The following is a 57671-nucleotide window of genomic DNA, read 5'->3' as shown; positions in this document are numbered from 1 at the left end:
ACCGGCGGCACCTCCGCGACGCTCGCCCGGTACGTCCACTACATGCAGTACGACACCCGGATCTGTGTGGCCGACCCGGAGAACTCCTGCTTCTTCGAGGGCTGGACCACCGGCGATCCGGACGTCACCTGCGACTGCGGCTCCCGGATCGAGGGCATCGGCCGGCCGCGCATGGAACCGAGCTTCGTGCCCGGCGCGATCGACCGGATGATGAAGGTCCCGGACGCCGCGAGCGTCGCCGCCGTACGCGCACTGGAGCGGGCCATCGGCCGCAAGGCCGGCGGGTCGACGGGGACCGGGCTGTGGAGCGCGCTGAAGATCGTCTCGGAGATGGTGGCCGAGGGTCGCCGGGGCAGCGTGGTCACGCTGCTGTGCGACCCGGGGGACCGGTACCTCGACAAGTACTACTCGGACGCGTGGCTCGAGGACCAGGGCCTCGACATCACGCCGTACGCGACGGCGATCGAGACCCTGCTGGCGACGGGTGTGTGGCCGGACCCGTCCTGACAGGCGCGCCTGGCCGGCTGCCCGGCGGGCCGCGAGGCGGGCCAGGGCCTCGTCGCCGATCATGCCGCGGTCGCTGGGCCCGGCGGGCGTGCGAAACTCCCCCCACTGATCATCAGCGATCCCTGGGGGGACCCGCCATGAACTCCACGCCCTCGACGTCCAGACGCCACCTGCTCACGAGCGCCGCCGGTCTCACCGGCGCCGCCCTCGCGACCACCGTCGCCACCGCGGGCGAGGCGGCCGCCGCGGACACCGGCGAGGGCTGGCTCAACGTCAAGGACCCGGCGTACGGAGCGCTCGGCGACGACCAGGCCGACGACGCCCCCGCCATCCAGAAGGCGATCGACGCGGCGGGGCAGGGCGGCACCGTCTACCTGCCGCCGGCGAAGTACCGCCTCGCCTCGCCGCTGCGGCTCGAGCAGGGCGTCACCCTGCGGGGCGACTGGAACCCGCACTTCCCGGTCCGCACCAACATGGTCGGCTCCTTTCTGCGTCCGGGCATCGGCAACTTCACCGGCGCGGCCCTGATCATCATCGACCCGGCCCCCGTTCAGGGCACCTACGAGAACTCCGCCTACGGCGGCGGCCCCCGCCTGTACGGCCTCGCCCTCGACGGACGCGACCAGAAGGACGCCACCGGCGCGGCCGTCGACGGCGTCCTGATCAACCCGGGCGTCAAGGACGTCGGCATGGACAAGGTGACCATCTGGCGGTTCACCGGCCACGGCGTCGACGCCCAGAACGCGGCCGCCTTCCAGTTCAACCAGGTCCACGCCGTCGACAACGACGGCCACGGCTTCACCTGGGGCGACTCGGCCGGCACCGGCGGCGGTCTCGTCGACGCCGACCTCTTCCAGTGCTACTCCCAGGGCAACAAGGGGCACGGATACGACATCCTCAACCCCAACGCCGTCACCATGGTCGACTGCCGCTCCGAGTGGAACGCCCAGCACGGCTACCACATCACCGGCATCAACTATGCGATGGTGATGGTCGGTTGCAACACCGACCGCAGCGGCCAGGACGGCTTCCACATCTCCACCTCCGCCGGCGGTCGCTTCCTCCAGTTGATCGGCTGCCTGGCCAAGCGGGACGGTAAGGCCGGCTCCGGCTGCTCCGGCTTCACCGTGACCGGGAACGCGGCGGAGGGAGTCGTCCTCACCGGCTGTTCCACCTCCACCGGCCGCAACGACGACAACACCGGCACCCTCTCACCGTCGTACGGCATCACCACCTCGGCGTTGAACAGCGCGAGCTGCGTCTCCGTCGTCGGCGGCGAGTACGTCGGCACGACGGCCCCCTTCAACGACGCGGGCGCCGCCGTCGTCCGCCACAGCGGTGTCACCGCGGGCACCCATGGCGACACCGGCATCACCTGGGACAAGGCCGACACCCACATGATCTCCGGCGCCGCCGGAACCAGTCGTGACCTGCAGTTCTGGTCACGCGGCAAGAACCGCCGCTGGACCCTGCGCACCACCGACACCGCCGAGTCCGGCACCGGCGACGGCTCCGACCTCGCCCTGATCCGCCACGGTGACGACGGCACCGCCCTCGACACCCCGCTCTCGATCCGCCGCGCCACGGGCCGCATCACCCTCGGCCAGGCCGGCACGACCCCCGGCGTGGTGGTCAACGCGACCGCCGGCCCCGGGGTGAACCTGATCCACACCCAGTCCGCCGGCCAGGGGTACGCCGTCACCGCCGCCGACACCGCCTCGCGGGCCATCCAGTCCCAGATCGCCGGCGACTCGGTCAATCGCTTCGTCATCGACGTCAACGGCACCCAGTCCTTCGGCCCCGGCGGCGCCGCCGGCCGTGACACCAGCTGGGCGCGCCTGGGCGCCGCCCAGATAGGCAGCACGGACTCGGACATCGTCGCGGGTCTGGCGGGCAAGGGCATCAAGGTCAAGGAGGGCACCAACGCGAAGATGGGCACCCTCACCCTGAACGGCGCCACGGCGGTCAAGGTGACCACCACGGCCGTCACGGCGTCGAGCCGCATCTTCCTGACGATCCAGTCCCCCGGCGGCACCCCGTCCGGCGTGGCCTACGTCGCGTCCCGCACCCCCGGCACGTCGTTCACGGTGAAGGGCATGGCCGGAGACACCTCGGTGGTGGCGTGGCTGATCGTGGAGCCGGCCTAGCCGGCGTCCGATCGCGGGTCGTCGTGTGTGACCGACCTGCGGCGAGGCCCCTGGGCCAGCCGCCGGTCCAGTTTCCCGACCGCGTCACGGAAGGAGCGGCCCACGCCCGGGCGGGCGAGCGTCCACACCAGGCGGAACGGGGCCGTGCCGTCGAGGGCGAAGGTCATCTGGACCCGGCTTCCGGTGCCGGCCGGGGACAGCCGCCACTCCTCGACCCAGGCACGGGCTCCCGGCATGTTCGTCACATCGACGCGGTAGGCGTAGACCTCCGGCGCCTCGGCGGCGATCACCGACTCCTCGAAGCGGACGCCGCCGCGCAGCCGGACCGCGCGGCCGTCACCGGCCGGCCGGACGGAGGACACCCCGGGGAACCACTCCGGCCAGCCGGTCAGGTCCTCGGCGAGCGACCGGAAGATCATGTCGGGGGCCGCCGCTGCCTCCCGGACGAAGACCAGCCGCACCGGCGCGGTTCGGACGAAGTCGAGGCCGGCCGGTCGCAGACGACGAGCCATGGTGCGAACCCCCTCGTGAGTCCCTTGCAGGGAACGGGCGTTGCACCGTCAGTTTAACTGGCACCCCGTCAGATGTCGTCGGCGTCCCCGTCGTCCCCGTCGTCCTCGTCCGGCTCGCCCGCCACGATCAGTCGCGGCAGATGCTCGGAGATCTCCGCGCGGGCCTCGGCCGGCAGCCCCGCGTCGGTGACCAGGGTGTCCACCTGCTCCAGCGTGGCGAACGAACTCAGACCCACCGTGCCCCACTTGGTGTGGTCGGCGACCACCACCACCCGGCGCGCGGAGTGCACCAGCCGCCGGTTCGTCTCGGCTTCCGCCAGATTCGGCGTGGACAGTCCCGCCTCCACCGATATGCCGTGCACCCCGAGGAACAGCAGATCGAAGTGGAGCGCCGCGATCGCCTGGTCCGCCACCGGTCCCACCAGTGAGTCCGACGGGGTGCGCACCCCACCGGTCAGCACCACCGTGGCCGCGCCCTGCCGCTGCCCGGAGGTGCGCTGTGCCGCGTGGAAGACGTCCGCGACCCGCACCGAGTTCGTCACCACGGTCAGATCGGGCACCTCCAGCAGGTGCTGCGCGAGCGCGTACGTCGTCGTACCGCCGGAGAGGGCGATCGCCGAGCCCGGGGTGACCAGCCGGGCGGCGGTGCGCGCGATGTCCTCCTTGGCCGTCAGCTCCAGACCCGACTTCGCCTCGAAGCCGGGCTCGTGGGTGCTGGCCTCGACCACCGGGACCGCGCCGCCGTGCACCTTCTCCAGGACCCCCTGGCGGGCGAGGGCATCCAGATCGCGGCGGACGGTCATGTCCGACACGCCGAGCTTGCGGGTCAGCTCGTTGACCCGCACACCGCCCCGGCGCCGGACCTCGTCCAGGATCAGGGCGCGGCGCTGCTCCGCGAGGAGGTTCTGATTCTCACTCACGTACGCTCCGGTCCTTTCGCCGCCAAACGTCCGACTCGTCCGGCGCACCGGTTCCGACCAGGATCTTCCGTCCGTCCGGCGGTGCGCGGGCGTCCCATCTTGTCACGGGTCGGCACCGCTTGCGCCACCACCTGACCCGACGCGCACATGTCACTCGGGTCACGGCCGTGGGGCGCCGCACCGGCCCGGTGGCGGCTCAGGGCAGCTCCGGCAGGTCCTCCGCGTAGAGCAGCGTCAGGTCGTCGGTGCTGGGGTCCTCGAGCTGGGCGACGCGGCTCGCGTGCCGTTCCACCATCGCCTCGAAGGTCTGCCGGGCCGTGCGGCCGTTGCCGAACGCCGGGCCCTTCGGGATCGCCGTGAAGTACTTCAGCAGCGCCTCGCCCGCGCCCGCCGCCAGCCGGTACTCGTGCTCGTCGGCCTGCTGCTCCACGATCCTCAGCAGCTCGTCCGGGCCGTAGTCGCCGAAGGTGATGGTGCGGGAGAAGCGGGAGGCGACGCCCGGGTTGACGGAGAGGAACCGCTCCATCTCCGCCGTGTAGCCGGCGACGATCACCACCACCGCGTCCCGGTGGTCCTCCATCAGCTTCACCAGCGTGTCGATGGCCTCCTTGCCGAAGTCCCGCCCGGCGTCCTCCGGGGACAGCGCGTACGCCTCGTCGATGAACAGCACTCCGCCGCGCGCCCTCTCGAACGCCTCCTGGGTGCGGATCGCCGTGGAGCCGATGTGCTCGCCGACCAGGTCGACCCGGGACACCTCCACCAGGTGGCCCTTCTCCAGCACGCCGAGCGAGGCGAGGATCTCGCCGTAGAGCCGGGCGACCGTGGTCTTGCCGGTGCCGGGGGAGCCGGTGAAGACCAGATGCCGCTTGACCGAGGCCGCCTTCAGGCCCGCCTGCTGCCGGCGCCGGCCCACCTCGATCATGTCGGTCAGCGCCCGCACCTCACGCTTGACGCTGTCCAGGCCGACCAGCGCGTCGAGTTCCCCGAGCACGTCCTTGGAGGTCCGCACCGGATGCTCCGGCTCCGCGGCGGCGACCAGCGGCTCCTGCTCCGTGGTGCGCTGCCCGGGGATCGACCCGAGCAGACCGGGGGAGTGCGCCGTGGTCTGCACGGCGGTCTCGGGGGGTGTCGGCGGCCGCAGGCTGCCGCTCTCGTCGCTGGTGCAGTCCTCCACGACCGGCCCGGACCCGGAACCGGCGTCCGGGCCCGCGTCGGCGAACTCGTAGCCCCCGCGCGCGCACCGCTCCGTGCGGCACTTGCGCAGCGTCGTACGACAGCCGTCGATCACATGGAAGCCGTAGCCGCCGCTGCCGCTGACCCGGCAGTTCAGGAAGCTGCCACGACCGCCCGCGGAGACGTAGAAGCCGGCCTCGGCGGGGGAGTCGACCGTGCAGCGCTCGATGGTCGGGTCCGCGCCCTTGGTGACGATCACCCCGGTCTGGGTGCCGTCCAGGGTGCAGTTGTTGAGTGTGCCGCCGCTGCCGTGGTCGCGGAACCAGGCTCCGGTCGCCGCCTCCCGGATCCGGCAGTCGTCCAGCTGCGCCGTCGCCCCGTCGCTCACCGAGACCGCGGTGTTGCGCACCTGCGTCAGGTCGCTGTCGACGACGTCGGCACGGGAACCCCGGTCGAGCACGAACAGCGCGTCCGGCACGTCGTGCACCCTGCAGGAGTCGAGCACCGCGGTGGCGCCGTCGCTCACCCACACCGCGGGGTAGTCACCGGTGCTGTCGAAGATCTCGCACTGGTTGGCGTCCACCCGGGTCCCCGGGTCCCACACCGACAGGCCGTTGCGTCCGAACCGGCGCACCGTCGTGCGGGTCAGTGTGAGCACCGAGCGGGAGCGCAGGTCCACCGCGTTCTCGGGGATGTCGTGGAGGTGGCAGTCGGCGAGCGTGAGCACCGCGTCGGTGTCCAGCGTGACGCCGTCGGCGGTCGTGCGGTGCACGTCGCAGTCGGTCAGGTGCGCGGTGGCCCGCTGGGTGACCTGCACTCCGGAGCCGCGGACCTCGTAGATCTCGCAACCCACGGCCTCCAGGGAGGAGTTCTCCCCGGTCGCGGTCAGCCCGGTCCCGGAGGCGTGGTGCACGCGGCAGCGCTCCAGGCGCGGGTGGGCGCCGCCGCGGACGGACACGCCCGCCTGCCCCGCCGCCACGACCTCGCACTCCTCGAACACCCCGCCCGCGCCGTCCAGTACGGCGATGCCGATGCCGGCCGGGTTGTCGACCGTGCAGCGGCGCACGGTCGGCCGCGCGCCGCCGCGCACCTCGATGCCGACGGCGGACCGGGTGACGATCCGCACGTCCAGCAGTTCTGGCGTACCCTCCTCGACCAGCAGTGCGGGCGCCGCCGCGTCCTGGCCCTCCACGTGCACGTCCTGCACCACGGCCGAGGCGCGTACGGTCAGCGGCACCCCGTCGACGGGCGCGATCCGCACCGAGCCCGGCGAGCCCTCGGGACCACGGAGGGTCACCGCCCGCTGGACGACGAGGTTCTCCCGGTAGGTGCCGGGGGCGACCGTGAGGACGTCGCCGTCGGCGGCGGCCTCCAGGGCGGCGGCGAGCGACGCGTACTCACCCGTGCGGCGCCGCCACCGCGATGTACCGGTGTGCGTCACCTGGACCGTGCCCTGTGCCATGGCGTTGCTGTGCCCCCACCTCGTCGTACGTCGGCTCGCTCCCGTCGGGACGGCGCCGGTGCCGGGACCGCGACCGGGCCGGCCCTCGGGCCGAGCTCGCTCGCACTCTCGAAAACTGCCTTCCGCCCCAGGGGTTCGCGCACCCGCGGGTCGTCGCCGAAAGCGCTTCGGCCGGTCCACCGTAGCGTGTACGTGCACGGTCGTCCGACCAGAGCCGGAAGGCCGTCAGCTGCCGGTGCCCGCCTTGCCCCAGTCCGGGCCCGCCCGGTCCCAGGCCTGGTCCCAACGCGCGTACCGACGGCGGACCATGCGCCACACGGTCAGCCGCCGCACTCCCTCGACCAGGCCCGCGGCCAGCAGGGCCGCGCCGATCCCGGCGAGCACCGCGTGGGTCGTCGCCGTGGCCGTGTCCAGCGGGCGGGGCGCTATTCGGCCGTCCGGATCCGTCCAGAGTGCGAAGTGGTCACCTGTGTTCGGGGACTTGAGGTCGGTCAGGGTCCGGCCGCGCCGCCGGGTGCCGTCCGGCGCGGTCCAGTCCGCGAGGACCCGCCTGCGGGCCTCCCGCGCGGCGGTGGTGTCGGGGTCGGTCTCCAGCGGGGCGTCCCCCAGGTCGCGTACCACGGTGGCCGTCACGAGGTGACGCGTGTGCTGCTGCTCCCGCACGGCGCGCTGCAGCGAGTCCTGGGCGACGGCACCGACCACGCAGCCGGTCACGGGCGCGGCCACGGCGATCAGCACCAGCGCCACCAGGGCCACCCACGCCTCGGCGAGATCCGTGGCGCGGCGCAACGGATTGCGGCGCCAGCGCCACAGACCCCTGAGTGCCCGCATGTCCCCCACCCCCTTCCGCTCCGCCATGTCCCCGGCACGGGCAGTCACCCACGGCCCGGGTCGGGAGAGAGCGCCGACACTTCCGCCACGGACGCGTTCGCACATGGCCTCTCACGAATTTCTCATGACCCCTCAACGACCGGGACCCGGCCCAGGGTTCCCGCCCCGTCCGGGCCGTCCGCCGGCCGGATGCGCCGGGCCGGACCGGTGGCGCTACGCCAGCACCCGCACGGGGTCGCCCACCCTGATCGTGCCGGGGGAGAGGGGCGCGACGTTCTGGCCGAAGATCAGCCTTCCGCCGATCCGGCGGTGGCGTGCCAGCGTGTACAGGGGCTCCCGGCCGCGCTCGGCGGTGTCCTGGTCGGTGGTCGTCACGACGCACCGCCCGCTCGACTTCACGACGCGGAACACCACCTCGCCGACGGAGATCCGCGACCAGTCGTCCTCGGCCCAGGGCCGCGTGCCCGCTACGACGACGTTGGGCCGGAAGCGGCTCATGGGCAGCGGGCCCTCATGGGGGTGCCGGCCTTCGGCTATCAGGGAGTTGAGCGCGTCCAGGGAGGCGGTCGTGGTGACCAGCAGGGGATAGCCGTCGGCGAAGCTCACCGTCTCGCCGGGCAGCGCGTACTCGGGATCGACCGGGCGGCGGGTGGCCGGGTCGTCCATGTGGACCAGACGGACGTCGGCTTCCGCATAGGCGCTGCACCAGGCGTGCGCGGCCGCCGCGGCCGGGACCGCCTCGACCTTCGTGCCGAACACGCTCACGGACACCGTCGGACCCGGATCCGGCACGCGGACCGTCAACGGTGCGTGACCGGGCGCGGACAGACGGATGCCGCCGCCGGCCAGAGGCTCGGCGGCGGCAAGCGCGAGGCGCGGCTGCTCCCGCTGGGTGACGACCTTTCCCCCGTCGTCGATCAGCGTCCAGCGTCGGTCGCCGGCCAGCCCCCAGGGCTCCACCACGGCCTCCCCGAGCGAAAGACTCCGGAACGCCTTGACCGGATGGACGTGGATCGACTGCACTTCGGCGTTTCCCATGACGCCATCGTGCCAGGTGCCACCGACAGCCGGGGTGTGCCGATCAGTAGCCGCGGTACTGCTGGTTGTTGTACGGATCCTGGTAGCCGGTCTGCGCGGGGCGCGGCGCGGCCGGACGCATGGCCTCGTACCCCGTGCCCATCGTCATCGGGCGCTGCTGCTGCGGGGCCTGCGGACCGGGATAACCCCGCGGGGCGCTCGCCTGCTGCGGGATGTACGCGGTGGGCGCCTGCTGCAGCGGGGCGGGCTGCGGAAACTGCGGATAGCCGTAGGCGGGCGCCTGAGGGGACGGGGCCGCCGGGAGGGCGGGCAGTGCCGACGGCAGGGCGGGCAGACTGCTGCCCGTGTCGTAGGCGGCGGGGACCCGGATCGGGGCGATCTGCGGGGTGCCCCGCTCGGCCACGAGGGAGTCGTAGATCGGGGTGTCCGGGAAGGAGGCGGAGTAGTAGCCGCCACCATAAGTGGAGCGGGGGGAGGTCATGGCACATAAGTTAAGCCCACGATGTGCTCGTTGGGGAGACCGATAAGAGGGTTGTTTTCCGTGTCGGTAGTGACCCGGGATCCCCAATCCGAGCGAACGCGGCAAAAAGGGGCGCCGATCAGCGTTTAGATCGTGTAAAGGCCAGTTCCCGCGGGGTTACCGCCGGTTGACCGGCGGTCTTCCGCACCGCTCCGGGAGTTCATCGTGCCGTTCCCCGCGTTGTGCGGGTAGGGATGATCCGGACGACCGGAGGACATCCGGAAGCCGACACGGGATGGGGGCGGACATGTCAATGTCGAAAGGATCGAACACGCCGGTGCCGACCACGGCACTGCGCGTTCAATTGGGCTGGCGCTCCGGACCCGGCGTGCCCGACGCGGACGCCTCCGCGCTGCTGCTCGCCACCGGAAAGGTCCGCTCCGACGGGGACTTCGTCTTCTACAACCAGCCCGCCCACCCGTCCGGCGCGGTGCGCCACGAGGGCAAGCGGACGGCCGGCGGACACGTCACGGACACCCTTGTCGTCGACCTCGCGCGCGTGGAGGGCGACATCGAGCGGATCGTGCTCGCCGCCTCCGCCGACGGCGGGACGTTCGGACAGGTTCCGGACCTCTACATCGAGGTGACCGACGCCGCGACCGGCCGCTCGGCCGCCCGCTTCGACAGCCCCGGCGCCACCGTCGAGACGGCCTTCCTGCTCGGCGAGTTCTACCGCCGCCAGGGCGGCTGGAAGTTCCGGGCCGTCGGCCAGGGCTACAGCAGCGGACTCGAAGGCCTGGCAACCGACTTCGGCATCACCGTCGACGAACCGCAGCGCCCCGCAGCGCCCGCCGCGGCGGCCCCGGCACCACCCCGGACGACGCCCGCCCCGCCCCGCCCGGCCATGGCGCGGCCTCTCGCGACGCCCCACGCGGCACCGCCCGTGACCGCGCCGCCCCCGCCCGCGGCCCCTCCGGCCCCCGCGCCCCAGCCGGTCCGGCTGTCCAAGGTGACCTTGACCAAGGCGGCCCCCTCCGTCTCGCTGGCCAAGCAGGGCGGCACCTCCGGTGCCCTGCGGGTGAACCTCAACTGGCAGATGCGCAGACACCTCGGCGGCCGGGGCAGCAGGTGGGGCGGCGGACAGGATCTCGACCTGGACCTGTGCGCCCTCTACGAACTCGCCGACGGCCGCAAGGGGGTCGTCCAGGCCCTGGGCAACGCCTTCGGATCGCTGGACCGGCCGCCGTACGTCCACCTCGACGGCGACGACCGCACCGGTGCCGTGGCCACCGGCGAGAACCTCACCGTCAACCTCGACCACACGCAGGACTTCCGGCGCATCCTCGTCTTCGTCACCATCTACGAGGGCGCCAGTTCCTTCGCCGATCTGCACGCCACCGTCACCCTCCACCCGCAGCACGGCGCGCCCATCGAGTTCTTCCTGGACGAGTGCACCGTGCCCTCCACGGTGTGCGCGCTCGCTCTCATCACCAACACCGGCGGCGACCTCCTCGTGCAGCGCGAGGCGCGGTACCTGGTGCCGCAGCGGGGCGTGAGCCCGCAGCGGACCATAGACCGCGCCTACGGCTGGGGCATGAACTGGACACCCGGCCGCAAGTGACCGTGCTCAGCCCTCGTCGGTGACCGTGCCGGGACGCGCGTAGGTACGGCCCTTCCACGCGGCCCCGCGTCCCCGGTAGTGCTGCACGGCCGAGTCGACCGTCATCAGGAGGTACAGGAACGCCGTGAACGGCAGCAGCGGAGCGAGCCACAGCGGCTGCCGGTAGTAGCGCAGCATCGGCAGGTAGGTGCCCGACATCACCGCCCACGCCGCCGCGCCGAGGAGGGCGGTCGCCGTACTGCCGGCTGCCGCTGCGGCGACCAGCGCGACGGGCGGCACCAGATACACCAGGGCGAGACCGGCGACCGTGCCGAGGAGCAGCAGCGGGTTGTGCCGCAGCTGGGCGTAGGCGCTGCGCGAGACCATCCGCCACAGGTCGTGCAGCCGCGGATACGGCCGCACGCTGTCCACCCGGTCGGCGAGCCCCAGCCAGACGTGCCCGCCGGCGCCCTTCACCGCGCGCGCGAGTGCCACGTCGTCGATGACCGCGTGCCGGATGGCGTCCGGGATCCGTGCCTGCTCCGCCATGCTCGTGCGCAGCAGGACGCAGCCGCCGGCGGCCGCCGCCGTGCGCGCGCCCTTCCGGCCGATCCGGCGGAAGGGATACAGCTGTGCGAAGAAGTAGACGAACGCCGGGACCACCAGCCGTTCCCACAGGCTCTCCACCCGCAGCCGCGCCATCTGTGACACGACGTCGAAGTCCCCGGTGCGGGCCGCAGCCACCAGTTCGCGCAGGCTGTCCGGCGCGTGCGCGATGTCCGCGTCCGTCAGCAGCAGGTACTCGGGGTCACGCGCGCGTGCCAGCCCGATGCCGTACCGCACCGCCCACAGCTTGCCCGTCCAGCCCGTCGGCGGCTCACCCGGCGAGTCCACCGTGAGCGGCAGCCCGCCGTGGCGCCGGGACAGCTCCCGGGCCAGCCGGCCGGTGCCGTCCGTGCTCCCGTCGTCCACCAGGAACACCTCCGCCCGCCCCGGATACTCCTGCGCCAGCAGGGACGGCAGGCTCGCGGGCAGCACCGCGGCCTCGTCCCGGGCCGGTACGACCACGCACACGGCCGGCCACTCCCTTGGTTCCCGGCGTGCCGGCAGCCGCACGTCCGTGCGCCAGAAGAAGCCCTGGCACAGCAGCAGCCAGCACCAGGCGGCCAGTGACACGACGGTGATCCACATCAGGGCGCTCACGGCCGCAGTCTGCACCACCGGAGCGGCCGGCAGTACCGCATCGTCTATCGTGGCCGGGTGAAGATCGCGCTCATGGACTCCGGAATCGGCCTGCTTCCCGCCGCTGCCGCGGTACGACGGCTGCGGCCCGACGCGGACCTGATCCTCTCCTGGGACCCGGACGGGATGCCCTGGGGACCGCGCACGCCGGAGGACATCACCGAGCGGGCCCTCGCCGTCGCGGGGGCCGCCGCCGCCCATGAGCCGGACGTCCTGATCGTCGCCTGCAACACCGCGTCCGTGCACTCCCTGCCGCAGATGCGGGCCCGGTTCGAACCGAACCTGCCGATCATCGGCACCGTCCCCGCGATCAAGCCGGCCGCCGCGGGCGGTGGGCACGTGGCGATCTGGGCGACCCCGGCCACCACGGGCAGCGCCTACCAGCGGGGGCTGATCGAGCAGTTCGCCGGCGGTGTCACCGTCACCGAGGTGGCGTGCCCGGGCCTCGCGGACGCGGTGCACCACGCGGACGAGGCGGCGATCGACACCGCGGTCGCCTCGGCCGCCGCCCGCACGCCGAAGGACGTGACCACGGTCGTCCTGGGCTGCACCAACTACGAGCTGGTCGCCGAGCGCATCCGTGCCGCCGTCCAGCAGCCGGGCCGTGCGCCGCTGATCCTGCACGGCTCCGCCGGAGCGGTGGCCGCGCAGGCCCTGCGCCGGATCGGGGCCGAGCCGCAGCCGGCGGCCGTCGCCGACACCACGCTCACCGTGCTGCTCAGCGGACGCGAGGCGACCCTCCCGGACACGGCGCTGGCCTACGCCGAGGGCCGCTTCCTCCAGACGGTCAGCCCCGTCCGCTGACGGGGCCGAACGCGACTCCGCCCGCGGGCGCACCGGCCCGACCGCCCGCCGTGCACCGCCCCGACCATCGGCTGACCGTCCGGGCGCCGACCGGTCAGCCCGGCCGCCGACCGCCGTGCCCCCCACCTGACCGCCCGCCCGTCCGGCGGTCGCCTGCACCGGCCGGTCCCGATGCGCGCCCCGGTCTGCTCCGCCTGGGCCAGTCACGCTGTGCCACGCCCTACCCGCCCAGCGAAACCTGAGTAACCTCATAAACATGAGGGACCATTCCCGCGCCGACGACGCCCCGCACCCCGACGTCTGGACGGGACGCGCCACCAACCGGGTCCAGTGGCTGCTCGCGCTGGTCGGGGCCGCCTGTATGGCGCTGGGCATCGAGCTGGCGGTGGACTCGGCCTGGACCTCCGGCGTCGCCGCGCTGGTGATGTCCGTCGTGGGCTGCATCGCCGCCGGACTGCTGGTCCTCTTCGGCACGCTCGCCTTCGTGCACGTCGACCTCAGATGCGACAAGGACTCCGTCGAGGTGCGCTGCGGCCACATCGGGCTGCCGCGCCGCCGCATCCCGCTCTCCCACGTGGCCGGTGCCGACTTCACCGCCCTCGTCACTCCCCGTCAATGGGGTGGCTGGGGCTACCGCTGGCGCCCCGAGAAAGGCACCGCGGTCGTCGTACGCCGTGGCGAGGGCATCGTGCTGCGCCTGTGGGACGGCCATACCTTCACCATCACCGTGGACAACGCGGAGTCGGCGGTCCGGGCGATCAGGGCGCGGCTGCGGGCGAACATCCCGGGCTCGACCCACTGAGCACTCCGCCGGTGCCGCGGTGAGCCGGTGCCGGGGCTTCGGGTGGCCGGACCGGTGCACCGGTCCGGTGGCGCAGCCGTCTCGTCCGTGCCCGGTGCGTGCTCCCCGTGGCGCTGCCACGTTCGGGCGGGGCCACGCGCGAGGCGCCTTGCGGCACCCGTCCCGGTCACAGCTCCGGGCTGCCGCCGACACCCGTCCACGGGCGGGCCGTCGCCCAGCCGGCGAGCAGTCCCGCGCCCGCCGTCACCGTCGTGAAGCTCAGCGCGTCGCCCACCGAGGCCAGCGCGGCCAACGCGGTCAGGGCCGCGCCCGCGGTGAGGGCGACCGGAGCCGGGCGGGGAGTGCGCCACAGCGCGTGCAGCACCCAGCAGAACGCGGCGACGAGCAGGACCACCCCGACCAGGCCCTGCTCCGCCGCCTGTTGCAGCAGGGCGGAGTGCGGTTTGCCGTCGGACACCGGCACCTGCGGTGCCGTACGGCTCAGCTCGCCGAACCGGCCCGGGCCGACCCCCAGACCGCTGTTCCGGCCGGCCAGCCGCAGCGCGTCCTGCCACAGCTGTACACGGTGCGGCCCGGACCGGCCGCCGAACACCCCGGCGAGCCCGTCGGGCAGGACGCCGGCGGCGACCGCCCAGGTCACGCCCGCCACCACGGCCGTCGCCCCGGCCAGGCCCGCGAGCCACACGCCCCGGCGGTGCACCGAGCCGGCGGCGAGCGAGCAGAGCAGGACGGCCGCGCCGGCCACGCAGCCCGCCGTCGACCCCAGCACGGCCCCGGTCAGCACGGTCCCGGCGGCCCCGGCCCGCAGGCCCAGCCGCAGCGCCGGTACGGGCGTCGCCCAGGCGGCACAGCACGCGGCGCCGGTGGCCAGGGCCAGCAGGGCGGCCGTCGCACCGGCGTGCCCGAGCGGGGCGGCGGCGTAACGGGGTCCTGGGGAGAGCTCGGGCAGTGTCACGGCGAGGACCAGCCCGACGACCGCACCGGCCGAGGGCGCGGCGACCGGCAGCAGTGCCCCGGAGACCCGGCCCGTGGCATGGCCGGCGGTCACCGCGAGCACGGCCAGCAGCACTCCCTCGGGCCGCCCGTCGTGGGCCGCCGCGGTGATCAGCGACCACCCGGCGCAGGCCCCGAGCAGGATCATGCCCGCCCCGTCGGAAACGTTTCTTCTGACAGCGTGCGCATCCACACGTGCACGACCGCCGATACCGCCGATACCGTCCGTGCCGTCCGCACCGGCCGCGGACCTCGTCCCCGTCGACCCCACCTGCTCGCCCCTCGTACCCGGTCCCCCGACCTGTGGCAGGCCAAGGCCGTGCGCCGGGTCCGGCCGCACTGCCGAGGCTGGGCACACCGTAACGGCCCACGACCCGTTCGGGGACGAGGTACGGCAAAAACAGCGTGCCGGGCATCGCCCGGCCCGACCGCATTGACCTGGGTTTCGCTGCGAGGTACGGACACCGACCGAGCTGTCGGCCGCGAGCTCGGCCGCCGTACACTCACCCGGGTGACCGTCACCGCAACCTCCGTCGACCAGCCGGATCAGCTCCAGCCGTCCCCCGCCTCCGGCGCGCGCGGCGGCCGGCTGCTGCGCCTGGTCCCGGCCGTCGCCTCCGCTCTCTGCGGAGTGCTGCTGTACGTCAGTTTTCCGCCCCGCACGCTGTGGTGGCTGGCGCTGCCCGCCTTCGCCGGCCTCGGCTGGGTGCTGCGCGGCCGCGGCTGGAAGGCGGCCCTCGGCCTCGGCTACCTCTTCGGGCTCGGCTTCCTGCTGCCGCTGCTGGTGTGGACCGGTGTGGAGGTGGGGCCGGGCCCCTGGCTGGCCCTGGTCGCCATCGAGGCGGTCTTCGTCGCCCTGGTCGGCGTCGGCGTCGCAGCGGTCTCCCGGTTGCCGGCCTGGCCGGTGTGGGCCGCCGCCCTCTGGATCGCGGGCGAGGCGGTACGCGCGCGCGTGCCCTTCCGCGGCTTCCCCTGGGGCAAGATCGCGTTCGGCCAGGCGGACGGCGTCTTCCTGCCGCTCGCCGCGGTGGGCGGCACACCTGTGCTCGGCTTCGGAGTGGTCCTGTGCGGCTTCGGGCTGTACGAAGCCGGCCGGCTGCTCGCCGAACGGCGCCGTACCCGGGTCCTGCGGCGGGGTGCGGCGGCCGCCGCGCTGCTGAGCGTGGCCGTCCCGGTGGCGGGCGCGGTCGCGGCCCGCTCGCTGGTCAGCGACAAGGCCGAGGACGGCACCGCGACCGTGGCGCTCATCCAGGGCAATGTTCCCCGCTCCGGTCTGGAGTTCAGCGCCCAGCGGCGGGCCGTGCTCGACCACCACGTGCGCGAGACGCTCCGACTCGCCGCCGACATCAAGGCGGGGAAGGCGCCCAAGCCCGACTACGTGCTGTGGCCGGAGAACTCCTCCGACATCGACCCCTTCACCGAGCCGGACGCGGCCGCCGTCATCGAGGGCGCCGCCAAGGCGGTCGGGGTGCCCATCTCGGTCGGCGCGGTCGTCGAGAAGGACGGGCGACTGCTCAACGAGCAGATCCTGTGGGACCCGGTCAAGGGACCGACGCAGACCTACGACAAGCGGCAGATCCAGCCGTTCGGCGAGTACCTGCCGCTGCGCGGGCTCGTCGGCGCGGTCAACAAGGACTGGACCGGCATGGTCCGCCAGGACTTCAGCCGTGGCGCCGAGCCGGGCGTCTTCGACATCGACCGTGCCAAGGTCGGCCTCGCCACCTGCTACGAGGCCGCGTTCGACTGGGCCGTACGGGACACCGTCACGCACGGCGCGGAGATGATCTCCGTGCCGAGCAACAACGCGACCTTCGACCGCAGCGAGATGACCTACCAGCAGCTCGCCATGTCCCGCATCCGCGCCGTCGAGCACAGCCGTACCGTGACCGTGCCGGTGACCAGCGGCGTCAGCGCCGTCATCATGCCGGACGGGAAGATCACCCAGAGGACCGGCATGTTCGTGCCCGCCTACCTCGTCCAGAAGGTGCCGCTGCGCACGTCCACGACCCCCGCCACCGAGCTGGGCATCCTGCCGGAGATCGCCCTGGTGCTGGTCGCGGCGGGCGGGATCGGCTGGGCGATCGGCTCCGGCCTGCGCGCCCGGCGCGCGACCGACGCCTAGTGGGGCCCACCGGCCCGTTAGGGTCGGCGCATGGCTACTCCCGAATTCATCCGCACGATCAGGGCCTCCGCGGGTCATCAGCTGCTGTGGCTGCCCGGGGTCAGCGCGGTCGTCCTCGACGACGAGGGCAGAGTGCTGCTCGGGCAGCGCTCCGACAACCGCAAATGGGCGGTGCTGTCCGGCATCCCCGACCCCGGCGAGCAGCCCGCGGCGGCGGCCGTGCGCGAGGTGTACGAGGAGACGGCCGTACGGTGCGTTCCCGAGCGGGTCGTCTCGGTGCGGGCCCTGGAGCAGGTGACCTTCGGCAACGGTGACGTCTGCCAGTTCATGGACATCACCTTCCGCTGCCGGGCCGTCGGCGGTGAGGCGAGGGTGAACGACGACGAGTCCCTGCAGGTCGGCTGGTTCGAGGTGGACGCGCTGCCGCCGATGGACGAACGCCAGATGTTCCGGATCAAGCAGGCCCTGTCCGATGAACCCACATGGTTCGAGCCCATGTCCTTTGGCTGAACTGTGGGGGGTGCCCACATGTGGGCACTGGGGAGCGCTGCTTAGGGTCGAGGCATGACCTCGTCCAGCACTCTGTCCGGTACGCCCGCTCCTCTCCTCGACCTCGGCGGCCGTACCGCTCTCGTCACCGGGGCCGCCAGCGGCATCGGCCGGGCCTGCGCGCTGCGCCTCGCCGCCGCCGGGGCCGCGGTGCGGGCCGTCGACCGGGACGCGGCCGGCCTGGCCGAGCTGGCCCAGCAGGCGGAGCGCGCCGGCGACCTGGCGGGCACCGTCGTACCGCACGTCCTGGACCTCACCGACCTGGACGCCGCCGAACGCGCCGCGGCCGACACCGACGTCCTGGTCAACAACGCCGGACTGCAACTCGTCCGCCCCCTGGAGGAGTTCCCGCCCGAGGTCTTCCACACGGTGCTGACCGTGATGCTGGAGGCACCGTTCCGGCTGATCCGCGGCGCGCTGCCGCACATGTACGCGCAACGCTGGGGCCGGATCGTCAATGTGTCCTCCGTCCATGGGCTGCGCGCCTCCGCCTTCAAATCCGCCTATGTGGCCGCCAAACATGGTCTGGAAGGCCTGTCCAAGACGGCCGCTCTGGAGGGCGCCGCCCATGGTGTGACCTCGAACTGTGTGAACCCCGCCTACGTGCGCACGCCCCTGGTGGAGAAGCAGATCGCCGACCAGGCACAGGCGCACGGCATCCCCGAGGAACGCGTCCTCTCCGAGGTCCTGCTCAAGGACAGTGCCGTCCAGCGGCTCATCGAACCGGAGGAGGTCGCCGAGGCGGTGGCCTACCTGTGCAGCCCGCACGCGTCCTTCGTCACCGGGACCTCACTGGTCCTCGACGGCGGGTGGACGGCCCACTGAACCGGCGGGCGGCCCCGGCCTCCGGAGTTGTCCACAGGCCTGCCGGGCCGGGCCGCCGATGCGGAATCCTGTGACCATGTCTCGCGATCACGTCCAGCAGGCCGGGCCACCCGGCACCGACGCCGCCGACCGGGCGGCCGACAGCAGCGCCGAGGCCCCGTACCTCGAGCTGCTCGCCCGCGACGCCTCCGTCGAGGCCTACGAGCAGCCGGTGCTGCTCGCCCGCGCCGAGGGCCGCCCGGCCGACCGGATCGCCGCGCTGGACCACGCCAGGCTGCTCGCCCTGCGCGTCCGCGCCGAGCTGGAGGGACGCAGGCGACGCGAGGCGGAGCTGTCCGCGCTCTTCGAGACCGCCCACGACCTGGCCGGCCTGCGCGACCTGGACGCCGTCCTGCAGGCCATCGTGCAGCGCGCCCGCTCCCTGCTGGGCACGGACGTCGCCTACCTCACCCTGCACGACCCGCCGCGCGGTGACACCTACATGCGGGTCACGGAGGGCTCCGTCTCCGCCCGCTTCCAGCAACTGCGCCTCGGGATGGGCGAGGGACTCGGCGGACTGGTCGCCCAGACGACACGGCCGTACGTCACGGACGACTACTTCAAGGACGCCCGCTTCCAGCACACGCTCACCATCGACGCCGGCGTCCGGGACGAGGGCCTCGTCGCCATCCTCGGTGTCCCCCTGATGCTCGGCCCGCACGTCATCGGGGTCCTTTTCGCCGCCGACCGCAGGGCCCGCGTCTTCGAACGCGCGCAGATCGCCCTGCTCGGCTCGTTCGCCGCGCTCGCCGCGGCCGCGATCGACACCGCCAACCTGCTCACCGAGACCCGCGCGGCCCTGGCCGGGCTCGAACACGCCAACGCGATCATCCGGGACGGCAGTGCCGTCATCGAGCGCGCCTCCGACGTCCACGACCGGCTCGCCGAACTCGTCCTGCGCGGCGGGGGAGTGCACGACGTGGCCGCCGCAGTCTCCGAAGTCCTCGAAGGCACCGTCGAGTTCACCGAGGCCGACACCGCACCGGCCGAGGCTCTGGAGGCGTCCCGCGCCGAGGCACACGCCGTACGGCACGGCAGCGACTGGATCGCCGCGGTGGCCGCCGGCGGGGAACTCCTCGGGGCGCTGGTCCTGCGCGGGCATCCCGGCCTCGACCCGGTCGACCAGCGCACCCTGGAGCGGGCTGCGATGGTCACCTCACTGCTCCTGCTCGCCCGTCGCTCCGCCGCCGAGGCGGAGCAGCGCGTGCGGGGCGAGCTGCTCGACGACCTCCTGGACGCCCGCGACCGGGACCCCCGTCTGCTCCGCGAACGCGCCGCGCGACTGCACGCCGACCTGGACGCCACCCAGGTCGTCCTGGCCGCACGCCTCGACGGCCCGGCGGCCGACGCCGACGAGGAGGCCGCGGCCCGCCGCCGGCTGTGGTCCGCCGCGTCCCACCTCGCCGCGACCCGGCACGGCCTGGCCGCAGCGCGCGACGGCGGCACCGTCCTGCTGCTGCCGCTCGCCGCCGGTGACACCGCCACCGACCTGGCCCGCCGCACCGCCCGCCACCTGGGCACGGCCGTCCACCAGCCCGTCACGGTGGGCGCCTCGGCCCCGGTCACCGGCCTCACCGCCCACCCCGAGACCGTCACCGCCGGCTACGCCGAGGGCCGCCGCTGTCTGGAGGCGCTGCACCTGCTGGGCCGCGCCGGGGACGGCGCGGCGGCCGAGGACTTCGGCTTCCTCGGCCTGCTCCTCGCCGGCGAACGGGACGTGGCCGGCTTCGTCGACCGGACCATCGGCCCGGTGGTGTCGTACGACGAGCGGCGCGGTACGGAACTGCTGCACACCCTCGACGCCTACTTCGCCTGCGGGATGAGCCCGGCCCGCACCAAGGACGCGCTGCACGTCCACGTCAACACGGTGGCCCAGCGGCTGGAGCGCGTGGGCCGTCTGCTCGGCCAGGACTGGCAGACCCCGGGCCGCGCCCTGGAGATCCAACTCGCCCTGCGACTGCATCGGTTGGCGACACCGGGACGCCACTGACCGGCCCCCGCACGGAGGCCGGTCGGCACAGCACGGACGTCCGGGTCAGACGGTCCGTGCCTGCGCGGCGGGACTCGTGGCGGAGGCCTCGCCGTCCTCGGCCTCGACCCGGGCGAGATCCCGGTGCCGCGTCTCGCGCGACACGGCCACCGCGACCAGGGTCAGTACGGCGGCGGCGATCACGTACAGGGCGATCGGGGTGGAGCTGTCGTAGCCGTCGAGCAGCGCGGTGGCGATGAGCGGCGCTGGCGCACCGGCCGCCACGGAGGCGAACTGGGCGCCTATGGACGCGCCCGAGTAGCGCATCCGGGTGGCGAACATCTCGGCGAAGAAGGCGGCCTGAGGTGCGTACATGGCGCCGTGCAGCACCAGACCCACGGTGACCGCCAGGATCAGGTAGCCGAAAGACCCGGTGTCCACGAGCGAGAAGAACGGGAACATCCACAGCCCGATCCCGGCCGCGCCGAACAGGTACACGGGCCGCCGCCCCACCCGGTCGGACAGCGCGCCCCAGGCCGGGATGACGGCGAAGTGCACGGCGGAGCCGATGAGCACGGCGTTGAGCGCGGTCTGCTTGGAGACGCCGGCCGAGGTGGTGGCGTAGACGAGGATGAAGGCGGTGATGACGTAGTAGCTGATGTTCTCCGCCATCCGGGCGCCCATCGCCACGAGCACGTCCCGCCAGTGATGGCGCAGCACGGAGACGAGCGGCAGCTTCTCCGCGTCATCCGCCCGCCGCGACTCGGCGCGCTCCGCCGCCTCCTTGAACAGGGGCGATTCGTCGACGGACAGCCGGATCCACAGACCGACCATGACGAGCACCCCGGAGAGCAGGAACGGAATCCGCCAGCCCCAGCTGCCGAAGGCGTCGTCGGAGAGGACGGCGGTCAGCAGGGACAGCACACCGGTCGCGAGCAACTGCCCCGCCGGCGCGCCGGTCTGCGGCCACGAGGCCCAGAAACCGCGCCGCCGCGCGTCCCCGTGCTCCGACACCAGCAGAACGGCACCGCCCCACTCGCCGCCGAGCGCGAACCCCTGGACGAGCCGCAGCGTGGTGAGCAGTACGGGCGCGGCCGTGCCGACGCTCGCGTGGGTCGGCAACAGCCCGATCGCGAAGGTCGCCCCGCCCATCAGCACCAGGCTCAGCACCAGCAGCTTCTTCCGCCCCAGCCGGTCACCGAAGTGCCCGAACACCAGGGCTCCCAGCGGCCGGGCCGCGAACCCGACGGCATACGTCAGGAACGACAGCAGTGTCCCGACGAGCGGGTCGGAGTCCGGAAAGAACAGCTTGTTGAACACCAGCGCGGCGGCGGAGCCGTACAGGAAGAAGTCGTACCACTCGATGGTGGTGCCGATGAGGCTGGCGGCGACGATGCGGGGGAGGCTGGACGGGGCTGGTGGAGCGGTCGCGGAGGACGACATCGGTACCACTTCCTGGCGTTCGACGGGGACGTTTGCGTGTCGCCACACCGTAGGAACGTGCAGGTCAGAGGCGTATGTGGTGGGACACCATAGTTCTGGGCGCGGGAGTGCGTCCGGACACCATGGAGGCGTTGCCGGGGTCTCGATGACGGCCACAATGAGGCGGTGAAGAGCGCTGTCCGAGTTGCGTTGTTCGGGCACGATTTGAAGGCGCCTGTGCTGACTCCCGTGCTGGTTTGGTGCTGGCTGAAGGCCCACGTCATCACCCCGGATGGCCGGCAGGGCGCGAGTTGTGGACCGCAGCGCACGCGAAGCCCGGGTACGAGAAGGGGCTGTCGCCCCGACGAAGTTGGGCCCCGCGACGTCCGTTGGAGCACCACGGTGCCCGCCTGTACGGCCTGACGCAGCGGGTGGGCCTCCCGTGCCGCCCTGCGGCCGTGGGCGCCGGACTTCGGTGACGGCTGAGGCCCCCACCGGGATGCCTCACCACCGCTTACGCGTCTGAGGGTTTACGCATGCCTTCGAGCAGCGTGGCAAGGTAGCGGCGTGCGGTGTCGATGCGGTCGTGGGGAGTGCCTCCGTGGACGTGCACGGCATGGGCGATGCCGCACATGAGCGGGACCAGGTCGGCGGCGGCGAGGTCGGAACGGACCATCCCGGCGTCGCGGGCGCGGGCAAGGAGTTCAGTGCCGGCCGACGCGAGCGAGGTCTTGAGTTCCGTGGTGTGTGGCAGGGTGTCCGAGGCCGCGGCGGCGACCGGCGCCAGGGCGACGTCGGTCACCTGTGCTTCGACGATCTGGGACAGGAAGTCCTCCAGTGCGCGTCCGGGGTCGGCGTCGGTCAGGGCCCGCTGGCCGTGCGCGACCAGGGCTTCCAGGCAGGGGGTGGCGACGGTCTCCAGCAGCGCCTCGGGGGTGGCGAAGTGCCTGTAGACGGTGGCGACGCCGACGCCCGCCCGGCGTGCGATGTCATTGAGCTGCAAGGGGGTGCCCTGGTCGACCAGGTCGCGGGCGACAGCGACGATCCGGTCCCAGTTACGGGCAGCGTCCTTGCGTAGCTGTGGCGTCGTCATGTGTCGGCAGTCCAGGTCGCTCGTCTGATGGCAGAGGTTCCGCTTTCGATCATATGCGTGACCCTCGGATGAGGCGCAGGTGCCGGGTGGGCGGTCCTGCCGGCCCGCCCACCCGGGATGTCAGGGCCGGTCCTGAGCTCGACCGAGGAAGCCGGTGATGAGCTCGAGCCACTGGTTCGGCTGTTCCAGGAAGGGCAGGTGGCCGGTGGCCAGTTCGGTGGTCCGGGCCCCGGGGATGGCCGCGGCCAGTTCGTGCTGGAGGGGTGCCGGTATCAGATTGTCTCTGGTGGTCACCACAACGAGGGTCGGGACGGCGATTGCGGCGAGGTCGGCGCGCACATCGGCGCGGCGGACCAGGTCCACTTGGACGCCGGTGCCGGCCGGGACGGCAGAGGCGGTCTGCTCGGCGGCAGCGCGCACCTGGGTCGGGGTGAGGGAGTTCAGCGCCGGCGTGCTGAGGGCCAGGTGGGTCATGTACTGGGCGAGCAGGAGGTGGTGTCCGGATTCGTAGAGCTGGTGCCAGATCGCGGCGGTCAGGTCGGTGCGGGTGTCCAGACTCGCGAAGGTGGCGCTCAGCACCAGTGCGGTGACACGCTCCGGGTGACGGACGGCGGCTCGGATCGCGACCGGGCCGCCGAGTGAGTATCCGCAGATCGCGAACGTGCCGAGTCCTTCGGCGTCCGCTGCGGCGACCAGTTGGTCCGCCAGGTCGTCCAGCTCCAGCGGCTCGTGTGTGTCGGGGGTCTGCCCGGAGCCGGGGTAGTCGATCCCAACGACGGTGTGCTCGGCGGCAAGTCCTCCGATGATCGGTCCGTAGTTCGCCTCGACGCTGCCGCCCGCTCCGTGGGCGAGGAGAAGGCCAGGGCCGGAGCCGTGGACGGTGCGGGCATAGGGGGTCGGCATTGTGACGGTCATGATCCTCTTCCTCATGTGACGAACCTTGCGAACGGGCAGGGGCACGAGGTGTGGTCCGGGGACGTTTCCCCAGGGGGTGGAGGGAGCGAGTCCGCGTCGACTCCGGTCGCGTGCTCACGCTCCGCTGACGGGGGCCTCCAGAGGAGCGTGAGATTCGCTGAGCCGGAGTACAGCCTGGGCGAGGCGGCGGTCGGTCGCGGCACGGAACGGGGCGACCGGCTCGGCCCGGGCACCGATGACGATGCCACTGCGACCGGCCAGAGCCTCGTCGGTGGCGGCGACGATCGAGGGCCTGGCCGCCACGGACGCCGGACCGGACGTGGAGCGTTCGAACCTGCGACGGACCAGCGGCCACAACAGCCTCAGGGCGGGCGAGACGATTTTCGGGTCGGTCAGCGTTCCGTTGGTCATCTCGGTCGCGGCGCCTCCAGGGTCGGCGGCGAAGACGGAGACACCGGTGCCCTCCAGCCGTGCGGCCAAGTCCAGGGTGTAGGCCAGGTTGGCGAGCTTGGCGCGTCCGTACCAGTGGAAGCCGTAGTAGCTGCCGGGCGGCTCGACGCCGTCGAACACCGGCTTGGCCACAGCGACGGCGCCCGAGGTCACGTTCACGATTCTGCTCGGCGCCCCGGCTGTCAGTGTGGGCAGCAGCAGTTCGGTCAGCAGGTAGGGCGAGAGGTGGTTGACGACGAACGACGCCTCGATGCCGCCCAGGTCCTGCCGCTGCGCGAACATCGCGCCGACGTTGTTGACCAGCACCGCGAGCGGTTCGCCCGAGGCGGTGTGGTCGGCGGCGATCGTGTCGGCGAGTGCGCGGACCTGATCGAGCGAGGCAAGGTCGGCGGACAGGTAGCGACTGGGGTGCCTGGGGTTCGTCGCCTGAATCTGCTTGACCGCCCTGGCTCCCCGTTCGGCGTCGCGTCCGACCACGGTGACCGCGAACCCCTCGGCGGCGAGCCCCAGCGCCGTCTCCAGGCCGATGCCGCCCGTTCCGGCAGTGATCACAGCTGTCCTCGACATGAAGCCTCCACTCGACAAGCAATCGGATGAACTATCCGGTTGGTCGCGACGGTAGCATGCATTCGGATGGACTATCCGGTTAATGTTCTTCGGATGGGTGGCGGGGGGGTGGTGACGTGTGGTGATCCCTGCGGTAGGGCGGTGTTACGTGGTACGCGCAGGGTGGTGACCGCGGAGCGGCGGCGGTATCGGGAGCGGATCCGGTACGAGGCGTGCGAGCGGTTCGGCCGCGGCGAGAGAATCGCGGTGATCGCGAAGGACCTGCGCGTGAGCGGGCGGTCGGTGGATCGCCGGCGCCGTGCCTGGCGGAGTGGGGGACAGTCGCGCTCGCCTGCGCGGGTCCTCCGGGGGCCTTGACCAGCTCAAGACGGCACGGCGCAGCGCGCTCCTCGGCGACCGGAAGCGGCTGTCGGCACGGCGTCAGCCCCGAGGGCTGGTCGTGTCGCGGAGCATGGTGAGGACAGGGGCGTACATGCGCGTCTTGATGGTTCCGAGGCTGTCGCCGGCCTTGTTCGCGTGCGCCTGGGCGAGTTCGAGGGCGGCGGTGCGCAGGGCGCCTTCGTCCACCGCCTGATCGACGATCCCGGCGGCGGCGGCTTCCCGGCCGCCGAAACGACGGGCGGAGACCATGGCATGGTGGGCCGTTTGCGGGGTCAGCCGGGACTGGATGAGGGCGGACATGCCTGGGGTGAAGGGGATGTTGATGTCTGCCTCGGGCAGGCACCAGAAGCCTCGGTCGGCGCGCATGAGACGGAAGTCGTGGGCGAGGGAGAACATCGCTCCGGCGGCGAACGTGTGTCCCTGCAGCGCGGCGACGGTGATCAGCGGGAGGGACAGCAACCTTGCGAACAGAGCGTGGACGGAGTTGACGTAGTCCGGGTGCTCGTCGCTGTGTGCTGCGAGCCATTCGAGATCGAGACCGTTGGAGTAGAACTTCCCGGTCGCAGCGGTCACCAGGGCGCGGGGGCCTTCCGACTTCTCCACCTCGTCCAGGGCCGCGTTGGCCGAGGCGATCCAGTCGGGGTGGAAGCGGTTCTCGCCGTCACCGAGGTCGAGAACGAAGACGGCGTCCTGGCGGTCGAGCGTGGGCATGGTGGCTCCTTGGAGATGTTTCGGTGGTGCAGGGCACATGGCCGTGTGGGGGGCGCGGTCTGCCGGCCGTAGACCGGGGCTGCGGGCTGTCGCGTTCCGGTGGACCGGACGGGTCGGCGCTCCAGGAACGAGGTGATGCCTCTGGCGTGCGTATCTCCGCCGCCGCAACGAATGTCAGCTGGGAAGGGCTCGCCGGGCCCGGTGGTGCAGGGTGGCTGCGGCCAGCAGGCCGAGTGCGGCGGTCGCACCGGCGAGGAGGATCCCGGTGAGGGCCGGCCCTGCGGGAGGTGCGGACGCGTGTATCCAGCGGATGGCGAAATTGGTGCTTGCCGCTATGGGGAAGCTGAAGATCCACAGGCCCGGATGGAACGCGGGCTGGCGTAGCTCGGGAAGGAGGAAGGCGACGAGAAGGACGGTGAAGAGCAGGGTGCCGGCGAAGCCGTAGCCGACGGCGTCGAAGACGCCCTTGTGGGCGGCGGTCCAGGCGATTCCGCCGGTGGCCGGTGGAATGGTCAGGACGGTGAGGGCCGGGCGGGCGGGTCCGGGCAGGGGAGCGTTGGTGACGAGGCTGCCGAGGATGACGGCGCCGAAGGCGAGCCAGTACAGCAGCCCCACCGCGAAGGTCGCATCGGCGACCCCGGGCAGCCTCAGCGTGGAGGCAACGGCACTCGCCACGAACGGTGCGGAGGAGATCGGCAGCAGGTAGCCAGGATGCAGGATGGTTGAACTCAGGGCGCCGGTGAGCCAGTGGGCCAGGAGGCGTGCGGCGATGAGGGCGGCCATGGTGACGAAGACGGCGTAGGCCCAGCGTGGGCCTGTGATCCCGAACCGCGAGAAGTGGCCTGCGATCAGCATGCCGATGATGGGCACGTACCCGAGGGTGAAGCCCTGGCCGGGATGGCGCAGGTCGTGGCGCAGGCTGCGCCATCGGGCCCCGTCATGGCGCAGGTACTGGGCCAGCAGCACCAGCCAGATGAGACCGCTGACGGTGAACAGCGCGTCGCTGACCTGCAGAGCGGGCGGAAAGGTCGTCGCCGCCGCCTGCCAGGCTCCGCCGAGGCCGGCCGTGCCGAGGGAGACGGACAGCAGCCCGATCCGTGCGGCGCGGGTCGCGTGGCGACCGTTGACGTCGGAGGCGGTGTCGGTGGCTGGACGCGCCCGCCCGCTTCCGGGCGGTGCCGTGCTGGTGTGCTCTCTGGTGTGGTCTGTCGTGTCGACCATGTCGATCATGGGGAAACCTCGAGGGGAGAATGCCAAGGGCGCGGGCTGTGACTCGCCCGGCCGGGGGATGCAGGTCGCGGCGTGGTCAGGCTCAGGCAGTCATGTCCAGGACGACGCGGAAGCGTGCCTTGCCCGAGAGCATCCGCTCGTAGGCGTCCATGGCGTGGGTGAAGGGCATGGTCTCGGTGGAGGGGCGGATGCCGTGGGCGAGGCTGAAGGCGAGGTTGTCCTCGTTCTGGATCGATGATCCGGTCAGGCTGCCGACGATGCGGCGGGTGCCGAAGATCAGGTCGGCCGTGGCGACCGTCAGCGGGTCGGGGGCGGCGCCGACCACGACCAGACTGCCGCCCGGGGTCAGTCCGCGGACCAGTGGGTTCATGGACGTACCGCTGGATGCCGTGGCGACGATGAGCGATGCGCCGCCCAGGTCGGCCAGCGCCGTGCCGGGGTCGGTGCCGGCGCTGTCGATGTACTCGTGGGCGCCCAGCTCCCTTGCCAGCTTCTCCTTCTCCTGGCCGCGGGCGATGGCGGCCACCCGGTATCCGAGGCCGCGTGCGTACTGCAGGGCGAGGTGGCCCAGCCCGCCGATTCCCTGCACGGCGACCAGGGCGCCCGCGCGAGTGGGGGCCTGCTGGAGCGCGGTGAGGGTGGTCAGTCCGGCACACAGCAGCGGGGCCGCCTCGATGGCCGGCATGCCGTCGGGGATGCGCACCAGTCCGCTCGCGCGGGCGTAGGTCACCTCCGCGTATCCACCGTCGATGGTGGTGCCGGTCTGCGCCTGGTTGAGGCAGTTGACGAAGTCGCCGCGGCGGCACGGTTCGCACTCCCAGCAGTGCCCGTTCAGGAAGCCGACGCCGACGCGATCGCCGGGCCGCCAGGCAGTGACGCCCGCGCCCACGGCATCGATCACACCGACGATCTCGTGGCCGGGAACGACAGGGAGTGACGGGTCGGGGCGCAGCCCCTCCACGGCCAGCACGTCGGTGTGGCAGACACCGCACGCCTCCACCCTGAGCCGGACGTGGCCGGGCTCCGGGTCGACCGGCTCGCGCTCGACGAGCCGGAGCCGGTGGATGCCGGTGGCCTCGAATGCTCGGTACGTGGACATGCCGCTTCTCCTCGGTGCCGCCTCTGCCGACACGGGGAGGGCCGAGGGCTTGGGGGTGGGGTCTGGATTCAATATGACCGGTCACTTTAAATCTAGTCAAGCAGGTCCGAGGGCCGAACCGTGGGCCACGTGCCGTTGTGGGCGGCGCTGCTTCCCCGAGGACCTGGGTTTGACCCGAGGCAAGGCGACCGGACATATTGACCCCGAGGTGGTGGTGGGAATGGCACGCGCGTCCAAGCGCGAGGAGATCGCGCAGGCAGCCCTGGAGCAGTTCCGGACACGGGGCTTCAATGCCACGGGCATCAGCGACATCACCTCGGCGGCGGGGGCTCCCAAGGGCTCGTTCTACAACCACTTCGCCAGCAAGGAAGAGAGCGCCCTCGAGGCACTGAGCCGCTACGCCGCCGGATTGCGGTTCGACATGCTCGAGACCCCGGGACGCCCTGCGCTGGAGCGGCTTCGGGCGCACTTCGAGTTCCTGGGCGCGGACACGGTCGACAGCGGCTTCGCCCGTGGCTGCTTGGTGGGCAACCTCGGCGCCGAGGTGGCGGACCACTCCGAGGAGATCCGCTCCGCCGTCCAGGGCGGCTTCCAGCGGTGGGCCACGCGCATCCGGCAGGTGCTCACCGAAGCGAAGGAAGCAGGTGAGCTGGACGCCGCTCTCGATGTCGAGGGCGCCGCGCTGTTCATCCTCAGCGCCTGGGAGGGCACGCTGATCGCGGCCCGGGCGGACAAGTCCTCCGCTCCCTTGGACGCCTTCTTCCGCATGGTCTTCGACGTCCTCCTACGTTGATCGCGGCCTGGCCGCTGAAGACTCGTAGGCGTCGCCACCCACACCAAGTGCTGCGCCGACCTGCTGAGGCAGGCGCGGGAAAGCCAGAGCGCCTCCGTGCACGACTCCTCGTCGGAGGGGCTCTATGGGTGCTGTGGGGCGAGGGCTTGCTCGGTCCAGACCGTCTTCCCGTCGTTGGTGTAGCGGATACCCCAGTTCTGCGCGAGCTGGGCGCAGATGAACAGGCCGCGGCCACCTTCGTCGACCGTTCGTGCGTGGCGCAGCCGCGGAGCGGAGATGCCGGAGTCGTGGACCTCGCAGGTGAGCTTTCGGTCGTTGATGAGGCGCAGGTGTACGGGCGGCGCGCCGTACCGCAGGGCGTTGGTGACCAGCTCGCTGACGACCTCCTGCGTGTCGTAGGCAGTGTCCTCGTCCACGCCCCAGTCGGCGAGTTGGCGCCGGGCGTGGCGCCGCGCGATGGCGGGGGCGATGGGCTCTTCGTCCAACGGCCATGTGGCGACGCAGTCGGCGGGGAAGGGGTGGGTGCGGGCGAGGAGAAGGATGGCGTCGCCGGGAAGAGTATCGATCCGGAGCCGGTACAGGATCTCGTCGCACAGATCCTGAAGGGGGCGGTCGATATCGCCGAGCAAGCGTTGGAGCGGCAGCGTGTTGCTTTCGCCGCACCCAGGCCGTGCCGCCTCCAGGAGCGAGGCCGTGTAGAGGGCGAGGACGTCTCCATCGGCCAAAGTGACGGTGGTGGTGGCGTACGGGGGTCCTCCTCCGCCGCCGAGGGCACCACCGGCGGCCAGCTCGACCACTCGGGTGCTGGAACCGGGGCCGGCGACGACGGGCGGCGGGTGTCCGGCGGAGGCGATGGTGCACGTATGAGTGAACGGGTCGTAGAGCGCGCACAGGCACGTCGCGCTGAGGGGCTGGCTGCGCAGGGGGTCGCCGAGTGGCAGCGCCCTCCGCTCCCACGCGAGACGGGCCATGGTGTCGTCGAGCCGGGCGAGGAGCTCGTCGGGTTCCAGGTCCAGTCCGGCGAGCGACTGCATGGCGGTCCGCAGCTGACCCATGGTGACAGCGGTGTGGATGCCATGGCCGGCGACTTCCCCGACGACCAGGGCCGTACGGGCACCGGGCAGGGCGCAGGCGTTGAACCAGCCCCCCGCGCCCCGGTCGTCAGCCACGTACAGGTCGGCGGTCTCGATTGCGGTCTGCGACGGCGGAGCCGGGGGCAGCAGATGGCGCTGCAGTGCCGCGGCGATGGTGTGCTCGCGGGTGTAGCGGCGGGCGTTGTCGATACCCAGGGCGGTGTGCGTGGCCAGTTCGAGTGTGAGGGCGAGTTCCTTCTCGTCGAATCCGCCGGCTCGCTGGGTGCGGTAGAGACTCAGCAGCCCGAGGACCCTTCCGCGCAGCGTCAGCGGTGCGATGAGCAGGGCGCGTGCGCCGGATGCGCGGATCGCTTCGGCCCGCGCCGGGTCGGCCGCCAGCCAGGGCGTGTCGGGGCCGAGGGCAATCGTGCGGGGCTTGAGGTCGGCCAGCGCCTGCGCGTATGGGGTCGGGAACGGCAGCGCGCGGACATCTCCCACCGGATGCGCACGGGCCTGCTGATCACCGCCGCTGTTCCCGACGGCGGCCCGACGCAGCGGCACATCCCGTCCCAGAGGGCTGAGCGGTGGTTCCTCTCCCCGCACCACAGGCTCCACCACTTCCACCACGGCGATATCGGCGAACCCGGGGACCAGCGCGTGAACCAACTCCTGGCAGGTGGCCACCACCTCCAGGGTTTGTCCCACCCGCTCCCGGACCGCATACAGCGCCTGGACTCCGCGGCGTGCCTTCTCCTGACCTGTCACGTCATGGGCCACGACCACCGCCCCCGCTGCATCGCGCAGGGGAAGCACCGAGACGGCGTGCGTGTGCTGGGGCTCGTTCTTCGGGCCCGTCCGCATGACGTGGTCCGTCGCCGGCGTACCGTCCGCCATGGCCTGGCGCAGCATGTTCTCCAGTTCGCCGGGGGATGAAAGGGGCCACGCATCGGTGAGGGGGCGTCCTTGGATCTGCCGTGCGCTCGCGCCGGACAGGGCCTGCGCGGCCGCGTTGGCCGACACCACGTGCAGCTCCTCGTCCACCACGAACAGCGCCCCTGCCGTGTGGGCGGACAGCGCATCGAGTACCGCGGTCTCGATGCCGGGCACCATCCCGTTCGCAGGTGGGAGGAAGATCCCCCACGCCACCGAACCGTCGTCCCGCAGCACCGGCCGCACACGCAGGCCACCGCCGGCGGCGCCCTCTGCGACAGCACGCAGGTCGTCATGCCTGCGGCGTTCCACGGCACCACCGCCTGGAACGGGAACAGGGCTGACCAGGTCGGTTGCCGGCCGCCCGACCACGTCGCCCGCCGAGCGCCCCAACAACTCCTCCGCCCGGTGGCTCCACTGCACGACCACGCCTTGGCCGTCCACGACCATCAGCGGCGTCTCACCGGCCACGGCAACCACCTCCACCTCCCAGCTTGCCCGTCGGCCAGGGGCTGCGCCGCCGCAGATCGGCACCCAGCTGCGGTTCTGCACGAAGCGCGGTACGAGGCAGCCCTTACGACCTCCGCCGGCGGATCACGCCGAACCCCCGCGCCAACGCCGAGGACGCGGGGTTGACCGGAGGTAATAGCGGTCCCCGTCGGTTTCGACTGTGGCTTACAGGGTCCCCAGGGTCAGCGCGCCCAGGTGCGCGATGCCTACGAACCAGTGAACGATGAGAGGGTCGCCAGGCTGATCAGGGCCACCGGATCGCCTGGCTGCGGATGTGTCGTCGGCATCGGACCGCCGTCGCGGACCCTCCCGGCGGTGGCCCCGGAACCGGCACGACAGAGCAGGAGACCGACATGAACACGTTGCTGGCCGAGGTCCTCGATGCTCATGGTGGCCTCGACCGCTGGAACGCATTCACCACAGTCCGCGCCACCATCGTCAGCGGTGGCGACATGTTCGTCATGAAGGGGATGCCGCAGGACCCCAGCCCCCGGGAGATGACCGTCTGGCTGCACGAGCAGCACGCCTCTGTGATGCCGTTCGGCGCCTCCGACCAGAAGACCGACTTCACGGCCGACCGAGTCAGCATCGAAAAGCTCGACGGCCGAGTCGTGGCCGAACGCGACCAACCGCGGAAGTCGTTCACAGGGCACGACCTCAGCACGCCCTGGGACCCACTGGACCGCGCCTACTTCAACGGATACGCGCTGTGGACGTACCTCACCACGCCCTTCCTGCTGGCGATGCCCGGCTTCACCATCACCGACATCGAACCGTGGCGGGAAGGAGAAGAACTCTGGCGCGGCCTGCGTGCCACCTTCCCGCCCCACATCGCCAGCCACAGCACCCGACAGGACTTCTACTTCGGGCCCGACCACCTCCTGCGTCGGCATGACTATCACGTCGACATCGCGGGCGGGTTCGCTGCGGCGCAGTACGTCTACGACACCGTTGAAGCGGACGGGATCCGCCTGCCCAGCAGACGCCGGGCCTACCGAAGCGATGCGGACAACCGCCCGATCGTGGAGCAGATTATGGTGTCCATCGACGTCAGCAACGCCCGGTTCACCTGATAGCCGTTCAGACGCCAAGGTCTGCCAGCCAGCGCAACGCGCTGAGACTCGGCAGGACCGTGTCGCTCGGCCGGCAGGTCGAAGGCCCGGGTTCGTTCGGCGAGGATGCCGGCGCCCTGCTGGACGACGCCGAGATCTCGCATGCGCTGGCTGGGCCGCACGTCAGTCGCCTGAACTCCCTTGATCTGATTCGGGTTCGGGCCGTGCCTGGAATCGCTGTTCCAGACGGTACCGAGCGTGCGAGGTGGGTGTGGTCGTGATCCACGTGAAGTGCCGTGACCCGGCGTCGTCGCTGCGGACCGGCGGGATGCGCAAGACGACCTTCCAAGACGGGCGGGACGAAGACGACAGGTAGGAAGCGGTCCTGCCGGGGCTGGCAGTGGTGTAGCTGCGGCGGGGCCTGCGCGCGCCTCTGTCTGGTGCCACTGCCGCAGCGAATCCGAGCAAGGTCGGCGCAGTCCTCATGGGCGGGGCAGGTCGGCGAGCGCTGTACGTCGCGCTCGCCTCCCGGCTGTCGGACGCGGCTCAGCCCAGGTAGAAGTCCCTGCGGGCGGCCACGAACGCCTCGATCGTCTGGGCGGTGGTGCCCGTCACGCGCTCGACGTCGTCGGCCGTGCGGTCGTAACGGTTGTCCCGGTGCAGCCGGGCCATGGTGGCGACGTGCTGTTCGAGGTGCGGCGGCATCCCCAGCTTCGGGAGCTGGGCCTCCCACCTCTCCGGGGGCACGTCCACGTAGGTCACCGGTCGTCCCAGCGCCCGCGAGAATTCCGCGGCCAGCTCCGTCATGTTGACCGAGCGCGGCCCGGTCAGCTCGTAGACCTGCCCGATGTGCGGAGCCGGATCGTGGAGCACGGTGGCGATGACCCGGGCGACGTCGTCCACCGCGACCGGCGAGGTGCGTCCGGTGCCGAACGGCAGCACAATGGTGCCGTTCTCCTGGATCGACCGCGCCGCCATCATGGTGAACAGGGGAGTGTCCAGGAATGCCGTCGGCCGTATGTGCACCACGGGCAGCCCCGACCAGTTGAAGACCTGCTCCGCCAGCCAGTGCAGCCGCTGCTGGTGCGACTCCTCGGTGCTGGTGGCGGTCATCTGCGACACCGTCATCTGCGACAGGTCGACCAAGGCCTCCAGCTTCCCGTACTCCTTCGCAACAGAGGCCACCACGGTCGCCGCCAGCAGATGGTCCGGCGACACGCGCATCGCGAAGTACATTCGCGTCACGCCCTGCAGAGCGGCCGCCACCGTCTCGGGCCGGGTCAGGTCACCGATGACCACCTCCGCACCGAGCTTGCGCAGCTCAGCCGAGCGTTCGTCCTCGCGACGGACCATGAAACGCACCGGCACGTCCTGAGTACGCAGTCGCTCGAAGACCGAACGGCCCACGCCGCTGGCACCAGGGATGAGAACAAGGTTGTCGGCAATCATCAGTCGATCTCCTTCGGAGGAACGAAACAAATGGGTTGAACGTCTTCAGAGCGTCAGTTGAGCCGTCGGCAAACCGCCGAGCGCGGCGATGCCACTGCCGATCCGGGTGGTGCTTGCGCGGGGTCTCCGCTGCTGTCGCTGGTTCTGCGATCGCCGGGCGGAGGAGGCCGGCGCCACCGACATCGGCAGGGGTCTGTCGGGGATGGTGCTCTGGCCGACGCCAGCGCTACCGGCGATGTCCATGGCCTGTCACGGCGTCCTCCTCGAGCACCCGCAGCGCGGCTCGTTGACGGCGAGGTTCGCGGCGGCAGTGCGGGAACGTCCCCGCCAGAGGGGCGCCTCTGGTGTCTCGCGGGGGATGGTTCGTGATCACTCGTGGGGCTCAGACGGTCTGGCGCTGGGACTTGTCACTGCCCGCGGCCACGGCTGCGTCCTTGCCCGGCAGGAAGAGCAGTACGACGACCGCGCCGACCAGGGCGACGGCCGCCGATCCTATGGCGGTGATGTGCATGGCGTGGAGGAAGGCGTCGTGCGCGGGCCGCACCAGCGCCCTGCCGGCTGGTCCCAGCTGCTCCGCGAAGGTAAGGGTCGCCTGGACGGATTCACCCGCGGCGTGCCGGTCGGAGACGGGCAGGATGCCCAGGTGGGCGCCGATGCCGTTGCGGTAGGTGGTGGACAGCAGTGACCCCAGTACGGCGACCCCCATGGCCCCGCCGACCTGCCGGAAGGTGTTGTTGACCGCGGATCCGGAGCCGGCCTTCTCCCGCGGCAGCGACGACATGATCATGACGGTGGCGGGCGGCATCACATGGGCCATCCCCGTGCCCATCAGGAAGAACAGCACCTCCAGCAGCCAGATGGGGGTGTTCTGACCGAGCAGCAGGAAGCCGGCGAAGGCCACTGCGGTCAGGACGAGGCCGGCGGCGCAGACCGCACGGGCACCGAAGCGATTGACGACCAGCCGGGCCCGCGGGGCGAAGAACATCTGGGCGGCGGCCAGCGGCAGCACGAGCAGACCGGACTGCAGGACGCTGTAGCCCCGAACGCTCTGGTTGTAGAACACGGAGAAGAACGTGACGCCCATGAGGGCGAAGAAGACCAGGCCGATGGCGGCGACGGAAGCGGAGAACCGCCGGTTGCGGAAGTAGGTGACGTCGAGGGCCGGATGGTCGCTGCGGGCCTCGTACATCACGAAACCGGTGAGGACCGCCAGGCCGCCCAGGATCGTCGCCCATGCCTCGGGCCGGGTGAAGTCACCCAGTTGGCCGCCCTTGATGATGCCGTAGACCAGCACCGCCAGACCGACGGTCGACAGCAGTACGCCGACCGGGTCGAGCCTGCCGGGCCTGGGGTCCCTGGAGTCGGGGACGATCGCCACCATCGCGGCCATCGCGGCGAGCACGATCGGCACGTTGACCAGGAAGACCGAGCCCCACCAGAAGCGCTCCAGCAGAACGCCGCCGGCGATGGGGCCGGCGGCTATGGCGAAACCGACCACACCGGTCCATATGCCGATGGCCTTGGGCTGCTCCTCGGGCTCGAAGACGTTCATGATGATGGCGAGGGTGGCGGGCAGGATGAAGGCACCGCCGAAGCCCATCACGGCGCGGAAGGTGATGAGCTGCCCGGAGGAGTCCGAGAGCGCGGACAGCACGGACCCCGCGCCGAACACGGCCATGCCGAAGAGCAGCACCTTCTTGCGGCCGAGCCGGTCACCGAGCAGGCCCGCGGTGAAGAGCAGTCCGGCGAAGACCAGCGTGTAGGAGTTGACCGCCCACTCCAGCTGGCTCTGGGTGGAGCCGAGTCCGGTGGGAGCGGGCTGCGCGATGGTCTTCATCGCCACGTTGAGGATCGAGTTGTCCAGCATCACCACCAGGAGGCTGAACGCGAGCACGGCCAGAATGGCCCAGCGCCGGCGGTGGACCGCCTCAGAAACACCTCGTCGCCGGGCAGGCGGCACGTAGGGCGTGGACTCGGGCGTCGAGGACTCGGTGGGTGGTGCTGCCACAGGGGTCTCCAGTGCTGTCGAAGGTTCCGGGATTGCCTGGCGGAGGCCGTCGGCCTCAAGAGGCGGGAGGCGGCGCAAGGCCCTGCCTGACCTGCCGGGCGATCGCACTCGAATAGATGTCGCACACAATCTAAACTGGGGCTAGGATAGATGACAAGTGGCATCTATCTGAGGAGAGTGATTCCGTGGGCCGCGTGTCCCGGGCGCAAGCACAGGAGAACCGACAGCGCGTCGTAGCCACCGCCTCCCGGATGTTCCGCGAGAAGGGCACCGCAGTCAGCGTCGCCGATCTGATGAAGGCCGTCGGGCTCACCCATGGCGGGTTCTACAAGCAGTTCGGCTCCAAGGAGGACCTGGTCGACGAGGCGATCGCCCATGCCTTCGCCGAGCAGGCGGCACACTCGGCGGTGGCGTTCGAGGAACATGCCGGGGAGCACGAGGCCGCCCGCCGGACGCTGATCGAGGACTACCTCTCGGTCTGGCACCGTGATCATCCCGCGGACGGCTGCCCCGTCTCCGGATTCGCCACTGACCTGGGGCGCGAGACCGAACAGACTGCTCGCGCCCGCCACACCTACATCAACGGGGTACGGAACCGCGCCGCTCGGCTGGCCACCGGCGACGACGACGGCATGGCCCAGCTCTGCACCATGGTCGGTGCCCTCGTCCTCGCCCGCGCCACCCGGGGCAACCCGATCTCCGAAGAACTGCTGCAGGCCGCGCGCACGGCTCTCACCAAGAGCGGCACCGGGAAGACCGAACCGCGGCCGCGCACGGACTGACCCGGGGGCCGGCCGATCGTGGCAGCAGGTTCGTCATGGACGTCTACGCTCATCCTCAACGCCACCGCCACCGCGGTGCTGCCTGCACTGCCGTTGCCAGAAACGCCAGAGGTTGTCCCGTACGGGGCAACCTCTAGCCTCGGGCTGTCGCGAGGCAGGGCGTCCAGTGATTGATCATAAACGCCCGAAGAGTGCTCCTGACCTGCAACGATGGTACTTGTCCAGGGTGTCCGAGTCGTCGCATGGAAGAAGCGCTCTCCAGGTGAAGCCTGCGCCTGCGGCTGTTCTCCCTCGCTGCCCAGTTGGTCACCACCGGACGCCGCCGCATCCTCCGGCTCGCGAAGCACTGGCCCTGGACCAAACTGATCACCGACGCCGTGGCACGACTCGGGGAGCATCCGTCGTGCACCAGGTGGACGCCCTGATCGGCCGGCCGGCGCTGTGCCGCATCCGAACGAAGTGGCCTGCGGCCGCGGGCCGAAGAGCCTGGGAGGCGGATGTGGCTTGCGGACGGGTTCTCGCCCGCCGGGCCGCGCTTTAGACTCCGACCGCTCCGAAATCTGACGATCTTTTGGAGGGTGCGCAGGATGAACCGAGCTCTCATGACCGCATTGGCGGTAGCAGCGTTGATCGCGTCAGGGGGCGGCACCACCGCCTCCGCTTCCGATGCCCCGCCGCGCACCACGCACGGTCCGTGCCAGTACACCCAGACCCCGGACGAGCCGGCGGCGCGGCCGGTTCCCCTGCCGCCCGACCCGCGACGCACCCCCAGCCACGGCACGGTCGGTATGGCTGTCCCGACCAGCCAGGGCCCGCTCCCGCTGCGTCTGGACCGGGCGAAGGCGCCGTGCACGGTCCAGAGCTTCGCGCACCTGGCGCTGCACCGGTTCTACGACCGTACGGTGTGCCATCGGCTGACGGCGTACCCGACGCTGAAGGTCCTGCAGTGCGGCGACCCGACCGGCACCGGCGAGGGTGGCCCGGGGTACGCGTACAAGGACGAGCTGCCGGTGGACCTGCCGCCGGCACCGAGCGATCCGACCGGTGTCCGTCGCCTCTACGGGCGCGGTTTGCTGGCGATGGCCAACGCCGGGCCGAACACGAACGGTTCGCAGTTCTTCGTCGTCTACGGCGACTCCGCGCTGCGACCGAACTACACGGTGTTCGGCACGGTCGGTGCCGCGGGCCTGAAGACGCTCGACAAGATCGCTGCCGGTGGAATCGAGCCAACTGCGCAGGACCCGGCGCCCGTCGACGGCACGCCCGCGCTGCGGACCGAGCTGCTCAGCGTCCGGCCGTCCTGCCGCCCCTGAGGAACTGCGGTGCGGTCACCGTGGGGCCGGCTGCGTTTCCTGGTCTCCCGGTGATGTGAGGCAGCCGTTGCCGACGTCCGTCCAGATGACGTCGCCGATGCGGTCGTAGAGGGTGACCAGAGCAGCGGGGAGGAGGTTCATATGTAGGCCGGGCCGCCGCCGTTCGAGCCGATGACCACTTGCCCTCCCAGGATCTTCGTGGAGCGACTTCCGGGAGCGGAGTATGGTGCGGGCCCTACGCAGCCAAGGTCTGGTTCACGTGGCCGGCGCGGTGGCGCCCGCTGCAGCCCCAGCGTCGAGGGTGTTCTTCCAAGCGGGCGGCCGTCGGCTTTGTGGCCTGGGAGCTGCACCGCAAGGACGCCTCGCTCCTTGACGTGCGCCCGTTTCGTGAGCCGGTCTGGCCGGCGGCTTCGTCTTGCTCGGCGCCCTGCGGTCCGCCGGATACCGCACCGCCATCGACGACAAGCTTGACAGCCTCCCTCAGGGGACCGCGGACACCGCCCGCGAGGGCATCGCCAACGCCGGTCCGGGCAGCCCCGCTGGCTCCGCCACGACAGCCGGCGGAGCGTCCTGGCGCGGTCCACCGGTCGGCGGTGATTGATCGGCAGCCGGGCGGTGGGGCACGGGACGCTCTGGTCGTGTGCGTTCCCGGCTCTCGTCGCGCAGGAGGTCGGCGCGTGCGGCATCCAACGCGTCCAGCACCGCCTGGAAGGACTTCCTGGTCTCTTGCGCGAGGTCAGGGTCTGAGCCGGGAGCCCGAGGCAGGGTTGGCGTCGTTGCGACCCACCGAGTCCTCCCGGGGCTGTTCTGGTCCTGACGGGCCACTTCTTCGTCGGCGGCGGCCAGGTGCCACGCGCCAGGAGCTAGGTGGCGGGTGCCAGGTGCCGGGTGCCGGTCGCTTTCCCTTCGTCTTCTCATGGAGGCGATACGCAGGCCGCGCTGCTTTGTCTTCACTTCGCGGCCGGTACGTAACCCACGCCTCATCCGAGGTGGCGCCGCCTCAGGGCATCGCGGGAGCGAAGAGAACGCGCACGGGGGAAGCCGCCCGAACCGTGGGAAGCGAGTGGCACTCGGCCCGGATCGAGCCGCGACCGCCCGGTCATCAACGTCCCTGCCTGCAGAGTTACATACCCCACTTTCCGGCCTTCGGGTGAGCGCTCGTGGGATGCGGCCCGTTGACCCAGGTAACCGGTGACCCACCTGTAGAACGGGGAGTGAGGTTCGCACATGTCAAAGGTCGGCCCGGAACCAACCACGCGGCGTTTGCCCGTCGCCGACTGCTGCCCGGATCGGGTGCGCCTTCGCTCCCGTCGACTCAAGGACTGAGAACGGTCGCTTCATGGACTACTGCATCCCGTGCAGCCGCACGCTCAACGGGGCCGTGACCTGCCCGGAGTGCGGGGCATACGACCCCGGTATGGCACAGGTGAGCGATCCGGGAGACGATGCTTCGACCGTCGAGACCGCGATGCCGGAGCTCCGCTCGAGCGAGGAGCCGAGTTCCTCCGGGGCGCCCCTTCCCGGGTCACCGACTGCTCTGCAGGATCTGCCGGCCGACCGGCACGACCGTCCGGGGCGGCTGAGGAAGTATGCCGTCCGGTCTCTTGCCGCGGCCGCCTTCACCCTCCTCGGTGGCCTGGCCACCGCATCGGTCCTCCCTCGGTCGACGGCCCCACGTGCAGCCTCGGTCCCGGAACAACCGCCGGCACTCGCAGAGCCCGGGGCCCGCGTTCCCGATGCACAGGCCTCGCCGGGACGTGTGACCACGCACCCGGCCCGAAAAGGCGTCCAGGACCGAAACAGTGACGGGATCCGGCGTCCTGGGCCGACGGTGTCTCGCAGCACGTCACCGGTCCCTCGGCCTCCCGTCACCTCCACCAGTGCGCCGCCACCCGTGAAGGCGACACCGACCCCGCGAGCCTCCGGCGGCCGCGGCCCCACCTCGCCCCCGCGGACGGCGACCCCTTCCGCCAGTCCCTCCGGCAGTCCTTCCGGCAGCGTCAGCGCCTCTCCCACCAGTAGCGGCTCACCGAGCAGCGGAGGGGAAGCCGGAGGCTGAGACACGGACGGGGCTCCCCGCCGCGGCAACCTCCACTGGTCAGGGCACGGCATCCGTCTGATCGGCAGCGGGTCGGCAGCACCGACGGTGGCCGCGACCACGGATCGCGTCAGCCGATCTTGAGAAGGCCGGCTTCCACCACGGCCCGGCCGAAGGGGCTCGCGGGTTCGGCGAGACGCTCACAGCCGGCGTCGCCCAGGGCGGCGTAGGCCGCAAGGGCCAGACGGTCGGTGCGGTCCTCGATGTGCCGGCGCGGCAGGGCGCCTTCCGAGCTGACGGAGTCGCCGTCGAGGAGGCCCCGCTCGCGCAGAGGGCGTCGGTCCACTCGTCCTTCCGCCAACCGCGGCTCGCCTTGAGGAAGTCGACGGGAAGCTCACCGGTGGCGGCGTGCAGGATCAGGGCCTCCAGCCCCCCGACGCCCTCGCTGAGCAGGCACGCGACATGGCCGTCACCGCGGAACTCGCGCAGCAGCGTCTGGGCGTGCCACAGCTGCAGCACCGGCTCCTTCGGCCAGGGCAGTGCGGCAGGTGCGGCGAACAGCGGGCGGCCCTCCGCGTGTTCGCCCACCGGGCACCGCTGACCCCGGCGCCGTCCTCACCCTCGCGCCGGCAGTTCGTCGGCGGCACGCACCAGGAGGGCGTCGGCCGGCGGCGATCGGGCGTCCGGTCCCGCGCCGCCTGTGCCGATGCGGTCATTCGGCCGCGGCGAGCAACCGTGCCTCGCTCTCCTCGTACAGCCGCCGGCTCTCGAGGCTGCCGGCGGCACGGCGCCGGTGCTCCAGACGGCTGCCCAGCCAGCCCGCCAGATAGCCGAACGGGACGGAGACCAGCCCCGCGGACTGCATGGGAAACCAGCCGAAGTCCGCGTTCGGGAAGACCGCGGACGGCGTGCCCGAGACGGCCTTGGAGAAGACCATCAGCACCAGTGCGCAGGCCGCACCGCCGTAGAGGCTCGCGAGCAGGCCCGTGCGCGTGAAGCCTCGCCAGAACAGGGAGTAGGTGAGCGCGGGGGCCACGGCCGACGCCCCGATGCAGATCGCCAGCGTGGTCAGTACGCCGACGTCCCAGTCCTCGACCAGGGTGGCAAGCGCGACGGCGACGGTTCCCACGGCCACGCTCGTCCACGCCGCCACCGTCATCTCCGTACGCGGCGTCGCCCGCCCCCGACGCACGGCGTGGGCGAACAGGTCGTGGGCGAGCGACGAGGCCGCGGCCAGGGTCATTCCGGCGACCGAGGACAGCAGAGTGATGAACACCGTGCCTGCCATGGCCGCGTAGAGAACCGTGGTGCCCACGGAGCCGGCGCCGTCGCCGAGAGCCTGGGACAGCATCAGCACCGACGTCCTTCCGTGGGGGTCGGCCGCGGTGATGTACCGCGATCCCACCAGCGCCGCCGCGCCCGTGCCCATGATGATCACGAGCAGGCAGAACGTGGTGACCGTGCCGACCGCCCATGACATGGAGCGGCGCACGGCCGGCGCGTCCCGGGCGGAGTACAGACGCATCGTGATGTGGGGCAGGCAGGCGGCGCCGAGGATCACGGTGATCTGGAGACCGGCGAAGTCCAGCCGGTCGACGGCCGAGGTGCCCAGCTGCAGGCCCTGCTGGAAGAAGGCGGGGCCCGCGCCGCTGCCGCGCCGGGCGGCCTGCAGCACCGCGTCGGGGCTCCAGTCGAAGCGGTTCATGACCAGGACGGCGACGGTGGCGCTGGTGCCGAGCAGGAGCACGATCTTGATCATCTGGATGAGTGCGGTTCCTCGCATACCGCCGAGCGCCGCATAGATGATCATCAGGCTGCCGACGAGGACGATGCACGTCGTCCTGGCGCCGGCCACGTGCGGGATGCCCAGGATGAAGGTGAGCAGTGACCCGGCTCCGGAGAGTTGGACGACCAGGAAAGGGAGGGTCGCGCTCAGCGTCACCGCACAGGAGGCCACACGGGTCGCGCGCCCCGGCATGGTGCGGGCCAGGACGTCGCCCATGGTGAAACTGCCGGCGTTGCGCAACGGTTCGGCCAGCAGGAACATCAGCAGCACCAGCGAGAGGGCGGTGCTGACCGCCAGGACGTAACCGTCGTATCCGGCGAGCGCGATGATGCCGGTGGTGCTCAGCACCGTGGCCGCCGAGATGTAGTCGCCCGCGATCGCCAGGCCGTTCTTGAGGGGCGTGAGCGAGAGGTAGCCGGTGTAGAAGTTCGTCAGGTCGTCGCGGTCCGGTCCCGCCATCACGCACATCAGCAGGGTGAAGGTCACCAGGGCGGTGAACAGGACCAGGACGACGGTCTGCGTCCCTGTGCCGAAGTCGTTCATCTCGCCACCCCGGCTTCCCGGTCCTGCCGCCCGGCCGCCCGCTCCCGCACGGCCCGCGCCAGCGGGTCGACGGAGCGCTGCGCGCTGCGTCCGTACCAGAGGACCGCCGCGAAGGTGACGACGAGCTGGAGGACCCCCAGGGCCATGCCCAGGCTCAGGTCACCAGTGATCTTGGACCCCATCAGGCCCCTCGCACAGCAGGACAGCACGACATACACCACGAAGGAGCCGAGCGCGGTGAGCGTGGAGACGCGGCGGAGCACGCGATAGGCCGAGCGCAGGGCGGCGAGGTCGCCACCGTGCCGATCGGTCTCGGGCGCGGACGGCCGGTGCCGGGGTGTCTGCCCGTACGGGTCGTACGAAAAGGCGTTGTACCCGTACGGGTCGTCCTGTGGCACGCCGTGTCCGTACGGCGCCTGCCGCTCGTGCGACGCGCGCCGAGGGACATGGGCATGCGGCTCGGCCTGCGGCTGCGGCCATCCCGACAGTGCCGATGGCGGGTCGGGGTACGGGTGGTCGTCGGGAAGTGTCATCGCAGGGCCTTCCGGGGCGGCTCGGATGCGTGGGAGGTCGGCGGTGAAGATCGGTTGTGACGGCGGACGATACCGACTGGTTGGAATGCCGTTAAGCCTGCCGAGCGTCACGTTTCGAGCTCGATGTGGTGTCCGGCCGACAGTGATCGCTCGGCGGACGGCGACCCCGCCCCCGGGACCGTAGTGCCGTGGGCGCGTGGACGCCCTGTGGGGTGCGTCACGCCCCCGGATCAGCGGGCGGGGTCGAGAAGGATCTTGCGGACACCGGCGGCGCGGCTGCTGAACAGTTCGTAGGCCGCGGGGCCTTCGGAGAGGGCGACGTGGTGGGAGACCACGGCCTCCGGTGTGATCCGGCCGGCCTGGGCGAGGGGGATCAGGGCAGGCAGCTCGTAATGGATCGAGCAGAGCCCGATGGCGAACTCCAGCTCCTTGATCTGGGCCAGTCCCATGTGGAAGGGGAAGGCCTTGCTCTGACTGACACCGACGACGCTGACCCGTCCGGCCTGCCGGACGGCCTTGAGGGCCAGCCCGATGGTGGCGTCCGAACCCACGGCCTCCACCACGGCGTCCGGACCGCGTCCTCGCGTCATCTCCCGTACGGCCGTTCGCGCGTCCTCGCCCTCGACAGGCTCGACGCCCAGGGTCTCGGCGAAGGCCCGGCGCTCCGGGACCAGGTCCACGCCCAGCACGCGGGCGGCACCCATCATGAAGGCGGACTGCGCGGCCATGAGGCCGACCGGGCCGAGACCGATGACAAGAACCGTTTCGCCGGGCTGGATGCGGGCTCGGCGGCAGCCGTACCAGGCCGTGGGGGCGTTGTCCGTCAGGACGATGGCCGCCTCGTCCGAGACGCCGTCGGGCAGGTGCACCAGGTTGACGTCGGCATGGGGCACGGCCAGGAACTGGGCCTGACTTCCCGGAAGGTGCGGGCTCACTCCGTAACAGAGGTCCGTCGGCGCCTGGGCTCGCTCGCACCTGGCGGTGAGTCCCTTCGCGCAGGTTCCGCACAGTGTGCAGCCGACCGAGGCGGGAACCAGCACCCGGTCGCCCGGCTTGAAGCGGCTGACCCGGCCGCCGGTGTCGGCGACCACGCCGACGCACTCGTGCCCCGGGGTGTAACCGGTCTCCGGGCTGAACCCGTTGCCGCCGTAGATGTGCAGGTCGCTTCCGCAGATTCCGGCCGTGGTGACCTGGACGACCGCGTCGGTGGGGCTGGTGACGGCCGGGTCGGGGACATCCTCGAAGCGGATGTCGTGGGGGCCGTGGTAGGTCAGTGCCTTCACTGGATTGACTCCCGCAGCGCGCCAAGGCGCCTTCATCAGTTATTAATGCACGTGTATTACTTCGGCGGGGCGGAGGCTAGCATGGGCATCCGTGACAGCGCATGAGACGCAGGCCACGTCGGCTCGGAGCCGGAAGGCGGGTGAGACGCGCGCCGCCCTCGTGCGTGCCGCCGAGCAGTTGTTCGCGGCGAAGGGCGTCGACGGTGCGTCGCTCAACGAGATCAAGCGGGCAGCCGGCCAGCGCAACGCGACGGCCCTGCAGTACCACTTCGGCGACCGGGCGGGCCTGCTGCGCGCCGTACTCGACAAGCACCTGCCGGCAGTGGACGCCCGCCGGGAGGTACTGCTGCAGCAGTACGAGGACAGCGGCGCCGTGGATCTCCGGTCTCTCGCCGCCGCACTGGTGCTGCCGGCCGCCGCGAAGCTCGCCGATCCCGACGGAGGTCGCGAGTTCCTGCAGATCGTGGCCGAACTGCTCAACCGTCCCGAGCCCCTGGTCGAGGCGGTCGTGACGGAGGGGTCGAGCATCTATCCCTGGCGGCGCCTGGTGGAGCCGCTGCTGGCACCCGAGTCCACCGCGGTGTTCCACACCCGCTTCACCGCCATGCGCTTCTGTCACGCCGAACTCGCCGCCCGGGCCGCCGGACACCCTCGCAGGGACGACCGGTTGTTCACCAGTCGTCTGGTCGACCTCGTCACGGCATTGCTGGCCACACCGGTGTCCGCACAGACCGAGCGACTGCTGCGGGACAGGGGCGGCAAGGGCCGGTCCGAGCGGAAGACCCCGACGCGCTGACCGGTCGGGCCTTGCGGCCGAGGCGGACGACATCGGGTGCGGCGCGTGGTGAACATCACACCCCCTGGCATACCTACTGGTCGGTACCCTGCGGCGAAGCCCTGAACGACAGGAGACGCGATGTCCGTGACCAACCGACAGATCCGTCTGGCAGCCCGCCCTGTGGGCCAGGTGAAGCCCGAGGACTGGGAGCACTGCTCCGGACCCGTCGAAGAGCCGGGCCCCGGCCGATTCGCCGGCCGGACGCGCGTCATCTCCCTGGACCCGGCCATGCGGGGCTGGCTGGACGACCGCCCTTCCTACCTGCCGCCGGTGGGTATCGGTGAGGTGATGCGCGCCGGATCGGTCATCGAGGTCACCGCGTCCGAACATCCCGATTTCCAGCCGGGTGACCACGTCGTCGGCACCTTCGGTGTCCAGGGGTACGTGGTCTCCGACGGCCGGGGCGCCATGAAGGTCGACACCTCGCTCGCCCCGCCCTCCACGTACCTGGGAGCCCTGGGCATGCCCGGCATGACCGCTTACTTCGGTCTGCTGGAGGTCGGCGCCCTCAAGGACGGCGAGACCGTCGTGGTGTCGGGAGCGGCGGGCGCGGTCGGCACCATCGCGGGACAGATCGCGAAGGCCAAGGGATGCCGGGTCGTGGGCATCGCAGGAGGGCCGGAGAAGTGCGCCTTGCTCACCGGCGAACTCGGATTCGACGCGGCGATCGACTACCGGGCCGACGACGTCAAAAAGGCGCTGCGCGAGCACGCCCCCGACGGCATCGACGTCTACTTCGACAACGTCGGAGGGGACATCCTCGACACCGCCCTGACCCGGCTGGCGATGCACGCACGCGTCGTGATCTGCGGTGCGATCAGCCAGTACAACAACGCCACTCCGGTCCAGGGCCCCTCCAACTACCTTTCCCTGCTGGTGCGCCGTGCCCGCATGGAGGGCTTCGTCGTCTTCGACCACGCCAAGCGCTACGCCGAGGCGGCTCGAGACATCTCCGCCTGGATCGGCGCCGGCCGCATCAAGGTCAAGGAACACGTGGTGCGGGGCAGCGTGGACGACTTCCCGGAGACGTTGCAGATGCTCTTCCGCGGGGAGAACGTCGGCAAGCTCGTCCTGGAACTGGCGTGACCGCCGTCGCGAGCGGCACCGCCGCTCCGCGTCTCACCGCGAGGGACGTGTCCTGAGGCGCCGGACCCCACCGGACAGGCCGGCCGGTGGACGCGACAGCACCCAGCCGGTGGCCTGTGCGGCGGCCACCCGGCCGGGTGCTGCCTCGGGTCGGCCCAGGAACTGACGGAGCACACCGGTCGACTCACCTGGGGCCGCGGCGCCCCCTAGGGGTGTTCACGGAGCTGGAGGAGACCGGCGAGCGAGAAGCAGAGGGCGCCGGCGAGCGTGCCCCAGTTGGCGAGTCCGGTGTCGACCATGCCACCGGTGGCGGGGCGGGTGAAGGCGGCGAGCGCCGAAACCATGAACAGGACGGAGCCGATCTGGTTCACGGCGACGATCCACCAGCCCAGGCTGCGTGACCGGACGCACGGCCGACCGTGGCAGATCTCGACGAAGCCCAGGTGCCCGGAGACCAGGAACAGCAGACAGCCGATCACGTCGGGCGTCCAGATCAGGCGGTCGACCTGCTGGACGCTCAGGCCTTTCAGGAACGAGTCCAGCAGGTTGACGGCGAAGACGAGCGTGCCCGCGAAGAGGGCGAACGTGCCCAGCCAGTCCACGCGCGTCGGTTCGTAGCTCCACCACCGCCAGCGGCGGGTGACCAGCCGGCCTTCGCCTCCGGCGACGTGTCGCGGCGCGTTGATCACCTGGAGCAGCGAGACGTAGCCGCCGGTGTTGAAGAACAGGCCGCCGACGAAGTAGATCGAGGCGGACTCGGTGGCGTCGCCGGAGCCGTACTGGGCCACGGCCGCTCCGGCCGCGAACAGGAACCCGCCGATGACGAAGGCGAGCGCGGCGACGGCGTTGAGTCTGCGCAACCTGGCCACGGCCACGGCGTCCGCACGGGTGTGCCGGCTGGTCGCCGCACCGGGCGGTCGGACGGCGAGCACCCCGCGTCGCCGTGCAAGGCGTGACTCCCAGACCGCGGTGCCACCGGCGGGAGGGTGCCAGGTGAGCCTCGTGGTGAACGGTCCCGCACCCTCGGCGCGCTGCTCGGGCTGCCCCACGGGCCGAGGTTAGACCGCGTGCGGGACGCAGTGGCCCGCGAAACGCTGCCCCGTTCGATCGATGGTGGTCGGCCGCCCATAAACGATAGAAAGGGGATATGAGTGAGGTTTCGGGTCAGACTGGGCGTGATGTGTCTCGTGCGTCCAGGAGGACTCGTCGGCCCGACCTGCCCCGCCCGGGGAGCGAGGTGCGGCGGACCGGCTCACTGCTGAGCGTGCACAGCCTGGCCGGGCAGGTCTTCCTGCTGCAGCTGGCGGTCGTGCTGCTGCTCGTCGCGGCCACCCTGGTGGCCCTCGTCGTACAGGCGCGAGGCGACGTCATGGCGGACGCCCGCCGGCGGACGCTCGCCACCGCGCAGACCTTCGCGAACGCCCCGGGGACCGTGGCGGCGCTGCACAGCGCGCACCCGACCGCGGTGCTGCAGCCGCACGCCGAGGCGGCCCGGAAGGCCGCAGGCGTCGACGCCATCATCGTGTACGGGCTGGACGGCATCACCCTCACCCACAGCGACCCGCGTCAGATCGGCAAACACGTCATCGGTCCTTACGCGGCGGCGGCGAGCGGCAGACCGTTCACGAGTACCTTCGAGGGGTCCCTGGGACTCTCCGTGATCTCGGCGGTCCCCGTCAGGGATCCCGACGGTTCGGTCGTCGCCGTCGTCTCCGTACCCGTCACCGTCGAGACCGTGCAGCACAGGGTGAACCGGCAGCTGCCGGTCCTCTTCGGTGGCGCCGCCGCCGCCCTCGGCGTCGCGGCAGGCGGCTCGGGCCTGGTCAGCAGGCGGTTGCGGCGCCAGACCCGTGGCCTCGGGGCGGCCGAGATGACCCGTATGTACGAGCACCACGACGCGGTGCTGCACGCGGTACGGGAAGGAGTGCTGATCGTCGGTGGTGAGGGCCGGCTGCTGCTGGCCAACGACGAGGCACGGCGGCTGCTGGACCTGCCGACGGACGCGGAGCGGCGACACATCACCGATCTGGGGCTGGAGGAGGACCTCGCCGGGCTGCTGGCCTCCGACCGCCAGGCCACCGACGAGGTGTACCTGGCGGCAGGCCGGCTGCTCGCGGTCAACAAGCGGCTCACCGCACCGCACGGACCGGTGGGAAGTGTGGTGACGCTCCGCGACAGCACCGAGCTCCGGGCCCTCACCGGCCGGGCCGACGTGGCGCGTGAACGGCTGAGGCTCCTCTACGACGCCGGTCTGCAGATCGGCACCACGCTGGAGGTGAAGCGCACGGCCGAGGAACTGGCCGAGGTGGCGGTGCCCCGGTTCGCGGACATCGTCACCGTCGAACTGCTCGAGCCGGTCCTGCGCGGCGAGGAGTCCCCCGGTACGACCGCCGGGACCACCGAGTTGCGCCGCATTGCCGTCGCCGGCCCGGACGCGGACGATCTTCTGCACCCCGTCGGGGAGCTGATCCGGTTCGTCCCGGCCCACCCCGTTTCCGTGACGATGACCGAGGGCCGGCCGGTCCTGGTCGGGGACCTGAGCGCCTCCGACGGCTGGCGGGCCCAGCACCCCGAACAGACACGGCGCATCCTCGACCACGGCATCCACTCCCTGCTCGTGGTTCCGTTGCGCGCCCGCGGCGTGGTGCTGGGAGTGGTGGACTTCTGGCGCGCGAAGGACTCCGCGCCGTTCGAGGAAGAGGACATGTCCTTCGCCGAGGAGCTCGCCTCCCGGGCAGCGGTGTGCATCGACAACGCCCGCCGCTACACCCGCGAACACACCATGGCCGTCACCCTGCAGCACAGCCTGCTGCCCCGCGGGGTGCCCGAGCAGTCCGCTCTCGACGTGGCCTACCGCTACCTGCCGGCCGAGGCCGGGGTGGGCGGGGACTGGTTCGACGTGATCCCGCTGTCCGGCACCCGGGTGGCGCTGGTCGTGGGCGATGTCGTCGGTCACGGTCTGCACGCCGCGGCGACCATGGGCCGGCTGCGCACCGCCGTACACAACTTCGCCGTCCTGGACATGCCCGTGGACGAGCTGCTGGACCGGCTGGACGAGCTGGTGGCCCAGATCGACGCCGAGGAGGCCGCAGCCGCCGAGGACGGGCACGGGATGATCACCGGCGCGACCTGTCAGTACGCCGTCTACGACCCCACCTCCGGGCAACTGGTGCTCGCCACCGCCGGCCATCCGGGGCCGGCGGTGGTCCGGCCCGACGGGACCGTCGACTTCCCCCGGCTGCCCGTCTCCCCGCCGCTGGGTCTCGGTGCCGGCCTGCCGGTCGAGACGGCCGAGCTCACCGTGCCCGAGGGTTCCCGGCTGGTGCTCTACACCGACGGACTGATCGAGGACCGCACCCGGGACATCGACGCCGGCCTGGAGGCCCTGCGTGATGCTCTTTCCGGGCCCGAGCGAACACCGGAGGCCACCTGCGCGGCGGTCATGGAGGCCATGCTGTCCGACCGGCCCGGGGACGACATCGCCCTCCTGGTGGCCCGCACGCGCCGGCTCGGGCCGGCGCAGACCGCCGCGTGGGACGTGCCCCGTGACCCGGCGGCGGTGGCCCCGGTCCGCGCGGCCTGCGCCCGCCGGCTGACGGAGTGGGGCCTGGAGCAGCAGATGACCTTCACCGCCGAACTCATCCTCAGCGAGCTGATCACCAACGCCATCCGCTACGGCGCCGAGCCCATCGCCGTACGGCTGCTCCGCACGGCCCCGACCAGCGGCCCCGCCGCGGGCGCCCTGATCTTCGAGGTCTCGGACGGCAGCAGCACATCGCCCCGCCTGCGCCGGGCGGAAGTCACCGACGAGGGGGGTCGCGGACTCCTGCTGGTCGCCCGGTTCGCCGAACGCTGGGGGACCCGCTACACCCCCACCGGCAAGGTCATCTGGGCGGAACAGTCCCTCGGCACCGGCGCCACGCCGGAGAAGGAGGGACTCGACGAGATCCTGCTCGGCCCATGGGACGACACGGAACTGTGAATGACGCGCACACCCCCTTCCGCTACGGAAAGGCGGTGGTCGCGGGCCCGTCGGCGCCGTACCGGCGCCCAGGAGGCCGGGTACCCTGACCTCGACGGCGCTCTGTACCCAGCACACGTCCTCCGGTGACACCCTCATCCCCGCCCTGGAGCAGTCGTGACCACACCCCGTGCCCGAGCAGCGGCCGTCCTCGGCTGCTCCGCTCTCGCGGCACTGGGACTGGGCGCGGGACTGAGCGCATGCGGGAACCCACCGCCCGCCGCACTCGTGAAGCCGGCGGTGGCCACCTCCGCCGAGAACGTGGGCGGCATGCGCGCGCTGATCGCCGCGGCGAAGCGGGAGGGCACGCTCAGAGCGATGGCGCTGCCGCGTGACTGGGCCGACTACGGCGGATTGATCGACGGCTTCCAGAAGAAGTACGGGATCAAGGTCACCGTCGAGAATCCGCTGGCCCACAGCGAGGACGAGATCGACGCCCTGCGGAAACGGGGCAAGGGGCCGACGGCTCCCGACGTGATCGACGTGGGCGACACGTTCGCGAGGAGCGCGGCGGCGCAGAATCTGCTCGCCCCGTACAAGGTCGCCGCCTATGACTCGATCCCCGCCAATCAGAAGGATCCCGACGCCCGCTGGACCAACAACTACGGGGGCTACATCTCCATCGGCTGCGACGCCAACCGGGTCGCCCCCTGCCCGAAGACCTTCACCGACCTGCTGAAGCCCACCTACAGAGGCAAGGTCGCACTGGAGGGCGACCCGCGCCGATCCGCCACCGCCTTCGCCGGCGTCTACGCGGCCGCGCTGGCGAACGGCGGGTCGTTCGCGGACGTCCAGCCCGGCCTCGACTTCTTCGCCCAGCTCCAGCGGAAGGGGAACCTCAACCCGCTCAGTTCCGACCTGGCGACGGTCGAGGACGGCCGGACCCCCATCAGCATCAACTGGGACTACATCAACCTGCACTACGCCGACCAACTCCGCGACAAGGGCGTGAACTGGCAGGTCGCGATCCCCTTCGACGGCAGCTTCGCCCAGTACTTCGCACTGGCGGTCAACAAGAACGCCCCGCATCCGGCGGCTGCCCGGCTGTGGCAGGAGTACCTCTTCAGTCCACAGGGCCAGAACCTTCGGCTGCGCTCCTACGCCCGCCCGGTGCTCATGGACGTCATGAGGCAGGACGGCACTCTCGACAAGGCCGCCGCGGCGCGATTGCCGACGGTCGAGGGAACGCCGCAGTTCCCGACGGACGCGCAACTGGAGAAGGCGAAGGTGACGGTCGCCGAGGGCTGGGGAAAGGTCCTCTCCGGCTGATTGTCCCCGTCAGGAAGAGCGGCCCGTCTTCGAGTAGGCGTCGTGCCAGGCGGCCTTCGCTCCGGAGTCACCGATCCGGTAGACGTCCACGACCGCCCCCACCGCGACGGCCAGCGAGAGCACGCCGACGACGATCCGCACCGGCAGGGCGGTCCAGCGCGTTCCGCCGTTCCGCCCGGACTCCGCCGAAGCGCGCCGCCCCGCCCACCAGACGGCCGCCGCCAGCACGAACAGGCCCATGGCCCACGGCAGCAGCCCGTCACCCAACTCGGTGTGCCGACGCACGAGGGCGTCGTCGTCGACGTGCCGCTCCAGCCATTCGCCGGCGTGCGTGGTCAGCGGCACGCTCGCCAGGGCCAGGAGGGCGAGCACCGGCAGCAGAACGCCGAGCCGCCGGGCGGCGCGCGGCCACAGCGCGGCTGTCACCAGGGCCAGCGCGGTGAGAGGTATCAGCACGACGACCACATGGACGAACAGCACATGGGCGGGCAGACCGTTGATCAGAGTCATTCAGAGGCTCCTCGGAGGTGGGCGCGCCAGCGTGGCACAGCCACCTCTCAGTTGCCTCTCAGTGGATCAACGGCTCAGGCCCGTCCGCCGCGCCAGCGAACGGCGACGGCACCGGCGAAGTCGCCCGCGTGGGCGAACCCGCCGAGCACCACCAGGTCGCCGTCCGCCACCTGCCCGGAGCTGATCCCCTGGTCCAGGGTGATCGGGATCGCCGCTCCGAACAGATTCCCGTACTCGTCGAACGTGTGCAGGTGCCGTTCGGCCGGCAATTGCAGCGCCTCGCGCCAGTTCCGCAGGAAGGTGCGGTTCGGCTGGTTGGTGACGAGGACGTCGATGTCGGTGCCGGCCACGCCGAGCCGGCGGCACAGCTCCGTGACCACCTCGGGGACGAGGCGGTTCCCGCGTGCCAGGACCTTCGCGACACTGGCGTCGGTGAACCCGATCCGCAGCTGGGACTCTCCCGGCTCCCAGTACTTGCGACCGTCGTCGACCGCCACGGTCATGTCGCCGGCGTACGCGCCGATGTGCCGGGTCTCCACGTCGAGGACCGGTGACTGTGCCGACGTCGTCAGGTACCCCACCCCGCATCCGTCGCCCGGGATCGCCGCCTGGGCGAGTCTGCGCACCTCGGACTGGGTGAACCACTGGCCCGCAGCGCTCTGCGCGTTGCATATCAGCGCGGTCTTCGCGTCGGTGGAGGTGAGGATCTGCCGGGCCAGCTTCATCATGTACACGAAGGACGCGCAGCCCGCGTTGGCCACGTCGACCAGCCACTCCGGGTTCAGGCCCAGCCGACGCGCCACCTCGGTCCCGGCGCCCACGAACGGCAGGTCCGGCAACTGGCTGTGCACCAGCAGCACGTCGACCCCCCGGATCTCGGCCGCGCCGTGCCGTTCGATCAGGGGCTGTACGGCGCGCTCGACCATGTCCGCGTTGGTCTCGTCCCTGGCCACGTGGTGCCGTGACGGCGGAACCTTGAACATGGGGTGGTCGCGGAGCTTGTCCTCGGCTCCGGGGAAGTCCGTGTAGAACTCCGCGGGGACCGGCTCGCCGGGCAGGTAGCTCGCGACGTCGGTGAGGCTGACCGTCGTCATCGTGTCACCGTCCGCGCCGGAGCCGCGACCGGAAGGCCGCGCCGGTGACGGTGTTCCAGGATGGCCTTGAGGTTGCGCATCTCCACGGTGTGGCCGGCGTAGAAGAGGTCCCAGTAGTCGCCCACCCAGGGCCGGTCCGGGCGCGGGGCCAGAGCGGGATGCGGGTTGTCGTCGTAGTAGGGGTGCCGGCAGTTGGTCCAGGTGATCACCGAACCCGGCCTGTCGAGTACCAGCCGGGCCGGAACGACACGCATGAGGTAGATCATCCACAGCTTCTCGCCCTGGTCCCAGGAACAGTGGTAGTCCACGGTCATGGCCTCGGGGTTCGCGAGCACCTTGCAGTAGATCCTGGTGTCGTCCTCCAGCCGGTCGTGACCGACCCACAGCCCCGGTGTGCCGGAGGGGGCGAAGTCCCGCAGGCTGCAGGTCCATTCCTCCAGGTGGTGCCCCTGGCGCAGGTAGTCGTAGACCTGCTCCGGAGGGCAGTCGACGTACTCGTGGATGGTGCAGTACTGCCCGTAGACCTGGTGGTGCGGGTAGACCGCGTGGGTGAGCTCCATGCAGTGGGCGGTCAGTTCCTCCTTGCCGGCGTTCTCGATCCGGATCAGACCGGGAATGTCAGCCGACGCGGACGGCTCCTCGCTCATCTGAACTCTCCTTGGTTCTGCTGGCTTCGGTGAAGGACTGGAAGGGAAGGAACGGGGGGATCTCCCGTGGGTCACAGGCCACCGCGACGAACGCCGGGCCGCCGCCCGCGTTGCTGCGCAGCAGCGCCGTGCGCAGGTCCGCCGCGTCGGTGACTCCCGTGGCCTCCAACGACGGGAAGGCGGCGGCCACTCCGGCGGCGAGGTCGGTCCGTGCGAACAGGTCGTCGCTGCGGACGCCGCCCTGGAGGAACTCCTCCCGCAGCGCGCACATGGCGTGGGCGTTGTTGTTGAAGATCACGAACGTCACGGGGGCGTCGTACTCCACGGCGGTGTGCACCTCCATGCCGTGCATGAAGAAGGACCCGTCGCCGGCGAGGACGTACGTGCGCCGGCCGGTGGCGAGCGCGGCGCCGATGCCGGCGCCGAAGGTGTAGCCCATGCCACCCATGCCGACCGCCACCACGAAGCGGCCGTGGCGCGGCGCCGGGAGGAGGTGGATCGCGCCGGCCCCCGCGTTGCCGGCGTCCACGAAGACGTGTGCGTCCTCAGGGAGTGCCGCCTCGACCGCGGCGACCGCCCGGGCATGGGAGACGGTCCGCTCCGGGGCCTGCGGGAGCGGACCCGGCACGGGCCTGGGGACGGGACCGGCGTGCGGCGGGCAGGGGCGCGGGTGCGACGGCAGCCGGGCGGTCACCGCGCGCAGCGCGTCCCGCAGGTTCCCCTGGAGTGCGGTGCCCGCCACGAACGGCGGTTCCGGGCCGAGGCTCACGACGTCGGTGGCGGCCAGGGCCCGGTCGAGGCCGCCACGTGCCAGGAGCGGCAGCCGGGTCCCGGCCAGCAGACACACGTCGGCCCGGCGCAGACAGTCCTCGACGTTGGCGTGACCCATCACCCCGGCCACGCCCGCGAAGTGCGGATCACGGTTGTCGAAGACGTCTTTGGCGTCGGGGGTGACCGCCACCCACGCCCCGAGGCGCCGGGCCAGTTCGGCCAGTTCCCCACGCGCGTCGGCGGCGGCGACGTCCTCGCCGGCGACGACGAGGACGCGACCGGCGTTGCGCAGGGCGTCCGACACGGCGCCGACGGCGGCCGCGTCGAGTCGCGCCGCGGACGCCGTCGCGGGGCCGCCCGGCGCCGGGGCCGGACCGCGGGCGGGCACCTGGATCCGCGCCTGCTGTACGTCCTTGGGGAGCAACAGAACGGCCGGACCGCGTGGATCGGCCTGTGCCGCCGCGACGGCACGCGGCAGCAACTGCGTGAGCGAGTCCGGGTCGTCGACCCGGGCGCAGAACCGGGAGACGGGAGCGAAGACCTCCCGTGCGTCGAAGGAGCCGGCCTTGCCGCTGGTGTCCTGGAACGCCCCGCGCCCTTCCTCGCCGGTCGGTGGCTGGCCCACCAGCGCCAGCACCGGCACCCGGGAGGCGTACGCCTCCGCCAGACCCGGCAGCAGATTCATCGCCCCACCGCCCGAGGTGGCGGCAACGACGCCCAGGCGCCTGCTGGTACGGGCGTATCCGTCGGCCATGGTGACGGCGGAGAACTCGTGTTTGGCGACGACACCGCGGACGGCGCCGCCGCGGTGCACTGCGTCGTACAGGTCCTCGATGTTCGCGCCGCCGACGCCGAACATGTGGGTGACGCCGGCCCTGGCGAGCTCCCCGGCCAGATGGTCGACCAGGCGTATCGTCTCTGTCTCGGGTAAGTCCGAGGTGGTGGTCATGCGGGGCTCCCCTGCCGCTCGTGGCGGCGGTCGATGAGGCCTGACGGTGAGATCACCTGGAAGCGGAGCCGGTATTCCCTGGGGGTGAGCCCCAGAGTGCGTCCGAAGGAACGGAAGAACGTCTCGGTGGTGGCGAATCCGCAGCGGCCGGCTATCTGGCTGATCGTCAGGCCTGTGGTCTCCAGCAGTTCGCGGGCGCGGGCGATGCGCGTCCGCTCGACGTACTGGCCGGGTGTCGTGCCCACCTCGCGCCGGAAGACCCGGGCGAAGTTGCGCTGACTCATGTTGGCCTGCCGGGCGATCTCGGCGACGGGCAGCGGGCTGCCCAGGTTCTGCAGGATCCACTCCTGTGCCGCCCGGATCGGCGGGTGGTCGGCCAACTGGGCGTCCAGGACGGCGCTGTACTGGGACTGGCCTCCGTGCCGCTTGAGGAACAGCACCAGGAACCGTGCCGTCTCCAGGGCGAGCGCCGATCCGTGATCGTCCTCCACCAGGGCCAGCGCCATGTCGATGCCCGTGGACACCCCCGCGGACGTCACGAAGGGGCCGTCCCAGACGAAGATCGGCTCGCCGTCCACGGTCACATCCGGATAGCGGCACGCCATCGCCTCGCTGTACGCCCAGTGTGTGGTGGCGCGCCTGCCGTCGAGGAGGCCGGCCTCCGCCAGCAGGAAGGAACCGCCGCAGACCGAGGCGACTCTGCGCGACCGGGCGGCTGCCCCGCCGATCCAGGACACGAGCGCATGGTCCCGGAGCGCGCTGTGGAGACTCCACCCGCCCGGTACGAGGAGCGTGTCGATCGGGCCCAGTCCCGCCTCCAGGGGCGAGGCCTCCACCACCACCCCCGAACTCGTGCGCACCAGTGGCGCGTCGGCGGAGACGAATTCGGTCCGGTAGGGGGTGCCCGCGGCTCCCAGCAGCCGGTTCGCGGTATCGAACACTTCAATCGGCCCGGTGATGTCCAGGGCCATCGCGCCCGCGTACACCACCACAACAACCCGTCGTTCCAACACGGTCACAGCCTGTATCGGCTGACGTACTGGCTGCAATGACAGATTACTGACGGATCCGGCCAGGAAGCGGCGGCGCATCGGAACGCAGGCCCCTGGCCAGGCAGTTCGCGCGGCGCTCGGGCGGTGGGAGGTGAGGCAGCTCACAAGGGCGGCTCCGGGCACCGCTGTGCGTGATTCCGTCGGCACGGCGACAGGTCGGTGGCCGTATCTGATCGGTGGGCGCGCAGCCCGGCGGAGCGCCCTCATCTGCCGACCGCGCTGCTCGTTGCTCTTGCGTTGCCCATGCCAAGGCTCTATAACGTGTCCAGCAGGTATCGGCGGGGATGGCCGGAAATGGCAGTTGCCGCCGACCAGGGGGATCCTCGGCTCCGCCGCGATCGGCATCAGTGCCCGCAGACCGACGGAGACCGAACCATGACCGACGACGCCTATCGCGCTGCCCTGACCCGCCTGGCCGTCGACCCGGCCTTCCGCGTCGAACTCGACGGCGACACCGGTGAGGTGGCGCGAAGACTCGGCCTGTCGCCCGCGCAGGTCGCCGAACTCCGCTCCCTCCGCGTCGAGTCCGGCACCGCCGGGGGGCCGGCCGCTCTCGATCCACGGCTGTCCAAGTCGTCCCTGTTCTTCGGAAGCGCGGCGCATGCGCTGGCGCACCACGACGTGACGGCCGGCCACACGGTTCCCGCGGGAGATGTCTCCGGGGCGACGCACGACGTCTCCACGCCCGACGACAGCGCCACATCCCACGCCGTCCCGGCGGACCAGGTCGCCGGCTACCACGACGCCGGCGGCCCGGCCGTCCCCGACCACTTCGACATGGCGGCGCCCGGTTCCCACAGTCTGCTCGGCGGCCCGTTGCTCGACCGGTCTCCCGCCGAGGTGGCGGGCGGACCGGGCGATTTCGGCGGGTTCGGCGATTTCGGCGGGTTCGGCGACGAGGGCGCGGGTGCGGATCTCGGCGGCCCGGGTGACCTCGGTGGGCAGCTCGGCACGGGTGCCGAGGGAGGCTTCGGCGGCTTCGGCGACTTCGGCGGCCTCGGCGGAGGTGCCGATGGTGGCTTCGGCGGTGCCGACGGGGGTCTCGGTGACGGCGGTCCGGGCGCCGGTGGTTTCGGTGACGGCGGTGTCGGTTCCGGTGGCTTCGGCGACCTCGGTGGGCACGGCGGCTTCGGTGGTGCAGGTGGGGACGGCGGCTTCGGCGGTGCAGGTGGGGACGGCGGCTTCGGCGGTACAGGTGGGGATGGCGGCTTCGGCGGCGTAGGCGGGGACGGCGGCGGGGACGCCGGTCACTTCGGTCACGGCGGCATCTACGACCGCGATGGCGACGGCGGCGGTGACAGCGGTGGCGGCGGTGAGGGTGGTGGCGATCCTGAGAACACCGACCGTCCGAGTGGCGGTGGTGGCCACGGTGGTGGTGAGGGTGGTGGCGGCGGTGAGGGTGGTGGCGATCCTGAGAACACCGACCGTCCGAGTGGCGGTGGTGGCCACGGTGGTGGTGAGGGTGGTGGCGGCGGTGA

At 71.6% G+C, this 57671-nt stretch carries 44 protein-coding genes and 3 pseudogenes (1 of these 47 running past the window's edge); 19 read left to right on the top strand and 28 right to left on the bottom strand.

Features of this window, described 5'->3' with window-relative positions:
- Together ACIHEJ_RS05525 and ACIHEJ_RS05520 are read left to right on the top strand one after the other, a co-directional pair.
- Window positions 1–507: the 3' portion of a PLP-dependent cysteine synthase family protein gene (locus ACIHEJ_RS05525; RefSeq protein ID WP_400132328.1), read on the top strand. It extends 624 nt beyond the left edge of the window; 507 of the gene's 1131 nt are visible here — the last part of the coding sequence; its start codon lies beyond the left edge, outside the window; its stop codon occupies window positions 505–507.
- Window positions 508–644: 137 nt separating this feature from the next.
- Complete coding sequence (locus ACIHEJ_RS05520; protein ID WP_400132327.1) at window positions 645–2654, top strand: glycosyl hydrolase family 28-related protein; 2010 nt, start codon at window positions 645–647, stop codon at window positions 2652–2654.
- Here the strand turns inward: ACIHEJ_RS05520 and ACIHEJ_RS05515 are convergent.
- From ACIHEJ_RS05515 to ACIHEJ_RS05490, 6 genes are all read right to left on the bottom strand, one after another.
- Window positions 2651–3166 carry an SRPBCC family protein gene (locus tag ACIHEJ_RS05515; protein WP_400132326.1) on the bottom strand — a complete coding sequence of 172 codons (516 nt, stop codon included), beginning with the start codon at window positions 3164–3166 and terminating at the stop codon, window positions 2651–2653. The two genes, ACIHEJ_RS05520 and ACIHEJ_RS05515, sit on opposite strands and share 4 nt — an antisense overlap.
- 68 nt (window positions 3167–3234) lie before the next feature.
- The gene (locus ACIHEJ_RS05510; protein WP_400132325.1) at window positions 3235–4086 is read right to left on the bottom strand and encodes a DeoR/GlpR family DNA-binding transcription regulator; all 852 of its coding nucleotides are present in this window, start codon (window positions 4084–4086) and stop codon (window positions 3235–3237) included.
- A 196-nt stretch (window positions 4087–4282) separates the two neighbouring features.
- Complete coding sequence (locus ACIHEJ_RS05505) at window positions 4283–6721, bottom strand: right-handed parallel beta-helix repeat-containing protein (RefSeq protein ID WP_400132324.1); 2439 nt, start codon at window positions 6719–6721, stop codon at window positions 4283–4285.
- Between the two features lie 225 nt (window positions 6722–6946).
- A complete protein-coding gene (locus tag ACIHEJ_RS05500; protein ID WP_400132323.1) occupies window positions 6947–7552 on the bottom strand; it encodes a hypothetical protein in 606 nt (201 codons plus the stop codon).
- Between the two features lie 213 nt (window positions 7553–7765).
- On the bottom strand, window positions 7766–8590 hold the full coding sequence (locus tag ACIHEJ_RS05495) for an MOSC domain-containing protein (protein ID WP_400132322.1): 825 nt from the start codon (window positions 8588–8590) through the stop codon (window positions 7766–7768).
- 43 nt (window positions 8591–8633) lie between these two features.
- Window positions 8634–9071 carry a DUF6643 family protein gene (locus ACIHEJ_RS05490; RefSeq protein WP_400132321.1) on the bottom strand — a complete coding sequence of 146 codons (438 nt, stop codon included), beginning with the start codon at window positions 9069–9071 and terminating at the stop codon, window positions 8634–8636.
- Between the two features lie 274 nt (window positions 9072–9345).
- Between ACIHEJ_RS05490 and ACIHEJ_RS05485 the strand changes: the two genes are divergently transcribed.
- A complete protein-coding gene (locus tag ACIHEJ_RS05485; RefSeq protein WP_400132320.1) occupies window positions 9346–10671 on the top strand; it encodes a TerD family protein in 1326 nt (441 codons plus the stop codon).
- A 6-nt stretch (window positions 10672–10677) separates the two neighbouring features.
- Here ACIHEJ_RS05485 and ACIHEJ_RS05480 read toward each other — a convergent pair whose 3' ends face one another.
- A complete protein-coding gene (locus tag ACIHEJ_RS05480) occupies window positions 10678–11841 on the bottom strand; it encodes a glycosyltransferase (protein WP_400132857.1) in 1164 nt (387 codons plus the stop codon).
- A 69-nt stretch (window positions 11842–11910) separates the two neighbouring features.
- Between ACIHEJ_RS05480 and ACIHEJ_RS05475 the strand changes: the two genes are divergently transcribed.
- Both ACIHEJ_RS05475 and ACIHEJ_RS05470 read left to right on the top strand, forming a co-directional pair.
- Window positions 11911–12696: a glutamate racemase gene (locus tag ACIHEJ_RS05475; RefSeq protein ID WP_400132319.1), complete on the top strand. Its 786-nt coding sequence runs from the start codon at window positions 11911–11913 to the stop codon at window positions 12694–12696.
- 256 nt (window positions 12697–12952) lie between these two features.
- Window positions 12953–13498, top strand: a complete 546-nt coding sequence (locus ACIHEJ_RS05470) for a hypothetical protein (RefSeq protein ID WP_400132318.1) — start codon at window positions 12953–12955, stop codon at window positions 13496–13498.
- A 166-nt stretch (window positions 13499–13664) separates the two neighbouring features.
- Here ACIHEJ_RS05470 and ACIHEJ_RS05465 read toward each other — a convergent pair whose 3' ends face one another.
- Window positions 13665–14639: an O-antigen ligase family protein gene (locus ACIHEJ_RS05465; protein WP_400132317.1), complete on the bottom strand. Its 975-nt coding sequence runs from the start codon at window positions 14637–14639 to the stop codon at window positions 13665–13667.
- Window positions 14640–15002: 363 nt separating this feature from the next.
- Between ACIHEJ_RS05465 and lnt the strand changes: the two genes are divergently transcribed.
- The 4 genes from lnt to ACIHEJ_RS05445 all read left to right on the top strand — a co-directional run bounded on the left by lnt (window position 15003) and on the right by ACIHEJ_RS05445 (window position 20016).
- Window positions 15003–16613, top strand: coding sequence for an apolipoprotein N-acyltransferase (gene lnt / locus ACIHEJ_RS05460; protein ID WP_400132316.1), 1611 nt, complete (start codon window positions 15003–15005; stop codon window positions 16611–16613).
- Between the two features lie 30 nt (window positions 16614–16643).
- Window positions 16644–17123, top strand: a complete 480-nt coding sequence (locus ACIHEJ_RS05455; protein ID WP_400132315.1) for an NUDIX hydrolase — start codon at window positions 16644–16646, stop codon at window positions 17121–17123.
- 54 nt (window positions 17124–17177) lie between these two features.
- The gene (locus ACIHEJ_RS05450; protein ID WP_400132314.1) at window positions 17178–17987 is read left to right on the top strand and encodes a 3-hydroxybutyrate dehydrogenase; all 810 of its coding nucleotides are present in this window, start codon (window positions 17178–17180) and stop codon (window positions 17985–17987) included.
- A 76-nt stretch (window positions 17988–18063) separates the two neighbouring features.
- Complete coding sequence (locus tag ACIHEJ_RS05445) at window positions 18064–20016, top strand: helix-turn-helix domain-containing protein (protein WP_400132313.1); 1953 nt, start codon at window positions 18064–18066, stop codon at window positions 20014–20016.
- Between the two features lie 45 nt (window positions 20017–20061).
- Here the strand turns inward: ACIHEJ_RS05445 and ACIHEJ_RS05440 are convergent, their stop codons facing one another.
- The 7 genes from ACIHEJ_RS05440 to ACIHEJ_RS05410 all read right to left on the bottom strand — a co-directional run bounded on the left by ACIHEJ_RS05440 (window position 20062) and on the right by ACIHEJ_RS05410 (window position 27863).
- Window positions 20062–21438 carry an MFS transporter gene (locus tag ACIHEJ_RS05440; protein WP_400132312.1) on the bottom strand — a complete coding sequence of 459 codons (1377 nt, stop codon included), beginning with the start codon at window positions 21436–21438 and terminating at the stop codon, window positions 20062–20064.
- A gap of 493 nt (window positions 21439–21931) precedes the next feature.
- Window positions 21932–22510 (bottom strand): TetR/AcrR family transcriptional regulator, encoded by a 579-nt coding sequence (locus ACIHEJ_RS05435; protein WP_400132311.1) that lies wholly within the window; start codon window positions 22508–22510, stop codon window positions 21932–21934.
- Between the two features lie 120 nt (window positions 22511–22630).
- Entirely contained in the window at window positions 22631–23425 is a 795-nt protein-coding gene (locus ACIHEJ_RS05430) for an alpha/beta fold hydrolase (RefSeq protein ID WP_400132310.1), read from the bottom strand.
- A gap of 114 nt (window positions 23426–23539) precedes the next feature.
- Entirely contained in the window at window positions 23540–24442 is a 903-nt protein-coding gene (locus ACIHEJ_RS05425) for an SDR family NAD(P)-dependent oxidoreductase (RefSeq protein WP_400132309.1), read from the bottom strand.
- Between the two features lie 420 nt (window positions 24443–24862).
- Window positions 24863–25534 (bottom strand): enoyl-CoA hydratase-related protein, encoded by a 672-nt coding sequence (locus ACIHEJ_RS05420; protein WP_400132308.1) that lies wholly within the window; start codon window positions 25532–25534, stop codon window positions 24863–24865.
- Window positions 25535–25708: 174 nt separating this feature from the next.
- Entirely contained in the window at window positions 25709–26764 is a 1056-nt protein-coding gene (locus ACIHEJ_RS05415) for a hypothetical protein (protein ID WP_400132307.1), read from the bottom strand.
- 82 nt (window positions 26765–26846) lie between these two features.
- A complete protein-coding gene (locus ACIHEJ_RS05410; protein ID WP_400132306.1) occupies window positions 26847–27863 on the bottom strand; it encodes an alcohol dehydrogenase catalytic domain-containing protein in 1017 nt (338 codons plus the stop codon).
- 220 nt (window positions 27864–28083) lie between these two features.
- On the opposite strand from ACIHEJ_RS05410, the gene ACIHEJ_RS05405 reads away from it, so the two are divergent.
- Window positions 28084–28656, top strand: coding sequence for a TetR family transcriptional regulator C-terminal domain-containing protein (locus ACIHEJ_RS05405; RefSeq protein ID WP_400132305.1), 573 nt, complete (start codon window positions 28084–28086; stop codon window positions 28654–28656).
- A 122-nt stretch (window positions 28657–28778) separates the two neighbouring features.
- Here ACIHEJ_RS05405 and ACIHEJ_RS05400 read toward each other — a convergent pair whose 3' ends face one another.
- Entirely contained in the window at window positions 28779–31130 is a 2352-nt protein-coding gene (locus ACIHEJ_RS05400; protein WP_400132304.1) for a SpoIIE family protein phosphatase, read from the bottom strand.
- 392 nt (window positions 31131–31522) lie between these two features.
- Here ACIHEJ_RS05400 and ACIHEJ_RS05395 point away from each other — a divergent pair, with 392 nt between their 5' ends.
- Complete coding sequence (locus tag ACIHEJ_RS05395; protein WP_400132303.1) at window positions 31523–32242, top strand: hypothetical protein; 720 nt, start codon at window positions 31523–31525, stop codon at window positions 32240–32242.
- Window positions 32243–32767: 525 nt separating this feature from the next.
- On the opposite strand, the gene ACIHEJ_RS05390 is transcribed toward ACIHEJ_RS05395, so the two are convergent.
- A complete protein-coding gene (locus ACIHEJ_RS05390) occupies window positions 32768–33670 on the bottom strand; it encodes an NmrA family NAD(P)-binding protein (RefSeq protein WP_400132302.1) in 903 nt (300 codons plus the stop codon).
- A gap of 382 nt (window positions 33671–34052) precedes the next feature.
- Entirely contained in the window at window positions 34053–35564 is a 1512-nt protein-coding gene (locus ACIHEJ_RS05385) for an MFS transporter (RefSeq protein ID WP_400132301.1), read from the bottom strand.
- Between the two features lie 299 nt (window positions 35565–35863).
- Here ACIHEJ_RS05385 and ACIHEJ_RS05380 point away from each other — a divergent pair, with 299 nt between their 5' ends.
- The 3 genes and pseudogenes from ACIHEJ_RS05380 to ACIHEJ_RS05370 all read left to right on the top strand — a co-directional run bounded on the left by ACIHEJ_RS05380 (window position 35864) and on the right by ACIHEJ_RS05370 (window position 37773).
- On the top strand, window positions 35864–36460 hold the full coding sequence (locus ACIHEJ_RS05380; protein WP_400132300.1) for a TetR/AcrR family transcriptional regulator: 597 nt from the start codon (window positions 35864–35866) through the stop codon (window positions 36458–36460).
- A 269-nt stretch (window positions 36461–36729) separates the two neighbouring features.
- Window positions 36730–36885 (top strand): annotated as a pseudogene (locus tag ACIHEJ_RS05375) (transposase); the annotation flags it as partial.
- Between the two features lie 363 nt (window positions 36886–37248).
- A complete protein-coding gene (locus ACIHEJ_RS05370; protein WP_400132299.1) occupies window positions 37249–37773 on the top strand; it encodes a peptidylprolyl isomerase in 525 nt (174 codons plus the stop codon).
- Between the two features lie 2168 nt (window positions 37774–39941).
- On the opposite strand, the pseudogene ACIHEJ_RS05365 reads toward ACIHEJ_RS05370, so the two are convergent.
- The 4 genes and pseudogenes from ACIHEJ_RS05365 to ACIHEJ_RS05350 form a co-directional block, all read right to left on the bottom strand.
- A pseudogene (locus ACIHEJ_RS05365) lies at window positions 39942–40330 on the bottom strand (hypothetical protein).
- A gap of 193 nt (window positions 40331–40523) precedes the next feature.
- Window positions 40524–42140 carry a cation acetate symporter gene (locus tag ACIHEJ_RS05360; protein WP_400132298.1) on the bottom strand — a complete coding sequence of 539 codons (1617 nt, stop codon included), beginning with the start codon at window positions 42138–42140 and terminating at the stop codon, window positions 40524–40526.
- Window positions 42137–42538, bottom strand: a complete 402-nt coding sequence (locus tag ACIHEJ_RS05355) for a DUF485 domain-containing protein (protein ID WP_400132297.1) — start codon at window positions 42536–42538, stop codon at window positions 42137–42139. The genes ACIHEJ_RS05360 and ACIHEJ_RS05355 overlap by 4 nt, the downstream gene beginning before the upstream one ends.
- Before the next feature lie 365 nt (window positions 42539–42903).
- Entirely contained in the window at window positions 42904–43956 is a 1053-nt protein-coding gene (locus ACIHEJ_RS05350; protein WP_400132296.1) for a zinc-binding dehydrogenase, read from the bottom strand.
- A gap of 91 nt (window positions 43957–44047) precedes the next feature.
- Here ACIHEJ_RS05350 and ACIHEJ_RS05345 point away from each other — a divergent pair, with 91 nt between their 5' ends.
- Complete coding sequence (locus ACIHEJ_RS05345; protein ID WP_400132295.1) at window positions 44048–44752, top strand: TetR/AcrR family transcriptional regulator; 705 nt, start codon at window positions 44048–44050, stop codon at window positions 44750–44752.
- A 120-nt stretch (window positions 44753–44872) separates the two neighbouring features.
- Window positions 44873–45880 (top strand): NADP-dependent oxidoreductase, encoded by a 1008-nt coding sequence (locus tag ACIHEJ_RS05340; protein ID WP_400132294.1) that lies wholly within the window; start codon window positions 44873–44875, stop codon window positions 45878–45880.
- Between the two features lie 206 nt (window positions 45881–46086).
- Here the strand turns inward: ACIHEJ_RS05340 and ACIHEJ_RS05335 are convergent, their stop codons facing one another.
- The gene (locus ACIHEJ_RS05335; RefSeq protein ID WP_400132293.1) at window positions 46087–46929 is read right to left on the bottom strand and encodes a hypothetical protein; all 843 of its coding nucleotides are present in this window, start codon (window positions 46927–46929) and stop codon (window positions 46087–46089) included.
- 98 nt (window positions 46930–47027) lie between these two features.
- Here ACIHEJ_RS05335 and ACIHEJ_RS05330 point away from each other — a divergent pair, with 98 nt between their 5' ends.
- Together ACIHEJ_RS05330 and ACIHEJ_RS05325 are read left to right on the top strand one after the other, a co-directional pair.
- Window positions 47028–49862, top strand: a complete 2835-nt coding sequence (locus tag ACIHEJ_RS05330) for a SpoIIE family protein phosphatase (RefSeq protein ID WP_400132292.1) — start codon at window positions 47028–47030, stop codon at window positions 49860–49862.
- A 156-nt stretch (window positions 49863–50018) separates the two neighbouring features.
- Window positions 50019–51170 (top strand): ABC transporter substrate-binding protein, encoded by a 1152-nt coding sequence (locus tag ACIHEJ_RS05325; RefSeq protein WP_400132291.1) that lies wholly within the window; start codon window positions 50019–50021, stop codon window positions 51168–51170.
- A gap of 9 nt (window positions 51171–51179) precedes the next feature.
- Here the strand turns inward: ACIHEJ_RS05325 and ACIHEJ_RS05320 are convergent, their stop codons facing one another.
- The 5 genes from ACIHEJ_RS05320 to ACIHEJ_RS05300 all read right to left on the bottom strand — a co-directional run bounded on the left by ACIHEJ_RS05320 (window position 51180) and on the right by ACIHEJ_RS05300 (window position 56154).
- Window positions 51180–51680 (bottom strand): DUF2231 domain-containing protein, encoded by a 501-nt coding sequence (locus tag ACIHEJ_RS05320; protein ID WP_400132290.1) that lies wholly within the window; start codon window positions 51678–51680, stop codon window positions 51180–51182.
- 74 nt (window positions 51681–51754) lie between these two features.
- Complete coding sequence (locus ACIHEJ_RS05315; protein ID WP_400132289.1) at window positions 51755–52774, bottom strand: 3-oxoacyl-ACP synthase III family protein; 1020 nt, start codon at window positions 52772–52774, stop codon at window positions 51755–51757.
- On the bottom strand, window positions 52771–53421 hold the full coding sequence (locus ACIHEJ_RS05310) for an SRPBCC family protein (RefSeq protein WP_400132288.1): 651 nt from the start codon (window positions 53419–53421) through the stop codon (window positions 52771–52773). The genes ACIHEJ_RS05315 and ACIHEJ_RS05310 overlap by 4 nt, the downstream gene beginning before the upstream one ends.
- A complete protein-coding gene (locus ACIHEJ_RS05305) occupies window positions 53393–55141 on the bottom strand; it encodes a thiamine pyrophosphate-binding protein (RefSeq protein ID WP_400132287.1) in 1749 nt (582 codons plus the stop codon). The genes ACIHEJ_RS05310 and ACIHEJ_RS05305 overlap by 29 nt, the downstream gene beginning before the upstream one ends.
- A complete protein-coding gene (locus ACIHEJ_RS05300) occupies window positions 55138–56154 on the bottom strand; it encodes a GlxA family transcriptional regulator (protein ID WP_400132286.1) in 1017 nt (338 codons plus the stop codon). Before ACIHEJ_RS05300 ends, ACIHEJ_RS05305 begins: the two co-directional genes overlap by 4 nt.
- Before the next feature lie 414 nt (window positions 56155–56568).
- Here ACIHEJ_RS05300 and ACIHEJ_RS05295 point away from each other — a divergent pair.
- A pseudogene (locus ACIHEJ_RS05295) lies at window positions 56569–57671 on the top strand (hypothetical protein); the annotation flags it as partial.

The sequence above is a fragment of the Streptomyces sp. NPDC052301 genome, from assembly GCF_044593395.1.
GTDB lineage: Bacteria > Actinomycetota > Actinomycetes > Streptomycetales > Streptomycetaceae > Streptomyces.
The sequence above is the reverse complement of the archived record's forward strand: the minus strand, read 5'-3'. Positions and strand labels throughout refer to the sequence as shown.

Coding starts and splice junctions, on each gene's coding strand:
- ACIHEJ_RS05520 (WP_400132327.1), top strand. CDS start 645: ATGAACTCCACGCCCTCGACGTCCAGACGCCACCTGCTCACGAGCGCC.
- ACIHEJ_RS05515 (WP_400132326.1), bottom strand. CDS start 3,166: ATGGCTCGTCGTCTGCGACCGGCCGGCCTCGACTTCGTCCGAACCGCG.
- ACIHEJ_RS05505 (WP_400132324.1), bottom strand. CDS start 6,721: ATGGCACAGGGCACGGTCCAGGTGACGCACACCGGTACATCGCGGTGG.
- ACIHEJ_RS05500 (WP_400132323.1), bottom strand. CDS start 7,552: ATGCGGGCACTCAGGGGTCTGTGGCGCTGGCGCCGCAATCCGTTGCGC.
- ACIHEJ_RS05495 (WP_400132322.1), bottom strand. CDS start 8,590: ATGGGAAACGCCGAAGTGCAGTCGATCCACGTCCATCCGGTCAAGGCG.
- ACIHEJ_RS05490 (WP_400132321.1), bottom strand. CDS start 9,071: ATGACCTCCCCCCGCTCCACTTATGGTGGCGGCTACTACTCCGCCTCC.
- ACIHEJ_RS05485 (WP_400132320.1), top strand. CDS start 9,346: ATGGGGGCGGACATGTCAATGTCGAAAGGATCGAACACGCCGGTGCCG.
- ACIHEJ_RS05480 (WP_400132857.1), bottom strand. CDS start 11,841: ATGTGGATCACCGTCGTGTCACTGGCCGCCTGGTGCTGGCTGCTGCTG.
- ACIHEJ_RS05470 (WP_400132318.1), top strand. CDS start 12,953: ATGAGGGACCATTCCCGCGCCGACGACGCCCCGCACCCCGACGTCTGG.
- ACIHEJ_RS05465 (WP_400132317.1), bottom strand. CDS start 14,639: ATGATCCTGCTCGGGGCCTGCGCCGGGTGGTCGCTGATCACCGCGGCG.
- ACIHEJ_RS05455 (WP_400132315.1), top strand. CDS start 16,644: ATGGCTACTCCCGAATTCATCCGCACGATCAGGGCCTCCGCGGGTCAT.
- ACIHEJ_RS05450 (WP_400132314.1), top strand. CDS start 17,178: ATGACCTCGTCCAGCACTCTGTCCGGTACGCCCGCTCCTCTCCTCGAC.
- ACIHEJ_RS05445 (WP_400132313.1), top strand. CDS start 18,064: ATGTCTCGCGATCACGTCCAGCAGGCCGGGCCACCCGGCACCGACGCC.
- ACIHEJ_RS05440 (WP_400132312.1), bottom strand. CDS start 21,438: ATGTCGTCCTCCGCGACCGCTCCACCAGCCCCGTCCAGCCTCCCCCGC.
- ACIHEJ_RS05435 (WP_400132311.1), bottom strand. CDS start 22,510: ATGACGACGCCACAGCTACGCAAGGACGCTGCCCGTAACTGGGACCGG.
- ACIHEJ_RS05430 (WP_400132310.1), bottom strand. CDS start 23,425: ATGACCGTCACAATGCCGACCCCCTATGCCCGCACCGTCCACGGCTCC.
- ACIHEJ_RS05425 (WP_400132309.1), bottom strand. CDS start 24,442: ATGTCGAGGACAGCTGTGATCACTGCCGGAACGGGCGGCATCGGCCTG.
- ACIHEJ_RS05420 (WP_400132308.1), bottom strand. CDS start 25,534: ATGCCCACGCTCGACCGCCAGGACGCCGTCTTCGTTCTCGACCTCGGT.
- ACIHEJ_RS05415 (WP_400132307.1), bottom strand. CDS start 26,764: ATGATCGACATGGTCGACACGACAGACCACACCAGAGAGCACACCAGC.
- ACIHEJ_RS05410 (WP_400132306.1), bottom strand. CDS start 27,863: ATGTCCACGTACCGAGCATTCGAGGCCACCGGCATCCACCGGCTCCGG.
- ACIHEJ_RS05405 (WP_400132305.1), top strand. CDS start 28,084: ATGGCACGCGCGTCCAAGCGCGAGGAGATCGCGCAGGCAGCCCTGGAG.
- ACIHEJ_RS05395 (WP_400132303.1), top strand. CDS start 31,523: ATGAACACGTTGCTGGCCGAGGTCCTCGATGCTCATGGTGGCCTCGAC.
- ACIHEJ_RS05390 (WP_400132302.1), bottom strand. CDS start 33,670: ATGATTGCCGACAACCTTGTTCTCATCCCTGGTGCCAGCGGCGTGGGC.
- ACIHEJ_RS05370 (WP_400132299.1), top strand. CDS start 37,249: ATGGCTGTCCCGACCAGCCAGGGCCCGCTCCCGCTGCGTCTGGACCGG.
- ACIHEJ_RS05360 (WP_400132298.1), bottom strand. CDS start 42,140: ATGAACGACTTCGGCACAGGGACGCAGACCGTCGTCCTGGTCCTGTTC.
- ACIHEJ_RS05340 (WP_400132294.1), top strand. CDS start 44,873: ATGTCCGTGACCAACCGACAGATCCGTCTGGCAGCCCGCCCTGTGGGC.
- ACIHEJ_RS05330 (WP_400132292.1), top strand. CDS start 47,028: ATGAGTGAGGTTTCGGGTCAGACTGGGCGTGATGTGTCTCGTGCGTCC.
- ACIHEJ_RS05320 (WP_400132290.1), bottom strand. CDS start 51,680: ATGACTCTGATCAACGGTCTGCCCGCCCATGTGCTGTTCGTCCATGTG.
- ACIHEJ_RS05315 (WP_400132289.1), bottom strand. CDS start 52,774: ATGACGACGGTCAGCCTCACCGACGTCGCGAGCTACCTGCCCGGCGAG.
- ACIHEJ_RS05310 (WP_400132288.1), bottom strand. CDS start 53,421: ATGAGCGAGGAGCCGTCCGCGTCGGCTGACATTCCCGGTCTGATCCGG.
- ACIHEJ_RS05305 (WP_400132287.1), bottom strand. CDS start 55,141: ATGACCACCACCTCGGACTTACCCGAGACAGAGACGATACGCCTGGTC.